Source organism: Streptomyces sp. NPDC043680 (assembly GCF_056436685.1).
In genome coordinates this window covers 1-55,141 of record NZ_JBWKCE010000005.1, presented here as the reverse complement: position 1 = coordinate 55,141, position 55,141 = coordinate 1, and the positions used below count along the sequence as shown (strand labels likewise).

At 71.8% G+C, this 55,141-nt stretch carries 56 protein-coding genes (1 of these 56 cut by a window edge); 35 read left to right on the top strand and 21 right to left on the bottom strand.

Going from position 1 to position 55,141, the window contains the following annotated elements:
• Positions 1-808, bottom strand: partial view of a KPN_02809 family neutral zinc metallopeptidase gene (gene ypfJ, locus AC0666_RS12575; RefSeq protein ID WP_468966654.1) — the 5' portion only. The gene continues 83 nt to the left of window position 1, outside the view; the window shows 808 of its 891 coding nt (coding positions 1-808); the start codon lies at positions 806-808; its stop codon lies off the left edge, out of view.
• 278 nt (positions 809-1,086) lie between these two features.
• Here ypfJ and AC0666_RS12570 point away from each other — a divergent pair, with 278 nt between their 5' ends.
• The 8 genes from AC0666_RS12570 (at position 1,087) to amaP (ending at position 6,561) form a co-directional block, all read left to right on the top strand.
• A complete protein-coding gene (locus AC0666_RS12570; protein WP_361716977.1) occupies positions 1,087-2,685 on the top strand; it encodes an ABC-F family ATP-binding cassette domain-containing protein in 1,599 nt (532 codons plus the stop codon).
• 362 nt (positions 2,686-3,047) lie between these two features.
• A complete protein-coding gene (locus tag AC0666_RS12565) occupies positions 3,048-3,269 on the top strand; it encodes a helix-turn-helix domain-containing protein (protein ID WP_054222696.1) in 222 nt (73 codons plus the stop codon).
• Between the two features lie 163 nt (positions 3,270-3,432).
• Positions 3,433-4,212, top strand: coding sequence for an enoyl-CoA hydratase/isomerase family protein (locus tag AC0666_RS12560; RefSeq protein WP_468584605.1), 780 nt, complete (start codon positions 3,433-3,435; stop codon positions 4,210-4,212).
• A 144-nt stretch (positions 4,213-4,356) separates the two neighbouring features.
• On the top strand, positions 4,357-4,788 hold the full coding sequence (locus AC0666_RS12555) for an Asp23/Gls24 family envelope stress response protein (RefSeq protein WP_468584604.1): 432 nt from the start codon (positions 4,357-4,359) through the stop codon (positions 4,786-4,788).
• Between the two features lie 11 nt (positions 4,789-4,799).
• Entirely contained in the window at positions 4,800-4,982 is a 183-nt protein-coding gene (locus AC0666_RS12550) for a hypothetical protein (protein WP_356849324.1), read from the top strand.
• Positions 4,983-4,989: 7 nt separating this feature from the next.
• On the top strand, positions 4,990-5,382 hold the full coding sequence (locus AC0666_RS12545; protein WP_468966648.1) for an Asp23/Gls24 family envelope stress response protein: 393 nt from the start codon (positions 4,990-4,992) through the stop codon (positions 5,380-5,382).
• An 8-nt stretch (positions 5,383-5,390) separates the two neighbouring features.
• A complete protein-coding gene (locus AC0666_RS12540) occupies positions 5,391-5,999 on the top strand; it encodes a DUF6286 domain-containing protein (RefSeq protein WP_468967555.1) in 609 nt (202 codons plus the stop codon).
• A 4-nt stretch (positions 6,000-6,003) separates the two neighbouring features.
• Positions 6,004-6,561 carry an alkaline shock response membrane anchor protein AmaP gene (gene amaP, locus AC0666_RS12535; protein WP_468584600.1) on the top strand — a complete coding sequence of 186 codons (558 nt, stop codon included), beginning with the start codon at positions 6,004-6,006 and terminating at the stop codon, positions 6,559-6,561.
• A gap of 115 nt (positions 6,562-6,676) precedes the next feature.
• On the opposite strand, the gene AC0666_RS12530 is transcribed toward amaP, so the two are convergent.
• The 5 genes from AC0666_RS12530 to AC0666_RS12510 all read right to left on the bottom strand — a co-directional run bounded on the left by AC0666_RS12530 (position 6,677) and on the right by AC0666_RS12510 (position 10,385).
• Entirely contained in the window at positions 6,677-7,432 is a 756-nt protein-coding gene (locus AC0666_RS12530; protein ID WP_361716958.1) for an SDR family oxidoreductase, read from the bottom strand.
• Positions 7,433-7,441: 9 nt separating this feature from the next.
• Positions 7,442-8,236, bottom strand: a complete 795-nt coding sequence (locus AC0666_RS12525) for an SURF1 family cytochrome oxidase biogenesis protein (protein WP_468966643.1) — start codon at positions 8,234-8,236, stop codon at positions 7,442-7,444.
• A 150-nt stretch (positions 8,237-8,386) separates the two neighbouring features.
• On the bottom strand, positions 8,387-8,620 hold the full coding sequence (locus tag AC0666_RS12520; protein ID WP_150210515.1) for a hypothetical protein: 234 nt from the start codon (positions 8,618-8,620) through the stop codon (positions 8,387-8,389).
• A 63-nt stretch (positions 8,621-8,683) separates the two neighbouring features.
• Complete coding sequence (locus AC0666_RS12515; protein ID WP_468966641.1) at positions 8,684-9,661, bottom strand: DEDDh family exonuclease; 978 nt, start codon at positions 9,659-9,661, stop codon at positions 8,684-8,686.
• 76 nt (positions 9,662-9,737) lie between these two features.
• Positions 9,738-10,385 carry a TetR/AcrR family transcriptional regulator gene (locus AC0666_RS12510; protein WP_468966638.1) on the bottom strand — a complete coding sequence of 216 codons (648 nt, stop codon included), beginning with the start codon at positions 10,383-10,385 and terminating at the stop codon, positions 9,738-9,740.
• A 114-nt stretch (positions 10,386-10,499) separates the two neighbouring features.
• On the opposite strand from AC0666_RS12510, the gene AC0666_RS12505 reads away from it, so the two are divergent.
• From AC0666_RS12505 to AC0666_RS12490, 4 genes are read left to right on the top strand one after another with little or no spacing between them, the layout of a single operon-like run.
• Positions 10,500-11,297 (top strand): acetoacetate decarboxylase family protein, encoded by a 798-nt coding sequence (locus AC0666_RS12505; RefSeq protein ID WP_478707569.1) that lies wholly within the window; start codon positions 10,500-10,502, stop codon positions 11,295-11,297.
• A 1-nt stretch (position 11,298) separates the two neighbouring features.
• Positions 11,299-12,183 (top strand): SDR family NAD(P)-dependent oxidoreductase, encoded by an 885-nt coding sequence (locus AC0666_RS12500; protein WP_468966633.1) that lies wholly within the window; start codon positions 11,299-11,301, stop codon positions 12,181-12,183.
• Positions 12,184-12,195: 12 nt separating this feature from the next.
• Complete coding sequence (locus AC0666_RS12495; protein ID WP_468966630.1) at positions 12,196-13,500, top strand: amidohydrolase family protein; 1,305 nt, start codon at positions 12,196-12,198, stop codon at positions 13,498-13,500.
• The gene (locus AC0666_RS12490) at positions 13,497-14,717 is read left to right on the top strand and encodes an amidohydrolase family protein (RefSeq protein WP_468966627.1); all 1,221 of its coding nucleotides are present in this window, start codon (positions 13,497-13,499) and stop codon (positions 14,715-14,717) included. The genes AC0666_RS12495 and AC0666_RS12490 overlap by 4 nt, the downstream gene beginning before the upstream one ends.
• 21 nt (positions 14,718-14,738) lie before the next feature.
• Here AC0666_RS12490 and AC0666_RS12485 read toward each other — a convergent pair whose 3' ends face one another.
• Positions 14,739-17,822, bottom strand: a complete 3,084-nt coding sequence (locus AC0666_RS12485; protein WP_468966625.1) for an NACHT domain-containing protein — start codon at positions 17,820-17,822, stop codon at positions 14,739-14,741.
• Between the two features lie 92 nt (positions 17,823-17,914).
• Between AC0666_RS12485 and AC0666_RS12480 the strand changes: the two genes are divergently transcribed.
• The 3 genes from AC0666_RS12480 to AC0666_RS12470 are packed head-to-tail and all read left to right on the top strand — an operon-like array spanning position 17,915 to position 20,574.
• Positions 17,915-18,793, top strand: coding sequence for a sterol desaturase family protein (locus AC0666_RS12480; protein WP_468966623.1), 879 nt, complete (start codon positions 17,915-17,917; stop codon positions 18,791-18,793).
• Positions 18,790-19,494, top strand: a complete 705-nt coding sequence (locus AC0666_RS12475; protein WP_468966620.1) for a lysoplasmalogenase — start codon at positions 18,790-18,792, stop codon at positions 19,492-19,494. The genes AC0666_RS12480 and AC0666_RS12475 overlap by 4 nt, the downstream gene beginning before the upstream one ends.
• A gap of 36 nt (positions 19,495-19,530) precedes the next feature.
• Positions 19,531-20,574, top strand: coding sequence for a zinc-dependent alcohol dehydrogenase family protein (locus tag AC0666_RS12470; RefSeq protein ID WP_468966617.1), 1,044 nt, complete (start codon positions 19,531-19,533; stop codon positions 20,572-20,574).
• A gap of 61 nt (positions 20,575-20,635) precedes the next feature.
• Here AC0666_RS12470 and AC0666_RS12465 read toward each other — a convergent pair whose 3' ends face one another.
• Complete coding sequence (locus AC0666_RS12465) at positions 20,636-22,177, bottom strand: S8 family peptidase (RefSeq protein ID WP_468584582.1); 1,542 nt, start codon at positions 22,175-22,177, stop codon at positions 20,636-20,638.
• 260 nt (positions 22,178-22,437) lie between these two features.
• Between AC0666_RS12465 and AC0666_RS12460 the strand changes: the two genes are divergently transcribed.
• The 3 genes from AC0666_RS12460 to moaA all read left to right on the top strand — a co-directional run bounded on the left by AC0666_RS12460 (position 22,438) and on the right by moaA (position 25,629).
• Positions 22,438-22,803, top strand: a complete 366-nt coding sequence (locus AC0666_RS12460) for a DUF485 domain-containing protein (protein ID WP_468584580.1) — start codon at positions 22,438-22,440, stop codon at positions 22,801-22,803.
• A complete protein-coding gene (locus tag AC0666_RS12455; protein ID WP_468966613.1) occupies positions 22,800-24,461 on the top strand; it encodes a solute symporter family protein in 1,662 nt (553 codons plus the stop codon). Before AC0666_RS12460 ends, AC0666_RS12455 begins: the two co-directional genes overlap by 4 nt.
• 178 nt (positions 24,462-24,639) lie before the next feature.
• Positions 24,640-25,629, top strand: coding sequence for a GTP 3',8-cyclase MoaA (moaA, locus tag AC0666_RS12450; protein ID WP_356849347.1), 990 nt, complete (start codon positions 24,640-24,642; stop codon positions 25,627-25,629).
• A 41-nt stretch (positions 25,630-25,670) separates the two neighbouring features.
• On the opposite strand, the gene AC0666_RS12445 is transcribed toward moaA, so the two are convergent.
• The 3 genes from AC0666_RS12445 to AC0666_RS12435 form a co-directional block, all read right to left on the bottom strand.
• On the bottom strand, positions 25,671-26,204 hold the full coding sequence (locus AC0666_RS12445; protein ID WP_468966609.1) for a DUF7822 domain-containing protein: 534 nt from the start codon (positions 26,202-26,204) through the stop codon (positions 25,671-25,673).
• A 274-nt stretch (positions 26,205-26,478) separates the two neighbouring features.
• Positions 26,479-26,745 (bottom strand): hypothetical protein, encoded by a 267-nt coding sequence (locus AC0666_RS12440; protein WP_468966607.1) that lies wholly within the window; start codon positions 26,743-26,745, stop codon positions 26,479-26,481.
• A 156-nt stretch (positions 26,746-26,901) separates the two neighbouring features.
• The gene (locus AC0666_RS12435) at positions 26,902-27,234 is read right to left on the bottom strand and encodes a DUF3099 domain-containing protein (RefSeq protein WP_468584572.1); all 333 of its coding nucleotides are present in this window, start codon (positions 27,232-27,234) and stop codon (positions 26,902-26,904) included.
• Between the two features lie 179 nt (positions 27,235-27,413).
• On the opposite strand from AC0666_RS12435, the gene AC0666_RS12430 reads away from it, so the two are divergent.
• Positions 27,414-27,695: a GlsB/YeaQ/YmgE family stress response membrane protein gene (locus AC0666_RS12430; protein WP_468584571.1), complete on the top strand. Its 282-nt coding sequence runs from the start codon at positions 27,414-27,416 to the stop codon at positions 27,693-27,695.
• Between the two features lie 115 nt (positions 27,696-27,810).
• Here AC0666_RS12430 and tyrS read toward each other — a convergent pair whose 3' ends face one another.
• From tyrS to AC0666_RS12415, 3 genes are read right to left on the bottom strand one after another with little or no spacing between them, the layout of a single operon-like run.
• Positions 27,811-29,076: a tyrosine--tRNA ligase gene (gene tyrS, locus AC0666_RS12425; RefSeq protein WP_478707568.1), complete on the bottom strand. Its 1,266-nt coding sequence runs from the start codon at positions 29,074-29,076 to the stop codon at positions 27,811-27,813.
• 51 nt (positions 29,077-29,127) lie between these two features.
• Positions 29,128-30,516 carry a metallopeptidase TldD-related protein gene (locus tag AC0666_RS12420; protein ID WP_478707567.1) on the bottom strand — a complete coding sequence of 463 codons (1,389 nt, stop codon included), beginning with the start codon at positions 30,514-30,516 and terminating at the stop codon, positions 29,128-29,130.
• Positions 30,513-32,075, bottom strand: coding sequence for a TldD/PmbA family protein (locus tag AC0666_RS12415; RefSeq protein WP_468584567.1), 1,563 nt, complete (start codon positions 32,073-32,075; stop codon positions 30,513-30,515). The genes AC0666_RS12420 and AC0666_RS12415 overlap by 4 nt, the downstream gene beginning before the upstream one ends.
• Before the next feature lie 146 nt (positions 32,076-32,221).
• On the opposite strand from AC0666_RS12415, the gene fabG reads away from it, so the two are divergent.
• From fabG to AC0666_RS12400, 3 genes are all read left to right on the top strand, one after another.
• Positions 32,222-32,941: a 3-oxoacyl-[acyl-carrier-protein] reductase gene (gene fabG / locus AC0666_RS12410; protein ID WP_361716895.1), complete on the top strand. Its 720-nt coding sequence runs from the start codon at positions 32,222-32,224 to the stop codon at positions 32,939-32,941.
• 5 nt (positions 32,942-32,946) lie between these two features.
• Positions 32,947-33,717, top strand: a complete 771-nt coding sequence (gene fabI, locus AC0666_RS12405; RefSeq protein ID WP_468966593.1) for an enoyl-ACP reductase FabI — start codon at positions 32,947-32,949, stop codon at positions 33,715-33,717.
• 208 nt (positions 33,718-33,925) lie between these two features.
• Positions 33,926-34,357, top strand: a complete 432-nt coding sequence (locus AC0666_RS12400; RefSeq protein WP_468584563.1) for a hypothetical protein — start codon at positions 33,926-33,928, stop codon at positions 34,355-34,357.
• 91 nt (positions 34,358-34,448) lie between these two features.
• Here the strand turns inward: AC0666_RS12400 and AC0666_RS12395 are convergent, their stop codons facing one another.
• The gene (locus tag AC0666_RS12395) at positions 34,449-35,120 is read right to left on the bottom strand and encodes a FadR/GntR family transcriptional regulator (protein ID WP_468967552.1); all 672 of its coding nucleotides are present in this window, start codon (positions 35,118-35,120) and stop codon (positions 34,449-34,451) included.
• 78 nt (positions 35,121-35,198) lie between these two features.
• Here AC0666_RS12395 and AC0666_RS12390 point away from each other — a divergent pair, with 78 nt between their 5' ends.
• The 4 genes from AC0666_RS12390 to AC0666_RS12375 all read left to right on the top strand — a co-directional run bounded on the left by AC0666_RS12390 (position 35,199) and on the right by AC0666_RS12375 (position 37,712).
• Positions 35,199-36,590 (top strand): CynX/NimT family MFS transporter, encoded by a 1,392-nt coding sequence (locus tag AC0666_RS12390; protein ID WP_468966590.1) that lies wholly within the window; start codon positions 35,199-35,201, stop codon positions 36,588-36,590.
• Positions 36,591-36,595: 5 nt separating this feature from the next.
• The gene (locus AC0666_RS12385; RefSeq protein WP_356853966.1) at positions 36,596-36,715 is read left to right on the top strand and encodes an SGM_5486 family transporter-associated protein; all 120 of its coding nucleotides are present in this window, start codon (positions 36,596-36,598) and stop codon (positions 36,713-36,715) included.
• 188 nt (positions 36,716-36,903) lie between these two features.
• The gene (locus AC0666_RS12380; protein WP_478707566.1) at positions 36,904-37,122 is read left to right on the top strand and encodes a hypothetical protein; all 219 of its coding nucleotides are present in this window, start codon (positions 36,904-36,906) and stop codon (positions 37,120-37,122) included.
• A gap of 68 nt (positions 37,123-37,190) precedes the next feature.
• A complete protein-coding gene (locus AC0666_RS12375) occupies positions 37,191-37,712 on the top strand; it encodes a SixA phosphatase family protein (protein WP_468966586.1) in 522 nt (173 codons plus the stop codon).
• A 73-nt stretch (positions 37,713-37,785) separates the two neighbouring features.
• On the opposite strand, the gene serB is transcribed toward AC0666_RS12375, so the two are convergent.
• Positions 37,786-38,988 carry a phosphoserine phosphatase SerB gene (gene serB, locus AC0666_RS12370; protein WP_468966583.1) on the bottom strand — a complete coding sequence of 401 codons (1,203 nt, stop codon included), beginning with the start codon at positions 38,986-38,988 and terminating at the stop codon, positions 37,786-37,788.
• Positions 38,989-41,427: 2,439 nt separating this feature from the next.
• On the opposite strand from serB, the gene AC0666_RS12365 reads away from it, so the two are divergent.
• Entirely contained in the window at positions 41,428-43,962 is a 2,535-nt protein-coding gene (locus AC0666_RS12365) for an ABC transporter ATP-binding protein/permease (protein ID WP_478707565.1), read from the top strand.
• 110 nt (positions 43,963-44,072) lie between these two features.
• On the opposite strand, the gene AC0666_RS12360 is transcribed toward AC0666_RS12365, so the two are convergent.
• Positions 44,073-44,822 carry a transglycosylase SLT domain-containing protein gene (locus AC0666_RS12360; protein ID WP_468966577.1) on the bottom strand — a complete coding sequence of 250 codons (750 nt, stop codon included), beginning with the start codon at positions 44,820-44,822 and terminating at the stop codon, positions 44,073-44,075.
• A 487-nt stretch (positions 44,823-45,309) separates the two neighbouring features.
• Here AC0666_RS12360 and AC0666_RS12355 point away from each other — a divergent pair, with 487 nt between their 5' ends.
• The 3 genes from AC0666_RS12355 (at position 45,310) to AC0666_RS12345 (ending at position 47,477) form a co-directional block, all read left to right on the top strand.
• Positions 45,310-46,440 (top strand): GAF domain-containing sensor histidine kinase, encoded by a 1,131-nt coding sequence (locus AC0666_RS12355; protein ID WP_468584824.1) that lies wholly within the window; start codon positions 45,310-45,312, stop codon positions 46,438-46,440.
• Positions 46,433-47,080: a response regulator transcription factor gene (locus tag AC0666_RS12350; protein WP_356853704.1), complete on the top strand. Its 648-nt coding sequence runs from the start codon at positions 46,433-46,435 to the stop codon at positions 47,078-47,080. Before AC0666_RS12355 ends, AC0666_RS12350 begins: the two co-directional genes overlap by 8 nt.
• A gap of 151 nt (positions 47,081-47,231) precedes the next feature.
• Positions 47,232-47,477, top strand: coding sequence for a chaplin (locus tag AC0666_RS12345; protein ID WP_468584545.1), 246 nt, complete (start codon positions 47,232-47,234; stop codon positions 47,475-47,477).
• Between the two features lie 240 nt (positions 47,478-47,717).
• Here AC0666_RS12345 and AC0666_RS12340 read toward each other — a convergent pair whose 3' ends face one another.
• Complete coding sequence (locus AC0666_RS12340; RefSeq protein ID WP_468966574.1) at positions 47,718-48,500, bottom strand: hypothetical protein; 783 nt, start codon at positions 48,498-48,500, stop codon at positions 47,718-47,720.
• A gap of 156 nt (positions 48,501-48,656) precedes the next feature.
• Here AC0666_RS12340 and AC0666_RS12335 point away from each other — a divergent pair, with 156 nt between their 5' ends.
• The 4 genes from AC0666_RS12335 to AC0666_RS12320 all read left to right on the top strand — a co-directional run bounded on the left by AC0666_RS12335 (position 48,657) and on the right by AC0666_RS12320 (position 51,921).
• Entirely contained in the window at positions 48,657-49,451 is a 795-nt protein-coding gene (locus tag AC0666_RS12335) for an ABC transporter ATP-binding protein (RefSeq protein ID WP_361716859.1), read from the top strand.
• 62 nt (positions 49,452-49,513) lie between these two features.
• Positions 49,514-49,942 carry an NfeD family protein gene (locus tag AC0666_RS12330; protein WP_468584542.1) on the top strand — a complete coding sequence of 143 codons (429 nt, stop codon included), beginning with the start codon at positions 49,514-49,516 and terminating at the stop codon, positions 49,940-49,942.
• Positions 49,943-50,028: 86 nt separating this feature from the next.
• Positions 50,029-51,006: an SPFH domain-containing protein gene (locus tag AC0666_RS12325; protein WP_361716854.1), complete on the top strand. Its 978-nt coding sequence runs from the start codon at positions 50,029-50,031 to the stop codon at positions 51,004-51,006.
• A gap of 144 nt (positions 51,007-51,150) precedes the next feature.
• Positions 51,151-51,921 (top strand): sulfite exporter TauE/SafE family protein, encoded by a 771-nt coding sequence (locus tag AC0666_RS12320; RefSeq protein WP_478707696.1) that lies wholly within the window; start codon positions 51,151-51,153, stop codon positions 51,919-51,921.
• 36 nt (positions 51,922-51,957) lie between these two features.
• Here the strand turns inward: AC0666_RS12320 and AC0666_RS12315 are convergent, their stop codons facing one another.
• The 3 genes from AC0666_RS12315 to AC0666_RS12305 all read right to left on the bottom strand — a co-directional run bounded on the left by AC0666_RS12315 (position 51,958) and on the right by AC0666_RS12305 (position 53,976).
• The gene (locus AC0666_RS12315; RefSeq protein WP_361716851.1) at positions 51,958-52,461 is read right to left on the bottom strand and encodes an HNH endonuclease; all 504 of its coding nucleotides are present in this window, start codon (positions 52,459-52,461) and stop codon (positions 51,958-51,960) included.
• A gap of 149 nt (positions 52,462-52,610) precedes the next feature.
• Positions 52,611-53,144, bottom strand: coding sequence for a YbhB/YbcL family Raf kinase inhibitor-like protein (locus AC0666_RS12310; protein WP_478707564.1), 534 nt, complete (start codon positions 53,142-53,144; stop codon positions 52,611-52,613).
• Positions 53,145-53,193: 49 nt separating this feature from the next.
• Positions 53,194-53,976, bottom strand: coding sequence for a sporulation protein (locus AC0666_RS12305; protein ID WP_356853691.1), 783 nt, complete (start codon positions 53,974-53,976; stop codon positions 53,194-53,196).
• A gap of 97 nt (positions 53,977-54,073) precedes the next feature.
• On the opposite strand from AC0666_RS12305, the gene AC0666_RS12300 reads away from it, so the two are divergent.
• Complete coding sequence (locus tag AC0666_RS12300) at positions 54,074-54,715, top strand: DNA-3-methyladenine glycosylase (RefSeq protein ID WP_478707563.1); 642 nt, start codon at positions 54,074-54,076, stop codon at positions 54,713-54,715.
• The last annotated feature ends 426 nt before the right edge of the window (positions 54,716-55,141 follow it).

Here is a 55,141-nt window from a genome sequence, read left to right as displayed (position 1 = left end):
GCGTCCAGGACTCCGGGGTCACCCGGCCCTGGAACTTCTCCTGGATCCGGTCGTCGCCCACCGCGGCGGCCGCGTCCAGGCCGTCCCGGATGTCCTGGTCGGTGAGCGTGGTGATCAGTGGCCTGCCCGTGGACTCGTCCGGGGTCCGCGTCGCGTTGTGCGCCCACACCCCGGCGTAGCAGTCGGCCTGGAGCTCGACCTTGACCGCGTTGCTGTTCGCCCCCTGCTGCCCGTCCTGTGCCCTGCGCAGGGTGCCTGTCAGGTTCTGGACGTGGTGCCCGTACTCGTGCGCGACGACGTACGCCTGGGCGAAGGGGCCGCCGTTCGCGCCGAACTGCGTCCGCAGCTGCTCGAAGAACCCCAGGTCCAGGTAGACCTTCCGGTCGGAGGGGCAGTAGAAGGGGCCGACCGCCGAGGTGGCCGCACCGCAGGCGGTGTTCACCCGGCCGGTGAAGAAGACCGTGGAGGCCGGGGTGTACGTCCCGCCGCGGCGGGCGAGCTCCTGGCGCCAGAAGTCCTGCGTGCTGTTGACGACCGCCACCAGCCGGCAGTCCTCCCGCGCGTTCGCGTCCCGCCCCTTCCGGCAGGACTGCTGCACCTCGCTGAGGCCCGAGGAGGTGGCCTGCGGTTCCGGGTTCCCGGAGGACAGCCCCAGCTGGTCCGGGCTCACGCCGAAGATGATGCCGAGGATCAGCGCGATCAGCCCCGCGATGCCGCCGCCGATCGTCGCCCGGCCGCCGGGGATGCGGCTGCCGCGCTGGTCGCTGACCTCGGACGTGTCCAGATTGGCGTCGTCGTCGAACTGCATCCCGCACCGCCCTCGCTTGCGCATGCTCTGCACGTGGCCCGCACACGGCCGCCTCTGCGGCGAGTATCGCCCGCTCTGGGCCGGTATGCGCCCCGGCCCAGAGCGGGCCGGACCGTGCGGGCGGACGCGGGCGCGCCCACCCCCCGGTCCGCGTGCCCGGAAAGTAGTTGCGCACCCCCGGTAGAATGAATCGCATGGCAAATCTCCTCGCGGATTAGCGGCGTCGAAGCTCGCGCCCTGCCCCCCTTCCGCCGTCCCCACCGCCCTGGAGTATTTCCGTGATCACCGCCACCGGCATCGAGCTGCGCGCCGGCGCCCGCGTCCTCATCGAGTCCGCCTCCTTCCGCGTCGCCAAGGGCGACCGCATCGGCCTGGTCGGCCGCAACGGAGCGGGCAAGACCACCCTCACCAAGTGCCTCGCGGGCGAGGGACAGCCCGCCGCCGGCACCATCACCCGTTCGGGCGAGGTCGGCTACCTCCCGCAGGACCCCCGTACCGGCGACCTCGACGTGCTCGCCCGCGACCGGATCCTCTCCGCCCGCGGCCTGGACGTCCTGCTGCGCAAGATGCGGATGAACGAGGAGCGCATCGCCACCGGCTCCGGCGCCACGCGCGACAAGGCCCTGCGCCAGTACGAGCGCCAGGAGACCGAGTTCCTGACCAAGGGCGGTTACGCCGCCGAGTCGGAGGCCGCCACCATCTCGGCGGCCCTCGGCCTGCCCGACCGGGTGCTCGGCCAGCCGCTGCACACGCTCTCCGGCGGTCAGCGCCGCCGTGTCGAGCTCGCCCGGATCCTGTTCTCGGACGCCGACACCCTGCTCCTCGACGAGCCCACCAACCACCTCGACGCCGACTCGATCGTGTGGCTGCGGGACTACCTGAAGAACTACCGCGGCGGCTTCATCGTGATCTCCCACGACGTCGACCTGGTGGAGACCGTCGTGAACAAGGTCTTCTACCTGGACGCCAACCGGTCCCAGATCGACGTCTACAACATGGGCTGGAAGCTCTACCAGCAGCAGCGCGAAGCCGACGAGAAGCGCCGCAAGCGCGAGCGCCAGAACGCCGAGAAGAAGGCCGCGGCCCTGAATGCCCAGGCCGACAAGATGCGCGCCAAGGCGACCAAGACCGTCGCCGCGCAGAACATGGCCAAGCGCGCCGACCGCCTGCTGTCGGGCCTGGAGGCCGTCCGCGTCTCCGACAAGGTCGCCAAGCTGCGCTTCCCCGACCCGGCGCCCTGTGGCAAGACCCCGCTGACCGCCGAGGGCCTCTCGAAGTCGTACGGCTCCCTGGAGATCTTCACCGACGTCGACCTGGCCATCGACAAGGGCTCCCGCGTGGTCATCCTCGGCCTCAACGGCGCCGGCAAGACCACCCTGCTGCGCCTGCTGTCCGGCACCGAGAAGCCCGACACCGGCACCGTGATCCCCGGCCACGGCCTCAAGCTCGGCTACTACGCCCAGGAGCACGAGACCCTCGACCCCGAGCGCAGCGTCCTGGAGAACATGCGCTCCTCCGCCCCGGACCTCGACCTGGTCAGCGTGCGCAAGACGCTCGGCTCGTTCCTGTTCTCCGGCGACGACGTCGACAAGCCGGCCGGGGTCCTCTCCGGTGGCGAGAAGACCCGCCTGGCCCTGGCCACGCTGGTCGTCTCCTCCGCGAACGTGCTGCTCCTGGACGAGCCCACCAACAACCTCGACCCGGCCAGCCGCGAGGAGATCCTGGGCGCGCTGCGCACCTACAAGGGCGCCGTCATCCTCGTCACGCACGACGAGGGCGCGGTCGAGGCGCTGGAGCCGGAGCGGATCATCCTGCTCCCGGACGGCGTCGAGGACCTGTGGGGCCCGGACTACCGGGACCTCGTCGCCCTCGCCTGAGGTCGCCGCGCGCGCCGATCGGGTTGATCCAGTTCCTTATGGATCATTCGGCTCAGGCGTGATCCATCATCTGAGTGAGACGGTCTCGTACCGCTGCGCTCTGTACGACGGCCCCGGCCGCGCCCGTCCGGGCGCGCCACCGGGGCCGTCGCTTTCCCCCGCCGCCCGCCCTGACCTGGTGGTTTCCCGTGGGCGCGAGGAAGTGTGACGGACGTCATGCAGCGGAAGAACAGATTCCGTTCTGCTCGGGTGTCCACTCCTCGGGAAATGCCGTCGTACCGACCTTGCTGAATGGGTGGCCAGGAAGCCGGGGAGGGGTGATCATGAGAAGTCCAGAGCGCACTTCCCATGAGGAGGCACGGGTGGCCGAGACTCTGAAGAAGGGCAGCCGGGTAACCGGCGCCGCGCGCGACAAGCTCGCGGCAGACCTGAAGAAGAAGTACGACTCCGGTGCGAGTATCCGGGCGCTGGCCGAGGAAACCGGCCGGTCCTACGGATTCGTCCACCGGATGCTCAGCGAGTCCGGAGTCGTGCTGCGTGGTCGCGGTGGTGCGACGCGCGGCAAGAAGGCGGCTACGGCCTGACCCGCCTCCCGGCCGTGAGGCCAGGGTGCGGGGAGCGCGACTTTAGCCTGCCCACACCGCGGTTCCTTCGGTGACCCCCGGTCGGCCATCCGGCCGACCGGGTGGTTACTGTGCAGTCACTTGGGCCGAGATCGCGGCCCGACTGCACACCGGAGGCACCCAGATGGCTCTGCTCGACAAGGACGGCGTACGGCTCACCGTCGACGACACGGTCGCGACGGTGACACTGACCAATCCGGCCAAGCGAAACGCTCAGTCCCCCGCGCTCTGGCGGGCGTTGACGGAGGCCGGAAGGTCGCTGCCGGGCACCGTCCGGGTCGTGGTGCTGCGTGGTGAGGGCAAGTCCTTCTCCGCCGGGCTCGACCGGCAGGCGTTCACCCCCGAGGGCTTCGAGGGTGAGCCGTCCTTCCTCGATCTGGCGCGCGGTCCGGAGGAACTGCTCGACTCCACCATCGCCGAGTACCAGGAGGCGTTCACCTGGTGGCGGCGGCCCGACATCGTGTCCATCGCCGCCGTGCAGGGCCACGCGATCGGTGCCGGCTTCCAGCTCGCGCTGGCGTGCGACCTCCGCGTGGTGGCGGACGACGTGCAGTTCGCCATGCGCGAGACCAGCCTCGGCCTCGTGCCCGACCTGGCGGGCACGCAGCCGCTGACCTCCCTCGTCGGCTACGCCCGCGCGCTGGAGATCTGTGCCACCGGCCGCTTCGTGCACGCCGAGGAGGCCGAGCGGGTCGGACTGGCCAACCTGGTGGTCCCGGCCGGTGAACTCGACGCCGCCGTCCAGGACCTCACCACCGCCCTGCTCGCCCCGGCGCGCGATGCGGTGATCGAGACGAAGGCCCTGCTCCGGGACGCGCTGTCCCGCCCCTACGACGACCAGCGCGCCGCCGAGCGTGCCGCCCAGGCCCGCCGCCTGCGCGATCTCGCGGGCCTCTCCGACTGACCCTTCCCCTGCCCACCGCCGACCGGGTGTCGCCCTCCCCCTCACCACCGCGGGACGGCGGCGCCTTCGGTGTCGTCCCGGGCGCGGCCGAGCCCCCGCGCTTACCGTGGTCGGAGTGAGTCCACCCGCGCGAAGGGACACGCGATGACCGAATCCGCATCCGGGGGCGCCGCACGCGACGCGGGCGACCGCGGCCGCACCACCATCGCCGACGGCGTCGTCGAGAAGATCGCCGGACTCGCCGCCCGCGAGGTGGTCGGCGTCCACGCCATGGGCAGCGGCAGCGGACTGTCCCGTACCTTCGGCGCCGTCCGCGACCGCGTCCCCGGCGGGGCCAAGTCGTCCGTCAGCCGGGGCGTGAAGGCAGAGGTCGGCGAGGTGCAGACGGCCCTCGACCTGGAGATCGTCGTCGACTACGGCGTCGCGATCCGCGACGTGGCCCGGGCCGTCCGGCTGAACGTCATCGCGGCGGTCGAGCGGATGACCGGCCTGGAGGTCGTCGAGGTCAACATCGCGGTCAGCGACGTCAAGCTTCCCGACGAGCCCGACGAGGAGCCGGAGACCCGGCTCCAGTAGAGGAGGGCTCCATGAGGATGGCGGTCGCCGGCATGTTCGCCGGCATGGCTCTGGCCTTCGCCGGGTACTTCGGCGGGTTCGGGGCCTTCCTGCTGGTGGCGGCGCTCGGCGCCATCGGCTTCGTCGTCGGCCGGTTCCTGGACGGGGACCTGGAACCCGGCGACTTCTTCCGCCCCCGCGACCGGGGCAGGTGAGGCCGCGGTGAGCAGTACGCCGCGGGCGACTCCGCCCCGGGTGCCACCCGCCGACCGCGGAGCCACCCGTATCGCCGACCGGGTCGTCGCCAAGATCGCGGCCCGGGCGGCGCGGGAGGTACTGGTCGGGCGGCCTTCCGGCGGACCGGCCGCCGAGGCGGGGCCGGCCGCGCCGCATGCCACGGTGACGGTGCACCACGACATCGCCCGGGTGCGGGTGAGCCTGGAGCTCGCCTACCCCTCGGACCTGGGCGCCCAGTGTGCGGCCGTGCGCCGCAACGTCGCCCTCCGCATCGAGGAGTGCGCCGGCATGGCGGTGCCCGAGGTGGACATCGACATCGAGCACCTGCACCCGGCGCAGACGGGTTCCGCCACCGTACGGGACCGGAAGCTGCGGTGAGCGCGGGAATGCGGTCCGCCGGTGCCCGGCCCGCTCGTGCCCGCCCTGCCCGCGGCCGGCCCCGTCGGTTCCGGTCCGCCCGGCGCGTTCCGGCTGCGTTGACCGCACTCCTGGTGCTGGGCACCGCGGGGCTGTTCCTGTACGACCTCGCGGCCGTACGCGCCCACCGCCCGGGGATGCGCTGGCGGCGCGAGCTCGTCGGCCGGCTGGCGCGGCAGACCCCGGCGGACACCGGGGTGCTGGTGGGCGCCGGGGTGCTGGTGGCGGCCGGGCTGGTGCTGATGGTGCTGGCGCTGACCCCGGGGCTGCGCGGGATCCTGCCGATGCGGGTGTCCGGTCCGGACGTACGGGCCGGGCTCGGGCGCAGGGCGGCCGCGCAGGTGCTGCGGGACCGGGCGATGGAGGTGTCCGGGGTGCGGTCGGCGCGGGTGAAGGTCGGCCGCACCCGCATCACGGTGCGGGCCGCCTCGCACTTCCGCGAGCTGGACGACGTACGGGCCGACCTGGACGAGGTCCTCGCCGTCGGCATCGCAGAACTGGGGCTCGCCGAGGCCGGCGAAGGTGCCCCGGCAACGCGGGTACGGGTGGGCCGGGCCGCCGTCGGGGGAAAGGGGTGAGCGCGTGCTGGGGACGGTGAACCGGATCCTGCTCGGGGTGGTCGGCGCGGTGCTGACGGCCGCGGGGGTCCTGGTGCTGACGGCGTCGAGGCCGCTGGGCGGGCGGCACCGGCCGCTGCTGGCGGAGGCGACCCGGCGGCGCCACTGGCATGCCGAGGGCTGGTGGTGGTGGGTGGAGCTCGCCGGGCTCGGCCTGTGCGTCCTGCTCGCGCTGTGGTGGCTGCTGGCGCAGCTGCGGCGGTCGCGGCTGGCGGCGCTGGTGGTCGACACCGGCGACGGGGCGTTCGCGGTGCTGCGGGGGCGGGCGCTGGAGGAGGCGGTGGCCGCGGAGGTGGGGGCGGTGGAGGGGGTGGCCCGGTGCAGGGTCGCGCTGCGGGGGAGGAGGGGGGCGCCGGCGCTGCGGGTGGCGGTGGAACTGGAGCCGTACGCGGTGCCGGCCGATGCGCTGGCCGCGCTCGAAGGCCCGGTCCTGACCCACGCCCGCACCTCGGCCGCGCTCCCGGCCCTCCCGACGGAGGCCCGCCTGGAGGTCAGGGCCCACCGCCCCCGCCGGGTCACGTGACGCCGCGGTCGGGGACCCACGGCGCCGCCCCGCGCCGCCCGGTGGCCCCGGGCGGTGGCGGGGCCCCACCCGGGACAGCGCCAGGGACAGCGCCCGGGCAGGGCTGCGGGCGGAGTCAGAAGCCGTGGCGGGTGCCGCCGTCGACGGGGAGCATGATGCCGGTCAGGTACGAGGCCGCCGGCGAGAGCAGGAAGGCCGCCGCGCGCCCGAACTCCTCCGGCGTGCCGTAGCGCCTCAGCGGGATCCCGGCCTCGTTGGCCGCCCGCGTTCCCTCCGGGTCTCCGGACAGCGCGTCCAGCTCGCGGACCCGGTCCGTGTCGATGCGGGCGGGCAGCAGCCCGACCACCCGGACCCCGCGCGGCCCCAGTTCCACCGACAGGGACTTCGCGAAGCCCGCCAGGCCCGGCCGCAGGCCGTTCGAGATGGTCAGACCGGGGATCGGCTCGTGGACCGAACCCGACAGGACGAAGCCGATGACCCCGCCCTCGCCCAGTTCGGCCGCCGCGGCCCGGGCCAGTCGTACCGCGCCCAGGAAGACCGACTCGAACGCCGCCGTCCACTGTGCGTCGGTGTTGTCCGCCGCCCAGCCCGGCGCCGGTCCGCCCACGCTGATGAGGATGCCGTCGATGCGGCCGAAGCGTTCCTTCGCCGTGGCGATGAGCCGGGACGCCGCTTCGGGGTCGGAGTTGTCCGCGGCCACGCCCACCGCGTTCGGGCCCAATTCGGCCGCCGCGTCCTGCGCGCGCTTCGCGTCCCGGCCCGACACGATCACCTTCGCGCCGTCGGCCGCCAGTTCACGCGCCGAGGCGAAGCCGAGGCCCCGGGTGGCTCCGGTGACGACGTACACGCGGTCCTTCAGTCCAAGATCCATGCGGACACGCTACGCCGTCGTCGCCGGCTCCCGCTCGGGGGATCCGCCGACGGCGGCCGCCGCCTCACGGTCGCGCTTCTCGCGCCGTACGAGGACCAGCCACCCGAGCGGAACGGCCGACGCGAACAGCCACCACTGCACGGCGTACGCCATGTGCGGGCCGATCGAGTCGTGGTCGGGTTCGGCGACCGGCTCGGGCTTCCCGTCCGCGGGTACCGGGGCGGTGAGTTCCAGGTAGCCGCCGAGCACGGGCTTGCCCAGGTACTCCGCCTGCTGCCCGCTGTTGATCAGCATCACCTGGCGCTCCGGCAGGCCCTTGCGGTCCTTGATGCCGCTGGCGCCGCTTGTTTCGTCGGCCTTCAGCCGCCCGGTGACCGTCACCTCGCCCGGGGGCGCGGCCGGCACCGGCGGGTAGGCGCGGGGGTCGTCGCCGCCCGCCACCCAGCCGCGGTTGACCAGGACGACCCGGCCGTCGCCCAGCACCAGCGGGGTCAGGACCTGGAAACCGACCTTGTCGTCGTTGGAGGTGCGCATCCGGACGACGACCTCGTGCGCGGTGTCGTACGTACCGGTGGCGGTGACGGCGCGCCAGTAGTCGGACCTCGGCACCACGTGGCCGGGGGAGCTGACCTCGGCCATCGGGACCGGCTTCGCGGTCAGGTTCGAGGCGATCAGCTCGTTCTGCGCGACCCGGTGCTCATGGCGGTGGTACTGCCAGAACCCCAGCCTGACCATCACGGGGATGAGGACGAGGGCGAGGAGGGTGAGGCACACCCACTGCCGGGTCAGCACAAAGCGGTACACGCCCACGACGGTACCTCCAGCCGCGTGGACCCCGGCGGCCGGGTGGCCGTCCGGGGTCGGGAGACGGAGCGGGAGACGGGGGTGCCGGACGGGGGAGACCGGCGGGGAGGGAGGGACGGGATGGGGGAGGGGATGGGGACGGGGGCCGGGTCAGACGCGGTCGACGATGCCCACCTTCCCTTCCGCGCGGGCGCAGTGCGCCCCGCAGAACCACTGGCCCTCGACCTCGACTCCCTGCCCGATGATCTGCACCCGGCAGTGCTCGCAGATGGGCGCCATGCGGTGGATGGCGCACGAGAAGCAGTCGAAGACGTGCACCGCGCCCTGCGCGTGCACCTCGAAGGACATTCCGTAATCGTTTCCGCAGACCTCACAACGTGCCATGCGCCACAGGGTGGGACCGCAGAGCGAGCCGGAGAAGCGGGCGCCGGGCGAGTCGCCCGACGCTCACCCGTCTGCCGCAGCCACGTCCCGCAACAGCTGGGTGAAGGCCGCCTCGTCCACCACCGGGGTGCCGAAGGACTTCGCCTTGACCGTCTTGGAGGTCGCCGAGTCGGGGTCGTTCGTCACGAGCAGGCTCGTGAGCCGCGACACACTCGATGCGATGTGCAGGCCCGCCTCGACCGCCCGGTCCTCCAGCAGCTCCCGGTCCACCGAGGTGTCCCCCGAAAAGGCGATCCGCATGCCCTGTTTGAGGGGTTTGCCGTCCTCGAACCGACCCGGATTCGGGTACGGGCACGGGGGGCGCTTGCGGGAGGGCCGCCAACTGCCGCCCCGGTACGAGGGCTGGTAGCCGACCCGCGGCGTGACGGGGGAGTCCGACCACTCCGTCAGCGGCCGGCATTCCAGCAGCGGCAGCCGTACGCCGTCCCGCGCGGCCGCGTGCAGCGAAGGGCGGAAGGCCTCCGCGAGGACGCGCGCGTCGTCGAGCGCGTGGTGGGCGCGCTGCTGGACCACGCCGAAGTGGGCGGCGAGGGACTCCAGCTTGTGGTTGGGCAGCGGGAGGTTCAGCTCCTTCGACAGGGCGATCGTGCACAGCCGCTGGCGGACCGGCACGGTCCCGGCGGCCCGCGCGTACTCACGGGCGATCATCTGCCAGTCGAAGATGGCGTTGTGCGCGACCAGCACCCGGTCCGCGAGGCGGCCCGAGAACTCCTCGGCGATGTCCTTGAAGAGCGGCGCGTCCTGGAGCATGTCGCTGGTCAGACCGTGGATCCACACCGGCCCCGGATCCCGCTGCGGGTTGACCAGGGTGTACCAGTGGTCCTCCACGTTGCCCTGCGCGTCGAGCCGGTAGACGGCGGCGGAGATGATCCGGTCGTCGCGAGCGAGTCCGGTCGTCTCCACGTCGACGACCGCATACCCCTCCGGGTACGCGGTCGGCCACGACGTCTCTGCGGTTGTACGGTCGGCGAGCATGGTCACAGAGGATATCGGCCCCGACTGACACCGCTGCCCGGGACGGTGGGCCCGCCTCACGGTGCATCAGCGCCCCGCCGCATCAGTGCCCTGCCGCATCAGCGCCCTGGGGGTCCGAGGACAGGAGGGAGCGTACGAGGGCCCGCGTCGACAGCAGGAACAGCCGTTCCGGATCCGCCGGGCGGGCCAGGGCCCGGGCGAGCGGCGGATCGTGGGGGGCGGTGGCCGGCTCCCAGAGGTCGCTCTCGGCGGGGGACTGGGCGGGGGAGCGCTCGCGGTTGCGCTCGACGAGGACGAAGCCGACGATCTGGAACTGGATCGCGCGCACCGCGTCGGCGGCCCGGGTGCCGCGCAGTCCCGCCGCGTGCACCTCGTGCACCAGCGCCTGCTGGGCCGGCAGGAACATCCGCTCGGTGAGTCCGCGCTCGTGGACCATCGCGATCAGGTGCGGGCGCGCGCGCAGCTCGCGGCGCAGGATCCGCGCCACGGAGAGGATGCGCTCGCCCGGGGTGCTGCCGGCCGGGCGGACCGCGCCCATCTGCTCGACGGTCCGTTCCACGAGTGCGTCCAGAAGCGATTCGCGGTTGCCGACGTGCCAGTAGATGGAGGTCACCGCCGTGCCGAGCTCGGCGGCGAGCTTGCGCATGGTGAGGGCGGCCGGGCCGTGCTGCTTGACCAGGGAGGCAGCCGCCTCCAGGACCTCGTCGCGGGTCAGCGCGGTTCTGGCCATGGTCCGGGATCCGCCCATCTGTCGAGTCGTCAGTTCTGGTCGTGCGAGGGTCTTTACCCTTCATCGCCCGCGGTGTAACTGTGTTACAGAACCGACCGAAGGGTGGTGCGAGAGATGGCACGCGTACGGTACGGAGCGCGCACCGAGGCCGAGATCGCGGCGTCGCGCGAAAAGAGTTCCCGGCTCCCCGACATCTGGTCCACCGGTGTGGTGGCGGTGTGGGAGAGCGACCCGGACCTGGTGGCGGCGGTCCTGCCGCCGCCGCTGAAGCCCGCCGAGCGGCCCCTCGTACGGGCCAACATCAGCAAGGTCGACCTCCCCGGCTACCCCCTCGGCGCCGGCTCGGTCGCCGTCGCCGCACGGCACGGCGGGGTCGCGGGCTGGTACCCGCTGGTCATGCCGATGACCCACGAGCGCGCGCTGGTCGGCGGCCGCGAGGTGTTCGGCGAGCCGAAGAAACTGGGCGAGGTCACCGTCGAGCGCGAGGGGCTCGTCGTACGCGCCGCCCTCGCCCGGCGCGGGATCGCGTTCGTGGAGGTGCGCGGTGCGGTGGACCGCGAGCTGCCGCTGCCCGAGCCCACCACCAGGACCGACTTCTACTTCAAGTTCCTGCCCGGAGTGGACGGTTCGGGCTTCGACGCCGACCCCGTCCTCGTGCACTGCACCCGCAACGAGACGGTGCGCAAGCTGGAGCACATCACCGGGGACGTGGTGCTCCGCGAGTCGATGTTCGACCCCGTGGCCGACCTCCCCGTACGCCGGATCGTGGAGATCACCATCGGCGAGAAGATCACCGACCAGCAGGGCCGGGTCGTCGAGCGGGTCAGCGCCCAGGCCCTGCTGCCGTACATCCACCAGCGCTACGACGACCCGATGCAGATCCTCGACGGCCCGCCGGAAGGGAGTGCGTGAGATGCGGCTCGCACCGGGACAGGTGGCCGTCGTCACCGGCGCCGCCGGCGGGATCGGCCTCGCCATGGCCCGCCGCTTCGCCGCCGAGGGCCTCAAGGTCGTCCTCGCCGACGTGGAGGAGGGCGCCCTGCACAAGGCCGCCGACGACCTGGCCGAGGAGGGCGCCGAGGTCCTCGCCCGGCTCGTGGACGTCGCCGACCGCGATTCCGTGACCGCGCTCGCCGACGCCGCGTACGAGGCCTTCGGAGCCGTCCACGTGCTCTGCAACAACGCGGGCGTCGGCTCGGGCGCCGAGGGCCGGATGTGGGAGCACGAACCCAACGACTGGAAATGGGCCTTCTCCGTCAACGTGTGGGGCGTCTTCCACGGCATCCAGGCCTTCGTCCCCCGCATGATCGCCGGCGGCGGCCCCGGGCACGTCGTCAACACCTCCTCCGGCGACGGCGGCATCGCCCCCCTGCCCACCGCCTCCGTGTACGCCGTCACCAAGGCGGCCGTCGTCACCATGACCGAATCCCTGTACGCCCACCTCAGGGCGGAGCGCGCGCCCGTCGGCGCCTCCGTCCTCTTCCCCGGACCGCACATGCTGCGCACGGGGCTGTGGGAGTCCCACCGCAACCGGCCCGAGCGGTACGCGAAGCAGCGGCCGCGCAGGACCCCGTACCGCACCCTGGACCAGTACGAGGCCGCCATGCGCGAGGCCGGCCACGAGGTGCGGTTCACCCCGGTCGAGGAGGTCGCCGAGCACGTCGTCGACGGCATCCGCACCGACCGCTTCTGGATGCTTCCGGCGAGCGAGCACAGCGACCGGCAGATCCGCGCCCGGTCGCAGTCGATGCTCGACCGGGCCAACCCCGCCTACCTGGAAAGCTTCATCCTCGACTGAGGGGGCTCAGCCGTGTCCGACGACGCGCACGCAGACCGGTACGAAGACCCGTACCTGATCATCTCCTCCGACTGCCACGCCGGTCTGCCGACCGAGCGGTACCGCCCGTACCTGGAGCGGAAGTTCCATCCGCAGTTCGACGAGTTCCTCGGCCAACGCGAGGCCCGGCGGGAGGAGGCGACCCGCCTGGGCGTCCGCAACGAGGCGTTCGCCGAGAAGTGGTTCCACGACCACGAAGAAGGCCTCAAGGGCGGCTGGGACGTGGCCCAGCGGCTCAAGGAGCTCGACGGCGACGGCGTCGCCGCCGAGGTCGTCTTCCCCGACGCGGACGCCGTCGACAGCCAGACCGCCGCGCCCTTCGGGGTGGGCCTCGGGCTCTCCGGCGACCAGGACCCCGAACTCGGCATGGCGGGCGCCCAGGCCCACAACCGCTGGCTGGCCGAGTTCGTCGCACAGCACCCCGAGCGCCACTGCGGGGTCGCGCTGCTGCCCATCACCGGCGAGCCGGCGAAGGTCGTCGCCGAGATCCACCGGGCGAAGGAGTCCGGCCTGGGCGCGCTGATGATCCCCTCCATGTGGGTGGACAAGGCGCCCTACCACGACCGGCGCTACGACCCGGTCTGGGCGGCCGCCGCCGAGACGGCGATGCCGATCGTGACCCACTCGGGCGCCGCACCCCGCCACGAGTACGGCGACCACCTCGGCATCTACGTCTCCGAGGTCACCTGGTGGCCGGCCCGCCCCCTGTGGTTCCTGCTGTGGTCCGGGGTCTTCGAGCGGCACCCCGGGCTGAGGTTCGGCGTGGCCGAGTCGGGCTGCTGGTGGCTGCCGAACCAGCTGTGGTTCATGGACCGGCTCTACCTGGGCGCGCACGGCGGCAAGAAGCTCTCGCCGTTCGCGGAGCTGAAGCGGCCGCCGAGCGAGTACCTGGACCGCCAGGTCTTCATCTGCGCGACCAACACCAAGCGGCGCGAGCTGGCGCAGCGCTACGAGATCGGCGTGGACAACATCCTGTGGGGCTCGGACTTCCCGCACCCGGAGGGAACCTGGCCGAACACCCGCAGCTGGCTGCGCACCACCTTCCACGACATCCCGGTCGCGGAGACCCGCCGGATGCTGGGCCTGGCGGCGGCCGAGGTCTTCGGCTTCGACGCGGCCGAGCTCGCCCCGATCGCCCGCCGGATCGGGCCGACGCCGGCGGAACTCGGCCAGTCCCCGGACCAGGCGGCGGTGGAGGCCTCCTGGGCGCGCTCGCGGGAGGTGGGCCGGCACTGGCTGACGGAGAACGACTTCCCGGTGCTGGGGGTCTCGTCATGACGGGGGACCGCTACACGGTGATCTCGGCGGACTGCCACGCGGGCGCCGACCTGCTCGACTACAAGCCGTACCTGGAGAAGCGCCATCACGAGGATTTCGACGCCTGGGCCGCCACGTACGTGAACCCGTACGAGGACCTCCTCGCGGACACGGCGGACCGCAACTGGAACTCCCAGCGCCGGCTGACGGAGCTGGAGGCGGACGGCATCGTCGCCGAGGTCGTCTTCCCCAACACCATCCCGCCGTTCTTCCCCAAGGCCTCCCTGATGGCCCAGCCGCCGACGGCCGCGGAGTACGCGATGCGGTGGGCCGGCCTCCAGGCCCACAACCGCTGGCTGGCGGACTTCTGCGCGGACGCCCCGGGCCGGCGGGCCGGCGTGGCGCAGATCCTGCTGAACGACGTCGACGAGGCGGTGCGGGAGATCCGCCGCACGAGGGAGGCGGGCCTGACCGGCGGGATCCTGCTGCCGGGCGTCCCGCCCGGCTCGCCGGTCCCCGAGCTCCACTCGGCCGCGTACGACCCCGTCTGGGCGGTGTGCGAGGAACTGGACGTGCCGGTCAACCACCACGGCGGCTCGGCCTCGCCGCCGCTCGGCGACGAACCGGCGGCCCGGGCCGTCTTCATGGTGGAGACCACCTGGTTCTCGCACCGCGCGCTGTGGCACCTGATCTTCGGCGGTGCCTTCCACCGCCACCCGGGGCTCAAGCTGGTGCTGACGGAGCAGGGCTCCGGCTGGATCCCGGGCGTGCTGGAGATGCTGGACTACTACCACGGCCGCCTGGTCGCGGCCTCCGCCACGGCCGAGTCCAAGTTCGGGGCCGGCCTCGCCGACTCCATGGGCCGGGGCCCCAGCGAGGTCTGGCGGGACAACTGCTTCGTGGGGGCGAGCTTCATGCGCCCGCACGAGGTGCCGCTGCGGGAGCGGATCGGCCTCGACAAGATCATGTGGGGCAGCGACTACCCCCACGACGAGGGCACCACCCCCTTCTCCCGCGAAGGCCTGCGCATCGCGTACGCGGGCCTGCCGAGGGAGGAAGTGGCGGCGATGGTCGGCGGCAACGCGGCCCGCGTCTACGGCTTCGACCTGGCCCGGCTGGACGCGCTGGCGGCGAAGCACGGCCCGCTGGTCTCGGAGATCGCCGAACCGTTGACCCGGATCCCCCCGGAGGCCACCAGCCCGGCCTTCGCCCGCGGGGGGTCGGTCCGGGTCTGGTGACGACGGCTCCCGCCGGGCGGCTCAGTTCTTGTACACGAGCCGCCCCGGCGGGAACAGTTCGGTTCCGAGCAGGGCGTTGGGGCCGAACACGTCGATGAAGAGGTCTTCCCTGGCGGCCAGCGGAGACAGGTCGACGGGCCCGGTGGAGAAGCTCACCGAGAGCCGGGTCAGGCGCGGCAGCGCGAGCAGGGGCTCCAGCCCCGAGGCGAGACTGCACTTGTACAGGAGGAGCTCGGTCAGCTGCTCGTGCCGGACCAGCTGCGAAGGGTCGACCGCCATGGTGTGCAGCTGCAGGATGTTCAGGGCAGGCGCCGACTGCTGCGCCGCCAGCTGAGCGGTCTGCCGTTCACCGGAGAGGGTCAGCACCCTGAGGTCCGGCCATCGTTCGAGCCCGTGCAGGTCCAGGTGGGAGGCGTTCTCCCACAGCCCGAAGGAGCGCAGGGAGTCGGGCACCGCCAGCTCCCCGACGTTGCGGACGTCCATTGCGAAGTCGAGGTTGAGATGGGTGAGGTGGTCCAGCGAGGCCAGGGGGCTCAGTGAGAGTCCCGGGCGCACCCGGGTGAGCGTCACGGTCTGCAGGGGCAGCCCGGACAACGGGCCGAGGTCCTCGACCCGGGGGCATTCGTAGAGACCCAGATAGCTGAGCCGCTCGAACCGGGCCAGCGGGGAGAGGTCGGTGAGCAGCTCGTCCTGCTGGAGGGCGAGTCCTTCGAGCCGCCCGTGCATGAGCGTCACCGCGTCGGGAATCCCGAGCCCTCCCCTCAGGGTCAGGTTCCGCACTGCCGGGAGCCGGTCAAGCAAGGACAGTTCCTCGGCTGACTCCACGGTCAGGTAGGTGAGGGACAGGTCGACTTCGGTCAGGACCGTGTCCGCGTATGCGATCCGGTCGAAGTGCTGCCAGCCGCCCGCCAACTGGGCCCTGACCATGGGCCGGGTGTCGGCCCGGAACCGGGTGAGCACCTCCAAGGCCTGCGGTCCGCCCACGAGGGCAGCGGTGCGTACGACTGCTGCGGCCTCCGGCTCGGACAAGTCGTCCGAGCCGGGCAGCAGATCGAGGACCAGCTCGCCGGCCTTGGCCAGTTCCTCGGCCTGGGAGAGCCGGGTGGGCGGCAGCAGCTCCGCAGTGCGACTCTGGATCTCGGCGCGGACGGCCGGGTCCAGTTCCGCGGCGTGTTCCAGGCAGGCCGCCGCCAGCAGGACCAGGCGGCTGCGGGCGGTCTTGACCTTGTCCGCGCGCTTCAGCAGGCCCCGCAGGATCCGGGTCCGCTCGTCGGGGCGGGCGTGGCCCACCGCCATGCGGACCACGTCGTCCCACGTGTCGTCCTGCGCGTTCTTCACCAGGACGCCGAAGTCCCGGGACTCCACCGCCGCCTTGGCGCCCAGGTAGTCCTGGAAGGTGCGGTGGACGAAGTCCACCGAGCCCTTCACCGGCTCGCGCAGCAGCCCGCTGCGGATCAGCAGGTGCGAGAACACCTGCTCCGCGTCGCCCTGCTCACGCACCTGCGGCATCGAATCGAGCCACTCGCCCACCATCTCGACGGCTTCGTCCCGGCCCGCCTGTACCTGCCCGTTGCGGATCAGCCAGTACGCGAACCGCTGGAGCAGGGCGATCTGCTCCTCGCGGGTGAGGTAGACCCCCTCGACCCCGCTGATCTCCCGCTCGGTGTCCCGCCGGACCAGCAGCATGTCCAGCGCCGCGTCGTACAGCTCCTTGCGGGCCCGCGGCAGCTGCATCCTCCGGTCCCGGTTCAGCGCGCAGAGCAGGGCGCACATCAGCGGGTTGGTCGCCAACCGGCCCAGGTCCCGCCGCGCGCCCACCGCCTCCAGCAGCGAGGTCTCGTACGCTTCGAGCTCCTCTCCGCAGGCGTCGGCCTCCGCCCGGGCCGCCGCGTGCCAGTGGCCGATGAAGGACCGGATGTCCTCCCGCTCCATCGGCAGCAGCGAGTGCGGCGTGAAGCCCAGGCCCGCGAGCCAGTCCTCCGAGACCGCCGACGGGCGCGTGGTCACCACGTACCGCGCCTTCGGGAAGGCGGTGACGAGCGAGCGCAGCCAGCTCTCGGTACGGGCGCGCTGCCGCTGCGGGACCTCGTCCACGCCGTCCACGAGCACCAACGCCCGGCCCGAGGCCATCAGTTCCTCGGTCCAGCCGGGCGGGGCCGCCAGCGGGACGCCCGAGGCGCGGAGGAACTCCTCCGGCAGGGGCAGGCTCTGCGCCGAGGTGAACGCCCGCAGCCGCAGGACGAACGGCACGCGGGTGCCCCACGGACCCTCGGCCTGCCGCGCCGCGTTCACCGCCAGCCACTGCACCAGCGTGCTCTTGCCCGAGCCCGCCGGGCCGCGCAGCAGCACCCGGTCCGTCGCGCCGAGGGCGGCTTCCGCCTTGACGGTGGTCTGGTGCACGCCCGGTTCGCCCGGCACCGGCTGCTGCTCACCGCTCACGCCGAGGCTGATGTAGGCGAGGTCCAGCGGCCATTCCTGCCGCGGCCGGCCGGTGGTCAGCCCGAACAGCTGGAGGCGGCCGTGCGTCTCGGCGACGTAGCGCGCGTACCGCTCTTCGAAGGCGTACGCCGCCCCGTCCCCGGCACGGCCGAGCCGGTCCACCGCCCGCGCCAGTTCCCCGGTGCGGCGTACCAGTTCGACATCGGCCCGGGCCCCGAAGCCCGGCAGGGTGGTCAGGTACTCCACGGCGTGCGTGCAGCACAACCGGACCAGGTCCCGGTAGAGGGCCCGGGCCGGATCGCTCAGGGCCGCGCCGGCCGGCTCCGGCAGCAGCGCCATCAGGGCGGCCGGGTCCAGGTCCGCCGCGAACAGGGCGTCCGCCTTCACGGTGCCCAGGCCCGCGAAGGCGTCGCCCACCGCGTCCACCGCCGCCAGGCGCTCGTGCTCCGGGAGGCCGGCCGTCGCCTTGCCGAGGCGCGCCGCCAGCGTTTCGGACAGTCGGCGGATCTCCGGTGCGCCGAGGTCCGCCGGGCGGCGCCAGCGGGGTGCCACCGCGGCCGGGTCCGCCGCCAGGCCTGCACCCGGGGCGCGGGCCAGCAGGGACCTGGCGAGCGTGCTCGCCGCCGTACTCGCCACCCGTAAGAGAACCGTCTCGAAGCCTGTCATTCCCACCCTCCCCGAACCGCCGGTAACTCCGACGGATACCGATCGGTAACAACCCCTAGCGGCACCCCGGAAGCCGCCTCTATGGTGCGGGCATGCCGAACCTGCCCGATGTCGTGCTGTGGTCCATACCTGCCTTCGTGCTGCTCACCGTCGTCGAGTTGGTGAGCTACCGCATCCATCCCGACGAGGACGCCGCCGGGTACGAGACCAAAGACGCCGTCACCAGTATCGGCATGGGACTGGGCAGCCTGGTCTTCGACTTCCTCTGGAAGATCCCGATCGTGGCGGTCTACACCGCGGTCTACGAGCTGACCCCGCTGCGGGTGCCCGTGCTCTGGTGGACCATCCCGCTCATGCTGCTCGCGCAGGACTTCTGCTACTACTGGCAGCACCGCGAGCACCACGTCATCCGCATCCTGTGGGCCTGCCACGTCGTCCACCACAGCAGCCGGAAGTTCAACCTCACCACCGCCCTGCGCCAGCCGTGGACGAGCGCCACCTCCTGGCCGTTCTACCTGCCGATGATCGCCCTCGGCGTGCACCCGGCCGCCATCGCCTTCTGCTACTCGGTCAACCTCGTGTACCAGTTCTGGATCCACACCGAGCGCATCGACAAGCTGCCCCGCCCCGTCGAGTACGTCTTCAACACCCCCTCCCACCACCGCGTCCACCACGCCTCCCAAGGCGGCTACCTGGACCGCAACTTCGGCGGGATCCTGATCATCTGGGACCGGATCTTCGGCTCCTGGGTGGGGGAGGACGAGAAGCCCGTCTTCGGACTGACCAAGAACATCAACACCTACAACCCGCTGCGGGTCGCGACCCACGAGTACGCCGCCATCGCCCGCGACCTCCGAGCCGCCCGCGGCTGGCGCGAGCGCGCCGGGCGGGTGTTCCGCGGCCCCGGCTGGCAGCCCGCCGCCCCGGCGGGGCAGCCCGCGGCGAAGAAGGCCCCGGAGCACGCCGCGTGAGTGCCGCCGAATCCCGTACGCCCTCCTGGGCGCGCCCCGCGCCCGCCGCACGCGGGACCGCCGGCCGGATCCTGCTCGGCGCCTTCGCCGCCGCGACCGCCGCCGACCTCGGCGCCCTGCTCGCGGACTGGCACCTCGGGCACGTCCTCGCGAAGCCGCTGCTGATGCCGCTGCTCATCGCCCACGTGCTCACGCTCCGGGCCCCCCGCCTGCTCGTCGCCGCCCTGCTGTGCGGCTGGGGCGGGGACCTGGCGCTGCTCTTCGACGCCGACGCCGCCTTCCTGATCGGCATGGGCTCCTTCGCCGCCGGGCACGTCTGCTACCTCGTGCTCTTCGGCAGGCGCAGGACGCGTCCCGCGCTCGGGGGCGCGTACGCCGTCGCCCTGCTCGGGACCGTCGGGCTGCTCTGGGGCGACCTGCCGGCCGACCTGCGCATCCCCGTCGCCTGCTACAGCCTGCTGCTCACCGCCATGGCCTACCGCTCCAGCGCCCTCGGCCTGCGCGCGGGGCTGGGCGGGGCCCTGTTCCTGCTCTCCGACACCCTCATCGCCACCGGCGTCGCGGAATGGCCCCAGCTGCCCCGGCCCGACTTCTGGATCATGGCGACCTATGCGGCGGCCCAGTACCTGCTGGCCACGGGAGCAGTGGCCGCAGCACAGGGGTACGGGCAGGCGTACGGTAGGACAGTCCTACAGGACTGAACCATCACCACCGACGATCACGAGGGATGCACCACCATGCGCGCCACCGTCATCCACGCCCCGCACGACATCCGCGTGGAGGAGGTGCCCGACGCTGCGATCCAGCGCCCCGAGGACGCCGTCGTCCGCGTCCTGCGTGCCTGCATCTGCGGCAGCGACCTGTGGGCCTACCGCGGTGAGGCCGAGCGGCAGCCCGGCCAGCGCATCGGCCACGAGTTCCTCGGCGTGGTCGAGGAGACCGGCTCCGCGGTGTCCGGCCTGCGCGCCGGCGACCTGGTCGTCGCGCCCTTCATGTGGTCCGACGGCACCTGCGACTACTGCTCCGAGGGCCTCTACACCTCCTGCGTGCACGGCGGCTTCTGGGGCTCGGTCGGCCACGACGGCGGCCAGGGCGAGGCCGTCCGCGTCCCGCACGCCGAGGGCACCCTCGTGAAGCTCCCGGCCGAGGCCGTATCGGACGACCACCTGCTGACCGGCCTGCTCGCCCTCTCCGACGTGATGGGCACCGGCCACCACGCGGCCCTCGGCGCCGGGGTGCGCAAGGGCTCCACCGTGGCCGTCGTCGGTGACGGCGCGGTCGGCCTGTGCGGCGTCCTCGCCGCCAAGCGGCTCGGCGCCGAGCGGATCATCGCCCTGGGCCGGCACGCCGCCCGTACGGACATCGCCAAGCTGTTCGGGGCGACCGACGTCGTCGCCGAGCGCGGGGAGGCCGCCGAGGCGGCCGTCCGCGAGCTCACCGCCGGCCAGGGCGCCCACGCGGTCATCGAGGCCGTCGGCACCGAGCAGTCCATGCGAACCGCCGTGAACATCACCCGCGACGGCGGGGCCATCGGCTACGTCGGCGTCCCGCACGGCAGCGGCACCGGGCTCGACCTCGGCGTGATGTTCGACCGCAACATCACCCTGCGCGGCGGGGTGGCCCCGGTACGCGCCTACATCCCGGAGCTGCTGGAGGACGTGCTGAGCGGGGCGATCGACCCGGCGCCCGTCTTCGACCGCGCGGTGTCCCTGGACGAGACCCCGGACGGCTACCGCGCGATGGACGACCGCAGCGCGCTGAAGGTGCTCATCAAGCCGTAGCGGCCGGACAGCCGAAAGGGCCGGGCGGGGAGACCCCGCCCGGCCCTTTCGCGTACCGGTGTTACTTCACGGCCTTCAGCGCGTCGACCACGCCGTAGCCGTAGTAGCCCGTCTGGCCCCACTTGCTCTCGCAGGTGGTGGCGTCGATCAGGGCGCCCGTGGCGTCGTAGACCTTCTCCGGGCAGGCCGCCTTGGTGGCCTGCGCCTTCAGCATGGCCTGGAGCTGCGACGGCGTGGCCGTCGGGTGCGCGCTCTTGAGCAGGGCCGCGACGCCCGCGACGTGCGGACCCGCCATCGAGGTGCCCTGCTTGTAGCCGTAGCCGCCGCCCGGCAGGGTGGACAGCACGCGGCCGTTGGCGTCCGGGGTGGCCGGGACCTGCCACTTGTCGCCGCCGGGGGCGGCCACGTCCACGACACCGAGACCGTAGCTGGAGTAGTACGACTTGAAGCCCTTGTCGCCGGTCGCGCTGACCGAGACCACACCGGGCAGCTGCGTCGGCAGGTCGAGGCAGACGTGCGGGTCGACGGTCCGCGGGACCGGGGTGGCGTCGTCAGGGCTGGTCTCGTCGGTGATCGAGTTCGAGGACAGGTCCCAGTTCTCGTTGCCGGCCGAGGCCACGTTGAGCACGCCCTTGCGCTCGGCGTACTTGCTCGCCCGGCCGAGGGCCTCCACCAGCGCCTTCTGGTCGTCGTCCGTCTTGCAGTTGAAGTACCAGGGGTCGACGTAGTAGCTGTTGTTGGTCACCTCGATCCCCTTCTCGGCGGCGAACATGAAGCCGCAGACGACCGCCTCGGTGTAGAAGAGGCTGGTCCCGGGCTCGCTCACCTTGATCGCCGCGACCTTGGCGCCGGGCGCCACACCGCTGATGCCGATGCCGTTGCGGGCGGCGGCTATGGTGCCGGCCACGTGGGTGCCGTGGTCGCTGCCGTCGGCGTACGGACGCCACGCGCCCTCGGTGGTGTCCGCGACACCGCCGACGCAGTTGGCCGACTGCGCCTTGGAGAAGTTCGCGGCGAGGTCGGGGTGCGTGTCGTCGACACCCGTGTCGATGACGCCCACCGTGACGTCCGGGCTGCCATCGTTGATCTTGTGCGCCTCGTCGGCCTTGATAGCCCGCAGGTCCCACTGGTTGGGTTCGAGCGGCTCCTGACCCGCCTCGGCCGTCGCGGCCGCCTTGGCGGCGTCCGCGCTGCTCAGCTTCTGCGTGGTGCCCTCCTCGGTGGTCTGCACCGTCTTCAGGGGGGCCGTACGGGTGGCGCCGACCGACACGAACAGGCCGCGCTGGGCACGCAGCTGCTTGGCGAAGTCCGGGTTCTGGGAGTGGGCGACGACGACCCCGATCTGCTCATAGGACGTCACCACCGTTCCGCCGGCCCGCTCGATGGCCTTCGTGGCCGCCTTCATCGTGGCGTACGTGTTCAGGTTCGCCACGTACGACAGCTTGGGGCCTGAGGTGTCGGGCTTCGCAGCGGCTGCCGCGCCCGCCGTGTTGCCGAGCGGGGCGGCGGAGGCCGCGACCGAGGGCAGGAAGGCGAGCGAGGCGGTGAGCGCCAGGCCGACCGGTACGGCGATACGCCGGCGGCCAGGTCCCAGATGAGCCATGGGTTCTCCACATCATCCGTGAAAAAAGCCGTCCGCGCGGGGTCGCGCAGGACGACGGGTTCATGACACGCGAACCTAGTGCCGCCGTTCGTGTTTGCGCCATCAGTTCGAGAAATCAGTTCTCAAAGAATCCGCGGGCGTTGAACCGTCCTGGCGCGCCGGCCGTGCCGTTGACAGGGGGTATCAGCGCCACCGTCCCCCACACGGAGGTTGTTTTGTCCGTCGTCCCCACCGCATCCGCGTCACAAGGAGAGCCCCCCGTGACCACCGAAGCAGCGCCGCCGCCGGGCGGTGCGGGCGCGCCCGCGGCGAGCCCCACGGCCGAAGAGTTCACCGTCGTCCAGCAGAGCGCCGAGTTCGCCGAACTGCGCCGTGCCCACCGCTCCTTCGCGTTCCCGCTCACCGTGGCCTTCATCGCCTGGTACCTGCTGTACGTCCTGCTGTCCAACTACGCCGGCGGCTTCATGGGGACCAAGCTGTTCGGCAACCTCAACGTCGCGTTCGTGCTCGGCCTCGCCCAGTTCGGCACGACCTTCTTGATCGCCTGGCTGTACGCGCGGCACGCCGCCGAGAAGCTCGACCCCAGGGCGGCGGCCATCAAGGCGCGGATGGAGGCCGGCGAATGAGCACCCCCCTGCACGGAGCCCTGCACGGCGTCCACGCCCTGCCCGTCACGACGGCCGCCGCGGGCGGCGCCGGCGAGCACCGGGGGCTGATCATCACCCTCTTCGGGGTGTTCGTCGTCGCCACCCTCGTCATCACCGTCTGGGCCGGCCGCCAGACCAAGGACGCCGCCGACTTCTACGCGGGCGGCCGCCAGTTCACCGGCTTCCAGAACGGCCTGGCCATCTCCGGCGACTACATGTCCGCCGCATCCTTCCTCGGCATCGCCGGAGCCATCGCGCTCTTCGGCTACGACGGCTTCCTGTACTCCATCGGCTTCCTGGTGGCCTGGCTGGTGGCCCTGCTGCTCGTCGCCGAGCCGCTGCGCAACTCCGGCCGCTACACCATGGGCGACGTCCTCGCCTTCCGGATGCGCCAGCGGCCGGTGCGCACCGCCGCCGGGGTCTCGACCATCGTCGTCTCGATCTTCTACCTGCTCGCCCAGATGGCCGGCGCCGGCGTCCTCGTCTCGCTGCTGCTGGGCATCACCAGCGACGGCGGCAAGGTCGCCGTCGTCGCCCTGGTCGGCCTGCTGATGATCGTCTACGTGACCATCGGCGGCATGAAGGGCACCACCTGGGTCCAGATGGTCAAGGCCGTCCTGCTCATCGCGGGCGCCCTGCTGATCACCTTCCTGGTCCTGCTGAAGTTCCACTTCAACGTCTCCGATCTGCTCGGCAAGGCCGCCGAGAACAGCGGTCAGGGCGCCAAGTTCCTGGAGCCCGGCCTCAAGTACGGCAAGGACCCGACGACGAAGCTGGACTTCGTCTCGCTGGGCATCGCCCTGGTCCTGGGCACCGCCGGCCTGCCGCACATCCTGATCCGCTTCTACACCGTGCCCACGGCGAAGGCCGCCCGGAAGTCAGTCAACTGGGCCATCGGGATCATCGGCGCCTTCTACCTGATGACCATCGCCCTGGGCTTCGGCGCAGCCGCCCTGCTCAAGCGGACCGACATCATCGCGTCCAACAAGGCCGGCAACACCGCGGCCCCGCTGGTCGCCCAGGAGCTCGGTGGCGGCGCGGGCTCCACCGGCGGCGCGGTCCTGCTCGCCGTGATCTCGGCGGTGGCCTTCGCCACGATCCTCGCCGTGGTCGCCGGGCTCACCCTCGCCTCCTCTTCGTCCTTCGCGCACGACCTGTACGTGAACGTGATCCGCAAGGGCCGCGCCACCGAACAGGAGGAGGTGCGCGCGGCCCGCTGGTCCACCGTCGTGATCGGCGCCGTCGCCATCGGCCTCGGCGCCCTGGCCCGCGACCTCAACGTGGCGGGCCTCGTCGCGCTCGCCTTCGCGGTCGCCGCCTCCGCCAACCTGCCGACGATCCTCTACAGCCTCTTCTGGAAGCGCTTCACCACCCGGGGCGCGCTGTGGTCGATCTACGGAGGCCTCGTCTCGTCGGTGGTCCTGGTGCTCTTCTCCCCGGTGGTCTCGGGCAAGCCCACCTCGATGTTCAAGGACGCCGACTTCTACTGGTTCCCGCTGGAGAACCCCGGGATCATCTCCATCCCGCTCGGTTTCCTCCTCGGCTGGCTCGGAACGCTCCTGTCCAAGGAGAAGGCCGACCCCGCGAAGTACGCGGAACTCGAAGTCAGGTCCCTGACGGGAACGGGCGCCCACTGACAAACTCCGAGCACCCGGCGTGGCCGTGTCGTAGGTCCCTACGACACGGCCACGTTGCGTCTCGTTCATTCAGGCACCCCAACAAGACACAGGCGTCGCGTAGGCTCGAATGCAGCGCACGCATGTCTCATCCGAGCTGCGCGACCTCTACAGATCCGGACAGGGGAGGGGGCCCACAGTGCTTCTCGACACCTACGGCCGCGTGGCCACTGACCTGCGTGTCTCACTCACCGACCGGTGCAATCTGCGCTGTACGTACTGCATGCCCGAAGAGGGGCTGCAGTGGCTCGGCAAGTCGGACCTGCTGACCGACGAGGAGATCGTCCGGCTGATCCGCATAGCGGTCACCCAGCTCGGGATCACCGAGGTCCGCTTCACCGGCGGGGAACCGCTGCTGCGCCCCGGCCTGGTCGGGATCGTCGAGCAGTGCGCGGCCCTGGAGCCCCGCCCGAAGATGTCGCTCACCACCAACGGGATCGGCCTCAAGCGCACCGCCCAGGCCTTGAAGGCCGCCGGCCTCGACCGGGTAAACGTTTCCCTGGACACCCTGCGCCCCGAGGTCTTCAAGACCCTCACCCGGCGTGACCGCCACCACGACGTCCTGGACGGCATGGCCGCCGCCCGCGAGGCCGGCCTGACCCCCGTCAAGGTCAACGCGGTCCTGATGCCGGGCCTCAACGACGACGAGGCCCCGGACCTGCTCGCCTGGGCCGTGGAGAACGAGTACGAGCTCCGCTTCATCGAGCAGATGCCGCTCGACGCCCAGCACGGCTGGAAGCGCGACGGCATGATCACCGCCGGTGACATCCTGGCTTCGCTGCGCACCCGCTTCACCCTCACGGAAGAGGGCGCGGAGGAGCGCGGCTCCGCCCCGGCCGAGCGCTGGATCGTCGACGGCGGCCCGGCCACGGTGGGCGTCATCGCTTCGGTCACCCGCCCGTTCTGCGGCGCCTGCGACCGTACGCGGCTCACCGCCGACGGGCAGATCCGCACCTGCCTGTTCGCCACCGAGGAATCGGACCTGCGCGGCGCGCTGCGCTCGGGCGCCCCCGACGAGGAGATCGCCCGCCTGTGGAAGGTGGCGATGTGGGGCAAGAAGGCCGGGTCCGGTCTCGACGACCCGTCCTTCCTGCAGCCCGACCGCCCCATGTCGGCGATCGGCGGCTAGGGATCAGGCCGGGATCCTCCGGCAACGCGCCGCGGGCCCCGTCAGTCGGGGAAGGAGAAGTAGAGCGCCTCGCTGTAGAAGGACGCGAAGTGCCTCTGCCAGTCGGCTCGGACCGAGGCCAGCCAGTCGTCGTTCTGGCCGGCGATCGCCGCCTCAGCCTTGGCAACGGCGTCGGGGATGTCCTCGGACGCCAGACGCCGCACGCTCGCTGCCGGATCGTCGCCCGACATCGAGACGATCTCCCCGGTCTCGAGGACGAAGTACTTCGCCTGCTGCTTCTCGAGGTGGGCCGTGGTTCTGGCAACGCATTCGGCGAACTCGGCGTCGTCCGCCAGGCCCTTGCCGACCGCGCGCAGGAGGTCGCGGAGCAGGGCCGCCCCGTCGGCGTAGTCCGCGGCGATGCCGATCGGAGGGTTCCAGATCATGGACGGGACGATCGTCGTTCCGCGCCCCACCATGAGCTTGTGCGCGAGCGGGATGTCCCAGTTGTGCTCGGATATGCATCGGATCCGCTTGGGGATCTCTGCCTCGTTCGGCATCGAGTCCGCGGAGTAGAGATATGAACGGTTTGCCATGGTGGCGACGCTAACACCGGGGGCCGACAACGCCGGCGCCGTCGGACTCCTGCCGCGGGGTCAGAACGCGCGGGAGGGCCTCGGGCCGGGCGGGGTGGGTGCCGGCCCGCTCCCGGTGCTGCAACTGGTGGGCGGTGCCCCCAGGTGCCGTGCGTAGCGAGGCGGAGGGCCGCCCCAGTACTGGGCGTACTCGGATGGCCCGACAACGCGGCGAGGTGTGGTGCCGGGCCATCGCAGGCCAGGCAAGATCCGAAAGAGACGGCCTAGCCGGGGCCTAGCTGCGCTCCGATCCCTCCGGCTGCACCCACTCGCCGAGCTTCACCACGTCCTTGAGGAAACCGCGGACATCCAGGAACCGGGACAGGTGTTCGCGGTGCTCCTCGCAAGCCAGCCAGGTCTTGCGGCGCTCCGGCGTGTGCAGCTTCGGGTTGTTCCATGCCAGCACCCAGACGGCTGCGTCGCGGCAGCCCTTGGCGGAACAGGTGGGCACGTCGGAGGCTCCGGAGGAGTCGGGGAGCAGGGGGAAGTCAGGGGAGTTCACGCCTCAACCCTACAAACCCGACCCGGGAAACCGAACGGAAAGGCGACGCCGAGCAGCCACGGGGGGAGCTGCCCGGCGTCGGTCCGTCGCTCCGACGGGGGATGCGGAGCGCGTAGGCAGTATGTCACGCAGGACCCGGTGCGGTGCACCGGAACTTCATGATTGATCTGAGGTTTTCTTGAGGTTTCCGGAGTCCAGTGCCGGACGCACCGGAGACGGCATGAAGTTCGAGGGCAGCGAGGGGGTCGACTCGCGCCCCGCATTGGCGATGACCACGGCGACATAGGGCAGCAGGCCACCCGCGATCAGGGTCACGATCGCCACGTGGCGCTCCACGTTCCACAGGATCACCGTCGCCAGGACCGACAGGGTCCTGATGGCCATCGACATCACGTACCGGCGCTGGCGGCCCCGTACGTCCTCGTCGAGGCCCAGCCGCGCCCCGGTGATCCGGAAGACCTGGGTCTCGTTCCGCCTCTTCCGCTCCATGCTCCACCGCCCGCCATTCACCTGCCGGACAATCCCGCCCGGACCCTCCCACCGTACGCCGCCGACCCGGCCTGCAGCAGGGGGGGTGCCCCCCGAACGGGGCCGCCCGACATGCGCCGTCTCCGGGGCGGCCCGAGACTGGGCCCACATGCGCACAACGCGCCACGAGGAGGCTCGACATGCATTGGTTGTGGGCGATTATCGTCGGTGCGGTGCTGGGGCTGATAGCCCGGGCCATCCTGCCGGGCAAGCAGCATCAGCCGATCTGGCTGACCGTGATCTTCGGCATGATCGGCGGCATCCTCGGCAACGCCGTGGCCACCTGGATCGGTGTCCACGACACCAAGGGCATCGACTGGGTCCGGCACTTGCTGCAGCTTGCCGGAGCCGTCGTGATCGTGGCCCTCGGCGACATGATCTACATGGCGGTCCGCGGCGACCGCAGACGCCAGACGACCTGAGGCACCGGGCCGGCAGCACGGCACAAGGGCCGGCCGGACCGGCACCGCCCGGCGGTGGCCGGGGGAGCGTCCGAACCGGCCCCTGCGCCGTGTCGTCGTGACCGAGGTGTGCGGCTCAGCCGGTGACCTCGACCGCCGCGAGGTTCTTCTTGCCGCGGCGCAGCACGAGCCACCGCCCGTGCAGCAGGTCCTCCTTGGCCGGGACCGCGTCCTCGGCGGTGACCTTCACGTTGTTCACGTAGGCACCGCCCTCCTTCACGGTCCGGCGCCCGGCCGACTTGCTCGCGACCAGACCGGTCTCCGCGAACAGGTCCACCACCGGAGCGAGCTCGGCGACCTGGGCGTGCGGCAGCTCGGACAGGGCCGCGGCCAGCGTGGCCCCGTCCAGGTCCGCCAGCTCGCCCTGACCGAACAGCGCCTTCGACGCGGCGATCACGGCGGCACACTGATCGGCGCCGTGCACCAGCGTCGTCAGCTCCTCCGCCAGGGCCCGCTGCGCGGCGCGCGCCTGCGGCCGCTCGGCCGTCTGCTGCTCCAGCTCCTCCAGCTCCTCGCGGGACTTGAAGGACAGGATCCGCATGTAGGTCGAGATGTCCCGGTCGTCCACGTTCAGCCAGAACTGGTAGAACGCGTACGGCGTGGTCATCTCCGGGTCGAGCCAGACGGCCCCGCCCTCGGTCTTGCCGAACTTGGTGCCGTCCGCCTTGACCATCAGCGGGGTCGCCAGCGCGTGCACCTGCGCGTGCGGCTCCAGGCGGTGGATCAGGTCGAGGCCGGCCGTCAGGTTGCCCCACTGGTCCGAGCCGCCCTGCTGCAGCGTGCAGCCGTGGCGCCGGTACAGCTCCAGGAAGTCCATGCCCTGGAGCAGCTGGTAGCTGAACTCGGTGTAGCTGATGCCCTGGTCGGACTCCAGCCGCTTGGCCACCGAGTCCTTCGTCAGCATCTTGTTGACGCGGAAGTGCTTGCCGATGTCCCGCAGGAACTCGATGGCGGACATGCCCGCCGTCCAGTCCAGGTTGTTGACCATGACCGCGGCGTTCTCGCCCTCGAAGGACAGGAACGGCTCGATCTGGGTACGCAGCCGCTGCACCCACTCCGCGATGGTCGCCGGATCGTTCAGGGTGCGCTCGGCAGTCGGCCGCGGGTCACCGATCTGTCCGGTGGCCCCGCCGACCAGCGCGAGCGGCTTGTTCCCGGCGAGCTGGAGCCGGCGCATGGTCAGCACCTGCACCAGGTGACCCACGTGCAGCGAGGCCGCCGTCGGGTCGTAGCCGCAATAGAACGTGACAGGACCGTCCGCGAACGCCTTGCGCAGCGCTTCTTCGTCGGTGGACTGGGCGAACAGCCCGCGCCACTTCAGTTCGTCGACGATGTCCGTCACGGTCTCTCGACTCCTTCGAATGTCCGGATTGCAGTCCTCAGTCTATGGGGGTCACACGCCCTTGCTGACCGAGCTCATGTTGAAGTCCGGGATGCGCAGCGCGGGCATCGCGGCTCGGGTGAACCAGTCGCTCCACTCCCGCGGCAGGGTCTTCTCGGTCCGCCCGGCCTCCGAGGCCCGCGACAGCAGGTCCACCGGCGACTCGTTGAACCGGAAGTTGTTCACCTCGCCCACGACCTCCCCGTTCTCCACCAGGTAGACGCCGTCCCGGGTCAGGCCGGTCAGCAGCAGCGTCGCCGGGTCCACCTCGCGGATGTACCAGAGGCAGGTCAGCAGCAGGCCCCGCTCGGTGCCGGCCACCATCTCCTCCAGCGACTTCTCGCCGCCGCCGTCCAGGATCAGGTTCCCGAAGCCGGGGGAGAGCGGCAGCCCGGTCAGGCCCGCGGTGTGCCGGGTCGTGAGCAGATGGGCCAGCTCCCCGTCCCGGACCCAGTCGGTGGCCGGCACCGGCAGGCCGTTGTCGAACACCGATGCGTCGTCGCCCGAGCTGTGGGCGATCACGAACGGCGCGGACTCCAAGCCCGGCGCGTTCGGGTCGCTGCGCAGGGTCAGCGGCAGCTCGGAGAGCTTCTCGCCGACCCGGGTGCCGCCGCCGGGCTTGGAGAAGACCGTACGGCCCTCCACCGCGTCCCGGGCCGTCGATGACCACATCTGGTAGATCAGCAGGTCGGCCACCGCCGTCGGGGGCAGCAGCGTCTCGTACCGTCCGGCCTGCAGGTCGAACCGGCGCTGCGCCCAGCCCAGGCGGACGGCGAGCTCCGCGTCCAGCGCGGTCGGGTCCACGTCCTTGAAGTCCCGGGTGGAGCGGCCGGCCCAGGCCGAGCGCTGCCGGTCCGGTGACTTCGCGTTGAGCTCCAGCGTGCCGTTCGGCTGGTCGTGGCGCAGCCGCAGGCCCGTCGAGGTGCCGACGTACGTGGAGACCAGCTCGTGGTTGGCGAAGCCGTACAGCTCCCGCCCCCCGGCCCGGGCCCGCGCGAAGGCCTCGCCGAGGGCCGGGGCGAAGTCCGCGAACACCGCCGAGGAGGTCTCGGCCGGGGCGTCCGTGAAGTCGGGGGAGGCAGGGGTCCCGGTGACCAGGGGCTGGGCGTCCTCCGCCGGGCTCGCGTTGCGCGCGGCCGCCTCCGCGGCGCGGACCAGCGGCTCCAGGTCGTCCGCGGTGACGGCGGAGCGCGACACGACCCCCGAGGCCGTGCCCTCCTTGCCGTCGACCGTGGCGATGACCGTCAGAGTCCGGCCGCGGGTCACCCCGTTCGTGGTGAGCGCGTTGCCCGCCCAGCGCAGGTTGGCCGTCGACTCCTCGTCGGCGATGACGACGCAGCCGTCGGCGGTGGACAGCGCGAGGGCCTTCTCGACGATCTCGTGGGGCTTCGTACGGCTCATCGGCCGGCCTCCTGCGTGGTGTTCAGGATGTTCACGTCACGGAACAGCGCGGACGGGCAGCCGTGCGAGACCGCCGCGACCTGTCCCGGCTGGGCCTTGCCGCAGTTGAAGGCGCCGCCGAGGACGTACGTCTGCGGGCCGCCGACCTTCTCCATCGAGCCCCAGAACTCGGTGGTCGTGGCCTGGTAGGCCACATCGCGCAGCTGCCCCGCCAGCCTGCCGTTCTCGATCCGGAAGAAGCGCTGACCGGTGAACTGGAAGTTGTACCGCTGCATGTCGATGGACCAGGAGCGGTCGCCGACCACGTAGATCCCGCGCTCCACCCCGCCGATCAGGTCCTCGGTGGACAGGCCGCCCGGATCGGGCCGGAGCGAGACGTTGGCCATCCGCTGGACGGGCACGTGCCCGGGGGAGTCGGCGAACGCGCAGCCGTTGGAGCGGCCCAGGTCGGTGAGCCTGGCGATCCGCCGGTCCAGCTGGTAGCCGACCAGCGTGCCGTCCTTGACCAGGTCCCAGCTCTGTGCCTCGACGCCCTCGTCGTCGAAGCCGACGGTGGCCAGGCCGTGCTCGGCGGTGCGGTCACCCGTCACGTTCATGATCGAGGAGCCGTACTTCAGCTTGCCGAGCTGGTCGAAGGTGGCGAACGAGGTGCCCGCGTACGCCGCCTCGTAGCCCAGCGCCCGGTCGAGCTCGGTGGCGTGGCCGATGGACTCGTGGATGGTGAGCCACAGGTTGGACGGGTCCACGACCAGGTCGTAGCGCCCGGCCTCCACGCTCGGCGCCCGCATCTTCTCGGCGAGCAGGCCCGGGATCTGCTCCAGCTCGGCGTCCCAGTCCCAGCCGGTGCCGGTCAGGTACTCCCAGCCGCGGCCGGTGGGCGGGGCGATGGTGCGCATGGAGTCGAACTCGCCGGTGGTGCCGTTCACGGCGACCGCGGTGAGCTGCGGGTGGATGCGCACCCGCTGCTGGGTGGTCGTGGTGCCCGCGGTGTCCGCGTAGAACTTGTTCTCGTGCACGGCGAGCAGCGAGGCGTCCACGTGCGCGACGCCCTCGGCGGCCAGCAACCGGGAGCTCCAGTCGGCGAGCAGGGCCGCCTTCTCGGCGTCCGGCACGTCGAAGGGGTTCACGTCGTAGGCGGAGATCCACGTCTTGTCCGCGTGTACCGGCTCGTCGGCGAGCTCGACGCGCTCGTCGGACCCGGCGGCCTTGATGACCTGGGCCGACAGCTTCGCCATGGCCACGGCCTGCGAGGCCACCCGGGCGGCGCCGTCCATGGTCAGGTCCACACCGGAGGCGAATCCCCAGCTGCCGCCGTGCACGACCCGGACCGCGTACCCGAGGTCGGTGGTGTCGGAGCCGCCGGCGGGCTTGGCGTCGCGCAGGCGCCAGGAGGCGCTGCGGATACGCTCCAGCCTGAAGTCGGCATGGTCGGCGCCCAGCGCGCGGGCCCGGGCGAGCGCCGCGTCGGCGAGCGCCCGCAAGGGCAGCGCGGTGAAAGCCGCGTCGATGGAATGGGGCACGGAAGTCCTCCCGGGGTCGGGGCCGGTCGCCTCGATCATGACGCGCTCGGGGCGCTTGTGCCTACATCTTTCTGTAGGGACTCGACAGAGCCCGTTGCAAGGCCCTGTCGGAGATCGATTCTCCGCACGGGGGGCGGTGCCTATAGGTTTTTGGTAATCAGACCGCTAGTCGAAAGGGTGATCCGTTGAGCCGCTCGGTTCTCGTCACCGGAGGAAACCGGGGCATCGGCCTCGCCATCGCCCGAGCCTTCGCCCAGGCCGGGGACAAGGTCGCGATCACGTACCGGTCGGGTGAGCCGCCGCAGGAGCTCACCTCGCTCGGCGTTCTGGCGGTCCGCTGCGACATCACCGACTCCGAGCAGGTGGAGCAGGCCTACAAGGAGATCGAGGACACCCACGGCGCGGTCGAGGTCCTGGTGGCCAACGCCGGCATCACCAAGGACACGCTGCTGATGCGCATGTCCGAGGACGACTTCGCCTCGGTCGTGGACACCAACCTCACCGGCACCTTCCGGGTGGTCAAGCGCGCGAACCGCGGCATGCTCCGCGCCAAGAAGGGCCGCGTCGTCCTGATCTCCTCGGTCGTCGGGCTGATGGGCTCGGCGGGCCAGGCCAACTACGCCGCCTCCAAGGCCGCGCTGGTCGGTTTCGCCCGCTCGCTCGCCCGCGAGCTCGGCTCCCGCAACATCACCTTCAACGTGGTCGCCCCGGGCTTCGTGGACACCGACATGACGAAGGTGCTCACCGACGAGCAGCGCGCCGGCATCGTGGGCCAGGTGCCCCTGGGCCGTTACGCGCAGCCCGAGGAGATCGCGGCAGCCGTCAGCTTCCTGGCGTCGGACGACGCCGCGTACATCACCGGAGCCGTCATTCCCGTTGACGGCGGATTGGGCATGGGTCACTGATCACCATGAGCGGAATTCTCGACGGAAAGCGCATCCTCGTCACGGGGGTGCTGATGGAGTCGTCCATCGCCTTCCACACCGCCAAGCTGGCCCAGGAGCAGGGCGCCGAGGTCATCCTGACCGCGTTCCCGCGCCCGACGCTGACCGAGCGCATCGCCAAGAAGCTGCCCAAGCCGGTCAAGGTGATCGAGCTGGACGTCACCAACCAGGAGCACCTGGACCGTCTGGAGGGCCTCGTCCGCGACGAGCTCGGCGGCCTCGACGGCGTCGTCCACTCGATCGGCTTCGCCCCGCAGGACGCCCTCGGCGGCAACTTCCTGAACACCCCGTTCGAGTCGGTCGCCACCGCCATGCACGTCTCGGCGTTCTCGCTGAAGTCGCTGACCATGGCGTGCAAGCCGCTGTTCCCGGCGGAGGGCGCGGCCGTCGTCGGCCTCACCTTCGACGCGCAGTTCGCCTGGCCGCAGTACGACTGGATGGGCCCGGCCAAGGCCGCGCTGGAGGCCACCAGCCGCTACCTCGCCCGGGACCTGGGCAAGGAGAACATCCGCTGCAACCTGGTCTCGGCCGGTCCGATCGGCTCCATGGCCGCGAAGTCCATCCCGGGCTTCGGCGAGCTGGCCGAGGTGTGGAACTCCCGCTCGATGCTGGAGTGGGACATGAGCGACCCGGAGCCCGCGGGCCGCGGCGTCGTCGCCCTGCTCTCGGACTGGTTCCCGAAGACCACCGGCGAAATCGTCCACGTGGACGGCGGTCTGCACGCCATGGGCGCCTGAGCACGGCAGCTCCGTACGGCGGTGGCCGCGCCTCCCTTCCCGGGAGGCGCGGCCACCGCCGTTTTTGCTCCGGCACGGGGAGCCGGCCCCGCGACTCGATCAGATTTTCGGCGCCTGACCGGATCTTCCCGAGTCGAAAACAGGGACAGATGCCTGCAAACTAGCCGAGTCGGGATCTTCCCGGCTCCTGCGGGGAGGAGGTACGGGAGTGCGTACGAGACCGAGCCGAGCGGTATCGCTCCTGGTCGCCTCCGTGGTCCTGACCGGGCTGCTGGTCCCGGGAGCAGTCGCGCAACCCGAGGAAAGCGACTCGGCGCCCGGCCCCGAAGCGGCGGCCCCGGCGGTGGTGGACCTGGACGAGATCCCCGTGGAACCACCCGTACGGCCTGCAGCGCCCCCCGACCGGGAGCTGTTCGGCGCGGACTGCGACACCGAGATCGAAGGCTCGCAGGTCACGGCGTACTGCCACAACAGCTATCCGGAGACCGACCTGGTCCGCCTGCACGTGGAATGCGACCGCTGGTGGGACCTCGACGGCGACGGCGCCGCCCTCGCCGTGGGACCGGCCGGCCGGATCGAGCTCACCAGCCGCTGCTGGAAGGAGGTCCGCTCGGCCTGGGTCAGCCACCAGCGGCCGTGACCTGGGGTCACGCCGCCTGCGGTCACGTCACCTGCCGTCACGTCATCCGGGGTCGGGTCGCCTGCGGCCACTCGCGCCCGGGTGGACGAGGTCAGGTCCTGCCCAGGCAGGCGAAGGGGTAGCCCGCCGCCTCCGACGCGGCCGCGTCCCCGTCCCCCCGCCGGATGGCCTCGATCAGCCGGGCGTGGTCCAGATGGGCGGCCGGATCCAGCTCCGTGCCCACGTCCGAGCGCAGCCAGTCCGCCACCAGGTCCCCGAGGTCCGCGTACAGCTCGATGAGCACCTCGTTGTGCGAGGCCGCCACCACCGCCATGTGCAGCGCCACGTCCGCCGCCACGAACAGCTCCGCGTCCCCGCTCGCCCAGGCCTCCTCGCGCCGTGCCAGCAGCGCGTCCAGCTGCCCCAGGTCCCGCGCGGTGCGGCGCTCGGCCGCCAGCCGGGCCCCCGAGGACTCCAGCGTCGACCGCAGCTCCGCGATGTGCCGCGGGTCGGCCCCCGCGAAGCGGCGGTGCATCACCCCGGCCAGCTCGCTGGTGGCGATCACGTACGTACCCGAACCCTGCCGGATGTCCAGGAGGCCGTTGTGCGCGAGGGCCCGGACAGCCTCCCGCACGGTGTTGCGGGCCACCCCGAGCAGCTCCACCAGCTCCGGTTCGGTCGGGATGCGGCTGCCGACCGGCCATTCACCCGAGGTGATCTGGTTCCTGAGCTGGGCGATCACCTGGTCGACGAGAGCGGAGCGCCGGGGCGAGGTCAGCGGCATGGCGGGACGGGTCCTCTCCGAGGGATGGGCCACCAGCAGGGTGGACAACCAATCATCCCATGATTCTATGATGGCGGTATGCCAGACGAAGAGACCCAGACCCCGACCCTGAACCGGCCTCCGGCCGCGCACACGGCACTCCCGTCTCCGGCCCCCGCCGCCCCGCAGCCCCGCTGGCTCGGCCCGGTCCTCGTCGTCGGCATCGTGCTGGCCGCCCTCAACCTGCGGCCCGCCATCACCAGCCTCGGCGCCCTCTTCGAGGAGGTGCGCACGGGCCTCGGCATGAGCGGCACCGTCGCCGGACTCATCACCTCCGTCCCGGCCCTCTGCTTCGCCGTCTTCGGCGTGACCGCGCCCCGGCTCTCCCGCCGCTTCGGGCCCGCCGCCGTCGTCTGCGCGGGCATGGCCGCCGTCGCCGCCGGCCTGCTCATCCGGCCCTTCGCCGGGGGAGCCGCCGGGTTCCTCGCCGCCAGCGCCCTGTCCCTGGCGGGCATAGCCCTGACCAACGTGCTGCTGCCGGTGATCGTCAAGCGCTGGTTCCCCGACCGCGTGGGCACCATGACCGGCCTCTACTCCATGGCCCTGGCCGTCGGAACCTCGCTCGCCGCTGCCGCGACCGTACCGATGACCACGGCCCTCGGCGGCAGTTGGCGTACGGGCCTGCTCGTGTGGGCCGTGCTCGCCGTGACCGCCGTACTGCCCTGGCTGCCCGTCGCCGCCGCCGTCCGCCGGGAGCAGCGGGCCCCCGGGTCCGCGTCGGCGCCAGCCCCTGCTTCGGCCTCCGGTGCGGCTGCCGGTGCTTCCGGCGCGGCTTCCGGTGTTGCTACCGGTGTCGCTTCCGTCCCCGCGCAGAGCCGGGGCGGACGGGCCGACGCGGGCCCGCGGGTCGTCCGCAGCCGCACCGCCTGGGCCCTGGCCTGCTACTTCGGCCTCCAGGCCACCGGGGCGTACATCACCATGGGCTGGCTGCCGCAGATCTTCCGTGACGCCGGGGTCTCCGCAGGAACGGCGGGCGTCCTCCTCGCCGTCACCATGGTCATGGGCGTGCCGCTCGCCTTCGTCATCCCCAGCCTGGCCGGCCGGATGAAGAACCAGGGCGCCATCGCGGCCACCCTCGGCGTCTTCGGTCTCGTCGGCTACACGGGCCTGCACTTCGCGCCCGCCGCCGGAGCCTGGGCCTGGGCCCTCCTGCTCGGCGTCTCGAACTGCGCCTTCCCGCTGGTCATCACCATGATCGGGCTGCGCGCCAAGTCCCCGGCCGGCGTCGTCAAGCTGTCCGCCTTCGCCCAGAGCGTCGGCTACCTCATCTCCATCCCCGGGCCGCTCGTCATCGGCACCCTCTACCAGCACAGCGGCGGCTGGGACCTACCCCTCACCCTGATGGCAGGCCTGCTCCTGCCGCAGATCGCCCTCGGCATCCTGGCCGGACGGGACCGCACCATCGAGGACGAATGCGGCATGGGAGACTGAACGGCATGTCGCCTGTACTCGAACCGAACCCCCAGAACAGCCACAAGAAGCTCGGCCTCGTGCTCGGCGCGATGCTCGTCGTGACCGTGATCATCTCCGTCATCGCGAGCATCGCCTCCCCGTGACCGGGCGGGCGAGCACGGCCTCCCCGTGACCGGGCGCGCCCCCGTCGCGGGGGTAGGGGTATCCCCACCCACCCCTAGGGGGCCAGGCTCAGGGTGAACTGGGGTGCGCCCCGGATGGGAGCCGCCGCTTCGGATCCATAGATTCGAAGCGAGCGAGCCAGTCCACCCGCACACCCACGGAGGCGGCCATGTCGGCCCCCACGCACACCCCCGCCCCCCGAGTCACCGGGGCCCGCCTGCCGGCCGGCGCCGACGCACGGCTGCACTGGTGGGCGCTGGCCCTGCCGGTGCTCGCCTTCGTCCTCCTCCTGCTGCTCCTCGCCGGCTCCGGCGAGGCGAGCGCCGTCACCGGCGAGGGCTCCCCGCTGGTCCACACCGCCGCAGAGCTGCTGCGCGCCGTCAGCTGATCCCGCGGAGGGCCGCAAGCCCCCAACACCCTGCGCCCCGTGGCCGGTTTCATGCGAAGCTGGGAGCCATGAGCGCCGACACACCCCGCAGGATCGTCCTCCTCCGGCACGCCAAGGCCGAGTGGCCCGAGGTGTCCGACCACGACCGCCCGCTGGCGGAGCGAGGCCGCCAGGACGCACCGGCCGTCGGTCTGAAGCTGGCCGAAACCGGCATCACCTTCGACCTGGCCCTCTGCTCCACCGCCGCCCGCACCCGCGAGACCTGGAAGCTCGCCGTCCACGAGCTGCCGCACCGGCCGAAGACCTCGTACGAGGAGCGGCTGTACGAAGCCTCGCCGGGCGAGCTCATCGCCCTGCTCAACGAGACGTCCGACGAGGTCGAGAACCTCATCGTCATCGGCCACAACCCGGGCATGCACGCCCTCGCCGACGCCCTCTCCGGACGCGCGGAGGGCGACACCCTGGCCCGTATGAGCCGTACGGGATTCCCCACCGCTGCGCTCGCCGTCCTCTCCTTCACCGGCTCCTGGAAGTCCCTGGAGCACGGCGTCGGCACCCTGCTGGACTACTGGACCCCCAAGGAGCACTGACGGGCGCGGTCCGCACCCGCCGTACCCGCACGAGGACGGGCCCCGGCGCGCACGGCACCGGGGCCCGTTTCGATCAGGTGGTCAGACCGGCGGCCTCGACCTCTTCGCGGGTGACGCCGAGCAGGTAGAGCACCGCATCCAGGAACGGCACGTTCACGGCGGTGTGCGCAGCCTCCCGGACCACCGGCTTTGCGTTGAAGGCCACCCCCAGACCGGCCGCGTTCAGCATGTCCAGGTCGTTGGCGCCGTCGCCGATGGCCACCGTCTGGGACAGCGGGACCCCCGCCTCCTCGGCGAACCGGCGCAGCAGCCGGGCCTTGCCGGCCCGGTCCACGATCTCGCCCGTGACCCGGCCGGTCAGCTTGCCGTCGACGATCTCCAGGGTGTTGGCGGAGGCGAAGTCCAGCCCCAGCCGCTCCTGCAGATCGTCCGTCACTTGCGTGAACCCGCCGGAGACGACACCCACCTGGTAGCCGAGCTGCTTGAGGGTGCGGATGAGGGTCCGGGCACCCGGGGTGAGGCGCACCTCGGCACGCACCTTGTCCACGACGGAGGCGTCGAGCCCGGACAGCAGCGCGACCCGGGCGTGCAGCGACTGCTCGAAGTCCAGCTCGCCGCGCATGGCCCGCTCGGTCACCTCGGCGACCTCGGCCTCGCAGCCCGCGTGGGCGGCGAAGAGCTCGATGACCTCGTCCTGGATCAGGGTCGAGTCCACGTCCATGACCACCAGCCGCTGCGCCCGGCGGTGCAGACCGGCCGAGACCACGGCCACGTCGACGCCGATGTGCGCGGAGGCGGTGGCCAGGGCGGTGCGCAGGGGCTCGGTCTCACAGCCGGAGACGGCGAACTCGACCGCGGTCACGGGGTACTTGGCGAGCCGGAAGATACGGTCGATGTTGCCCCCGGTCGCGGTGATCCGGGCGGCGATGGCGGCGGTGGACTCGGCGGTGAGCGGGTGCCCGAGCACCGTGACATGGGAACGGCCGCTGCCGCGGGGCCGGTTGTCGCCGGTGCCGGAGAGGATCTCCGCCTGCATCTTGAGCGACTCGGCCCAGCTGTGGACGGTGGCCCGCAGCTCGCCTTCGGTGCCGGCGACGGGCTTGGTGACGAGGGCGCACAAGACGATGCGGCCGCGGGTGACGACCTGCTCGATGTCGACCACGTCGACGGAGTAGGCGGCCAGGGTGTCGAACAGCCCGGCGGTGATCCCGGGACGGTCCTTGCCGAAGATCTTGACGAGGAGGGTGGGGACGTCGGAGGTCTGCGAAGCGCTCATGGTGCTCTCACCGTATCTTCCCGCCCCCGAGGACAGGACCCCCGTCCCACCTGCCGGAACCTTTTCCCCCACCCACCCCCGTGCCGTACCCCGCCCTTCCCGCCCCGCCACCCCCCGTCCCCGGTCCATTCCCCGCCCTGCCCCCGGCCGCGCGCCCGGCCGGGGCCCGAGGGGGCGGCTGGGCGGGGCCCGAGGGGGCGGCCGGCGGGCCCCAAGCCCCGGGCCGGGCGGGGCCCGAAGCCCCGGGTTCGGTGGGGTCGAAGCCTCCGGCCCTGCGGGGGCAGAAGCCCCGGGTTCGGCGGGGGGCCGAAGCTCCGGACCCGCCGGGCCCCGAAGCCGGGGGCTCGGCGGGGGCGGGGCTCCGGACCTGCCGGGCTGCCCGGGCCGGGCGGGGGCCTCGAAGCCTCGGATTCGCCGGGCCCCGAAGCTGCGGCTCGGCGTGGCGCAAAGCCTCGGGCTCGGCTGGGGTCCCGAAGCGCCGGGCCTGCCGGGTGTCCCGAAGCCCTGGGCGTGCCCGGGGGTGCCCCGGGCCGTGCGGCCAGCTTCGAAGCCTCGGCTTTGCCGGGCCCCGAAGCTGCCAGTCGGCGGCCCCGAAGCCCTGGGTTCGGTGGGGGCCGAAGCCTCCGGCCCGGCGGGGGGCGGAAGTCCCGGGCCGGGCGCGGGCCCGGAAGCCCCGGACCCGCCGTGCCTCGAAGCTTCGGGCAGGGCCGGGGCGGCCAAGCCGCGGGGTTGGGCGGCGAAGCCACGGGCCGGGCGGGGGGCGAAGCGCCGGGCCGGGCGTGGGCCGAAGCGCCGGACCCACCGTGCCCCGAAGCTCCGGGCAGGGCGGGAGGCGAAGCCCCGGGGTTGGGCGGCGAAGCCACGGGCCGGGCGGGGCCCGGAGCCGCGGACCTGCCCAGGGGCCCGAAGCGCCGGGTACGGCCGGGGCCTCGAAGCCCCGGATTCGCCAGGCCCCGAAGTCCCGGGGCACGGCGGGGGTGCGCCGGGCCGGGCGAGGGGACTCGAAGCCTCCGATGTGCCGGGCTCCGAGGCTCCGGGGCTGCCGGGGGCCCGGGTGGCATGGCTCGGGCCCCGTGGTCCGCGCCGGAGCCTGCCTGCCGGTTCGCGAACGCCCGGCCGCTGCGGCCTGGCCGGGCCCCGGAGCCCGAGCCTGTCGGGGCTCGAAGCCCCGGACCCGCCGAGTGCCCGGAGCGCCGACCTGCCAGGCGCCGAAACCTCCGAACCCGCAGGCGGGGGCCAAAACCCAGGTCCGGTCGGCCGCCTGCGACATGGCTCGGGCCGCATGCCCGGCGCCTGCCTGCCGGTTCTCGAATGTCCCGGCCCGTGCGGCCCGGGCCCGGGGCCAGCCCGTCGGGTCTCGAACGCACACCCCGCCCCGCGGCCCCGCCGTCGGCCGGGGTCCGAAGCCCGGGTCGGGCGGTGGGGTCGTGCACCGGAGCCTCTGGGGTGCCTGATCGGGTGCGGCTCGTAGCTCCGGTCCCTGCGGCCCGCCGCGTCTTGAAGCCTCCGCACCGCCTGGGGCCTGGCAGCCAGGTGTCTCCGTCCCAGCGGCCCGGGCCTCAGTTAGGCCCACACCTCCCCGCCTGGGGTACAGCGCCCCCCGCCCGGCTGGAAGGCCTGCCGGCCAGCTCGGCCCCTCGGTCCCGCCGCGGGGCCCAGTGCCTGGCGGGGAACCCGCCCCCAGTGGCCCGGGCCTCATCCCGGCCCTCCGTGCAGCCGCACGGCCGCGGTGCCGAGGGGGCCGCCCCCGGACCCCACCTTTGCGCCCGGGGCGTCGCCCAGGGCTGGGCACCCGGCCCCGAAGGTGCGGCAGCGGTGACGCGGCCTGAGGCCGAGCCCGCGGCCGGAGGCGGTCGGCTCGTGGCTCGGGCTGTCGCGGAGCCGCGACCGGGGCCCCACGTGGCACGGTTCCGCGTGCGGGGCCCTGCACCGCCTGGGCGCGCGGGCGCACGGCCGGCTGTAGCGAGCCCGCGGCCCGAGGGGGCTCGGGCTGTGGCGGAGCCGCGACCGGGCCCCGCGTGGCGCGGCTCCGCGTGCGGGGGCCCTGCATCGCCCGGCGCGCCGGCCCCCGATCCTGTCCGGCTGTGGGCGGGCCCGAGCGAGGTGGTCGGCCCCCGGTTCGGGCCGGCGCGGAGCCGCCGCCGGGGCCCGTGGCATGCTTCGGGGCGGCGGCTCTGCACCGCCCGCGTCAGGAGGGTGCGGATGGCAGCGGCCGGCCGGCCGGGGCGGGGGTCGGGGCGGCGAGAAGTCCCGTATCGCACTCTCCGGGTGGCTTTCGACACCGTCAACAGGCAGGCCTGGACGCCGCTGCCGGGCCCCGATTCCACATGTGGCCCCAGGCCTGAAATAGTTCCCCCGGATGTTCGCCATCCCTAGACTCCCTGACGTCGGACTCCCTGACGGCCAGGGGGATTCTCGGGGGACCTAAGTGGGGCTGGAGTGCCGGAACTCGTACTGGAATTGAATGGAAGGTCCTGGACGCTCGATCCGTCCAGGTCGTACTCGCTGGGGCGTGACCCCCAGGGAGACGTGGTGATCGACGATGCCCGGGTGTCGTGGCGGCATGCCACCATCGCCTGGAACGGCAGGGGTTGGGGCCTCGAAGACCACGGCAGCACCAACGGCACGTACGTGCACGGCGCGAGGGTCCAGCAGACCGAACTCGTGCCCGGTACGCCGGTCCACCTCGGCAACGCCACCGACGGCCCGCGGCTGAATCTGAGCGCCGCCGCCGCGCCGCAGCAAGCCGCGCCGCAGCAGGCCGTGCCGCAGCAGGCTCCCGCCTACCAGGCACCGGTCGCCGCCCAGGCTCCCGCCTACCAGGCGCCCTACCAGGCCCAGGCCCAGCAGGCCCAGGCCCAGCCGCAGCCTCAGCAGCACCACGGCTATCAGCAGCCACAGCAGCAGCAGTTCCCGCACCAGCAGGGCGCCGCCGCCCCGCAGGGCGCCGCTGCTCCCGGCTACGGCGGCGACCGCAGCCCGACGACGTTCCACCAGATCGCCGTCGGCCGCGTCATGCGCATCGGCCGTGCCCTGGAGAACGAGCTCGTCGTCTCGGACCTCCAGGTCTCCCGCCACCACGCGGAGTTCCGCTCCACCGGCGGCCGCTTCGAGATCCACGACCTCGGCAGCCACAACGGCACCTACGTCAACGGCCAGCCGCTGCCCAAGTCCGGCACCGCGCTGCTCGGCCCGAACGACATCGTCGGCGTCGGCCACTCGACGTTCCGGATCGTCGGCGACCGCCTTGAGGAGTTCGTCGACACCGGTGACGTCTCCTTCTCGGCCCGCCACCTCACGGTCACGGTCGACGGCGGCAAGCAGATCCTCAAGGACGTCACCTTCGGCGTCCCGGAGAAGTCGCTCATCGGCGTCATCGGCCCCTCCGGCTCCGGCAAGTCCACCCTGCTCAAGGCCCTGACCGGCTACCGCCCCGCCAACCAGGGCGACGTGCTCTACGACAACCGCAACCTGTACAAGCAGTTCGCGGAGCTCCGCCAGCGCATCGGCCTGGTCCCGCAGGACGACATCCTGCACAAGGAGCTGAAGGTCAGCACGGCCCTCAAGTACGCGGCCAAGCTCCGCTTCCCCGGTGACACCGCGGAGTCCGAGCGCGCCGCGCGCATCGACGAGGTGCTGCGCGAGCTCAAGCTCGACATCCACAAGGACAAGAAGATCACCTCGCTCTCGGGCGGTCAGCGCAAGCGCGTGTCGGTGGCCCTGGAGCTGCTCACCAAGCCCTCGCTGATCTTCCTGGACGAGCCGACCTCCGGCCTCGACCCGGGCATGGACCGCGACGTGATGCAGCTGCTGCGCGGCCTCGCGGACGACGGCCGCACGGTCCTGGTCGTCACCCACTCCGTCGCCGAGCTGGGTCTGTGCGACAAGCTGCTGGTCATGGCCCCGGGCGGCTCGGTCGCGTACTTCGGCCCGCCGGACGAGGCGCTGAACTTCTTCGGCTACAGCACCTGGGCGGACGTCTTCTCGGCGTTCGAGAACTACCGCGACTACGACTGGGCCGGCCGCTGGAAGGGCTCGCAGCACTACCAGCTGTACGCCGCCGACCTGGACGCCGTCGCCCCGCAGTCCGTCGCCATGCCGCCGCAGCAGATGATCCCGCCGAAGCCGCAGGCCTGGGGTGCGCAGCTGTGGACCCTGATCCGCCGCTACGTCTCCGTGATCGCCTCGGACAAGGGCTTCATGGCCCTGATGCTGATCCTGCCCGCCGTCCTCGGCATCGTCTCCACGGTCATCCCGGCGAAGTTCGGCCTCGCGCCGCCGACCCCGCCGAGCCGTTTCAACGGCGACGCCGGCACGATCATGCTGATCCTCGCGGTCGGCATGTGCTTCTCGGGCGCCGCCAACTCGGTCCGTGAACTGATCAAGGAACGGGTCATCTACGAGCGGGAACGCGCGACCGGCCTGTCCCGGACGGCGTACCTCATGTCGAAGGTGATCGTCCTCGGTGTGATCACGGCCGTCCAGGGCGTGATCATCTGCGCCATCGGCTTCGGCCCGCGCAAGCTCCCCGCCGAGGGTCTGTTCATGTCCCCGGCCGCCGAGATCTGCATCTCGGTCATCGCGCTGGGCTTCACGTCGATGATGTTCGGCCTGGTCATCTCCTCGCTGGTGAAGACCGCCGAGAAGACCATGCCGCTGCTGGTCATGTTCGCGATCGTCCAGGTCGTCTTCACGGGCATCCTGTTCCAGATCTACGACAAGCCCGGCCTGGAGCAGTTCGCCTGGCTGATGCCCTCCCGCTGGGCCATCGCCGCCGCCGGCACCACCCTGAACCTCGGCAAGCTGATGGCGCCGTGGGACGTCGAGCACCCGGAGAACACCGACCCGCTGTGGGATGCCACGGCCGGCCAGTGGACGCTGGACGTCTTCGTCCTGCTCGCCCTCGGCATCGCCTGCGGCTTCGCGGTGCAGCGCCTGCTGCGCCGCCACGAGCCCGAGGTCATGCGCAACTAGCAGCGGCCGCGGACGAGCAGTCGCATGTGGACGCACCAACGCCTCAGGGCGGCACCCGGAACCGGGTGCCGCCCTGAGGCGCGCATGGGGGGTTGCTCCCGCAGTCGCCCTTAGTAGGCGCTGTTGACGTTGTCCATCGAGCCGTAGCGGTCGGCCGCGTAGTTGCATGCGGCGACGATGTTGGCGACCGGGTCGTACTGGTCGAACTTGGTGCCCTTGACGTGGTAGGCCTTGAAGGTCGGGTAGATGACCTGGAGCAGACCCTTGCTGGGGATGCCGTTCTGGGCGTTGATGTCCCAGTTGTTGATCGCCATCGGGTTACCGCTGGACTCACGCATGATGTTGCGGTGAATGCCGGCGTAGGTACCCGGAATGCCCTCGCGCTTCATGATGGAGAGGGCTTCCTTGATCCAGCCGTCAAGGTTGTTGGCGAAGACCGGCTTGCGGGCGGCCGAGCGGCTGGCGGCGGCCTTCTGCTCGCGGGCCTTCTTCGCTGCGGCCTCGGCCTTGGCCTTGGCGGCAGCGGCCTCGGCCTTGGCCTTGGCGGCAGCGGCGTCGGCCTTCGCCTTGGCGGCGGCCTGGGCCTTCACCGCAGCCTCGACCTTCGCGGCGTCGGTGGCCAGCTTGTCCGCGACGATCGTCTGCGCGGTGAGGTGCTGCTGCACGGTCTTGGCCTGCACCGCGTCGACGGCCTGCGTCCACGCCACGGGGGCGGCGGTGACGGCCGTGTCGGCGTCGGCCGTACCGGCCGGAACGACAGTGGCGGCCAGGGCGGCGGCGCCCAGGGTGGCGACGGCGGCGAAGGAGAGCTTGTGCGCCTTCGTCAGGCGACGATAACCGGGGGTGCTGGTCTCGGACATGCGTGAGCAACCTCTTCGAATAGCGGGAGCCGCAGGAAGGCGCTGCCTGGATCGGAATCCGCGGCGCTGTGCGACGAGAGCAATTCTTAGCGGGGGCAAAATCCTGTGGCAAAGGTGTGACGTACGATGCTGCTTAGTGGATCAGGGACCCCCGCCGAGCCTGGAATTCAGGCCCCGGCGCCAGGTGTCGCAACGCTGACGGCGTCCTTACGCCTGTACTACGCGCCTTCGTAAGTGACCTGGGTCCTATGCGCGGGCTCACATCGGCTGCGTAACAGTTTCACCATGCGTTGCGACAGCAATGCATTCCGTGACGGTTTCTCCGCCCTGAGGACCAGGCCCCCCGGACGCCCCTCCTCCTCAAGACGGGAAAGGCCCCGCCCCACCCGCTACCTGAGGACTAGGCCGCACGGCCCCCGCCCTCGGGCGCCAGCCCGATCCCGCAGGTCAGAGCCGCGAGTACGGTGAGGCCATGACCGGTAGCCCCATACACGGCGGACCCCGCAGCGGCCTCGCCGCAGTGAGCACCGCGCTGCTCGCCATGAGCCGCCGCCTGGAGGTCCGCGACGTCCTGCGCACCATCGTCGTCTCGGCCCGGGAGCTGCTGGACGCCGAGTACGCGGCCCTGGGCGTCCCGGACGACCACGGCGGCTTCGCCCAGTTCGTCGTGGACGGCATCAGCGAGGAGCAGTGGCGGAGGATCGGGCCGCTGCCCCGCCAGCACGGCATCCTCGCCGCGATGCTCCACCAGGACGGTCCCGAGCGGCTCGCCGACGTGCGCAAGGACCCGCGCTTCGAGGGCTGGCCGGCCGCCCACCCCGAGATGTCCGACTTCCTCGGCCGGCCCATCCGGGACGGCGAGGAGACCCTCGGCGCCCTCTTCCTCGCGAACAAGCGCAGCCCCGGCGGCTTCACCGAGGAGGACGAGGAGCTCCTCGCCCTCCTCGCCCAGCACGCGGCCATCGCCCTCACCAATGCCCGGCTCTACGAACGCAGCCGCGAACTCACCATCGCCGAGGAACGCTCCCGCCTCGCCCACGAGCTGCACGACGCCGTCAGCCAGAAGCTCTTTTCGCTCCGCCTGACCGCCCAGGCCGCCGCCGCCCTGGTGGACCGCGACCCGGCCCGCGCCAAGGGCGAGCTCCAGCAGGTCGCCACCCTCGCCGCGGAGGCCGCCGACGAACTGCGGGCCGCCGTGACCGAGCTGCGCCCCGCCGCCCTCGACGAGGACGGCCTGGTCGCCACCCTCCGCGACCAGGTCCACGTACTCGACCGCGCCCACACCGCGCGCGTCACCTTCACCTGCGCGGGGCTACGGGCCCTTCCCGCGACCCAGGAGGAAGCACTGCTCCGGGTCGCCCAGGAAGCCCTCCACAACGCGCTGCGCCACTCCGGCGGCAGCCGCGTCGAGGTCGCCCTCGCCCGCCGCGGCAGCGGCGCCGTCCTCACCGTCACGGACAACGGAAGCGGCTTCTCCCCTTCCACGGTCCGCAGAGCCGGCCGCCACCTCGGCCTCGTCTCCATGCGGGACCGGGCGAGCGGAGTCGGCGGCCGGCTCACCGTGCACTCGGCGCCCGGAACGGGCACCACGATCGAGATGGAGGTCCCCGGTGGCTGACACGCCGCGCAGGGTCCGCGTGCTGCTCGTCGACGACCACCAGGTCGTCCGGCGCGGCCTGCGCACCTTCCTGGAGGTCCAGGACGACATCGAGGTGGTCGGCGAGGCCGCCGACGGCGAGGAGGGGGTGGCCCGGGCCGAAGAACTGCGCCCCGACGTGATCCTCATGGACATCAAGATGCCGGGCACCGACGGCATCGAGGCCCTGCGCAGGCTGCGCGCCCTGGAGAACCCGGCACGGGTCCTGATCGTCACCAGTTTCACCGAGCAGCGGACGGTGGTCCCGGCGCTGCGGGCCGGCGCGGCGGGATACGTCTACAAGGACATCGACCCCGAGGCCCTGTCCGGGGCGATCCGCTCCGTCCACGCGGGCCACGTCCTGCTCCAGCCGGAAGTGGCGGAGGCCCTGCTCTCCCAGGACGAACAGCCCGCCACCCACCGCGGGGGCTCCCTGACCGACCGCGAGCGGGAGGTGCTCGCCCTCATCGCGGACGGCCGCTCCAACCGGGAGATCGCCCGTGCGCTCGTCCTGTCCGAGAAGACCGTCAAGACGCACGTCTCCAACATCCTGATGAAGCTGGACCTCGCGGACCGCACCCAGGCGGCGTTGTGGGCGGTCAGGCACGGGATCAGCGACTGAGCCCGGCCGCAGCGGCCCCGTACGGCTCCGGTCCGAGATTCATACGGTCGGGTGTATGTAGCCCACATGGCGCATCCCGTTCATCGGATGAGCGTTCTTCCTGACGTGCCGAGGCGGCCGGCCGCGGCAGACGTACTGGAGGACGAAGAACGTGAAGAACATCAAGAAGGCCACTGCCGTCACCATGATCGCGGGCGGCCTCCTTGCCGCGGGTGCCGGTGTCTCCTCGGCGCACGGCGGTGCCGCGGCGGAGGGTGCGGCCCTGAACTCGCCCGGCGTGGTCTCCGGAAACCTGGTCCAGGCCCCCGTGGCCGTCCCGGTGAACGCGGTCGGCAACACCGTGACGGTGATCGGCCTGCTGAACGGCGTCTGGGGCAACACCGGCGTCAACGGCTGAGCCTTCCCCGACGCCCTCGCCGACGCCCTCCGCTCACGGCTCGGCCCCTGCGAGCCGCCCCGGCTCGGACGGCTCGACCGGCTCGTGACACCGCGGCCCCGCCTCCCCCCTCTCCCCGGGAAGCGGGGCCGCGGCACATCCCCGCCCGGCACATCCCGCCGCGCGCATCCCCGCCTGGCCGGCGCGAGGGCCGGGCCCGGCGCTCCGGCCAGGACCCGGCCGGGGCGGAACCGACGGGGGTCAGCCCCGCTCGCGCTCCTCCACCGGCGCGTTGTACGCCGCCACCAGCGCCCGCCGGGCCACCCGCTCCACCGGCCGCAGCGCCTCCGCCCGCGCCGCCATCTCCGAGGCGGCCACCGCACCGCCGTGCCCCTTCTCGTAGGCCAGCGACACCATCAGATCCACCCGCTGCGCCAGCGACAGCACCCGCACCGCCCGCGCCGGATACCCCGGCGCCAGCACCTCGCCGCCGGCCTGCGCCCGCGCCCGGTACGCCGACAGCGCCGCCTCCGCGACCGGCCCCGAGCCCGCCAGGTCCAGCCGGGTCAGCACCACCGTCGCCTCGCGCAGCGCCTCCGCCAGTTCCCGCTCGGCCTCACCCAGCGAGGGCACGTCCGCCGGCGGCGCCTCCCGTACGGGCAGGCAGTGCCACACCACCTCCACGTGCAGGTCACCCGCAGGCCCGGCCTCGTGCACCTCCGGCACCAGCCCCAGCGCCGCGCCCACCGCGACCACCGCCTCCTCGGCCTCCAGCGCCCGAGCATTGAACTCCGGCGGACCGCTCAGCCCCAGCGGATGCCCCGGCGCCGGCAGCGCCACCCGCAGCCCCGTCACCCCCAGCGCCCGCATCCGGCCGAGCGCCAGCGTGAGCCCGACCGGACCCGGTTCGCCGGGCAGCCCCTCCACCCGGTGCACGGCGTCCTCGCCCACGATCGACATCGCGGCCTCGTCGGGCGAGACCAGTCCGGCCAGCAGCGCGTTCCCCCAGGCGGCCAGGCGCCCTGAACGTGGTTCGAAAAGCATTCCCCCACTTTACGGATCGGCCCCGCAACGGCCGCGGATCGGGCCCAGCGGCCATCCTGGCGCCCGGACGCCTCCGCGAGTGGCGTAGGTTTTCCTCTGGGGCTGCGCCCACAGGTGCACTGACGATCCGAGACTGCAAGGGGAGACAACACGCTCATGAGCGATGTTCTGGAGCTGGTGGACGTATCCGTGGTCCGCGAGGGCCGGGCTCTGGTGGACCAGGTCTCCTGGTCGGTCAAGGAGGGGGAGCGCTGGGTGATCCTCGGCCCCAACGGCGCCGGGAAGACCACCCTGCTCAACGTCGCCTCCAGCTACCTCTTCCCCACCAAGGGCAAGGCCACCATCCTCGGCAGCACCCTCGGCAAGGTGGACGTATTCGAGCTGCGCCCCCGCATCGGCGTCGCCGGCATCGCGATGGCCGACAAGCTCCCGAAGCGGCAGACCGTCCTGCAGACCGTCCTCACCGCCGCGTACGGCATGACGGCGACCTGGCAGGAGGAGTACGAGGAGATCGACGAGCAGCGCGCCCGCGCCTTCCTCGACCGCCTCGGCATGACGGACTACCTCGACCGGAAGTTCGGCACCCTCTCCGAGGGCGAGCGCAAGCGCACCCTGATCGCCCGCGCCCTGATGACCGACCCCGAGCTGCTCCTCCTCGACGAGCCCGCCGCCGGCCTCGACCTCGGCGGCCGCGAGGACCTCGTACGCCGCCTCGGCCGCCTCGCCCGCGACCCGCTCGCGCCGTCCATGGCGATGGTCACCCACCACGTCGAGGAGATCGCCCCGGGGTTCACCCACGTCCTGATGATCCGCCAGGGCAAGGTCGTCACCGCGGGCCCGATCGAGCTGGAACTGACCTCCCGCAACCTCTCGCTGTGCTTCGGCCTCCCGCTGGTCGTCGAGCGCAACGGCAACGACCGCTGGACGGCCCAGGGCCTGCCGCTCCGCTAGCACCCCGTACGCACACCGTCGCACCCTGTCCCGACCGCGCCCGGCCGACCTACCATGACCATGTGAACATCGACGCATGGGTGTGGTGGCTCATCGGGGCGGTGGGGCTCGGCATCCCCCTCGTCCTGACGGCCATGCCGGAGTTCGGCATGTTCGCCGTCGGCGCGGTCGCGGCCGCCGTCACCGCGGCCTTCGGCGGCGGAGTGGTCGCGCAGGTACTGGTCTTCGTGATCGTGTCGGTCGCGCTCATCGCCGTCGTCCGGTCGATCGCCAACCACCACCGCGACCAACGCCCCGAACACCGCAGCGGCATCGACGCGTTGAGGGGCAGAACCGCACTCGTCCTCGAACGCGTCGACGGCAGCGGCGGCCGGATCAAACTCGCGGGCGAGATCTGGTCCGCACGCACCCTCGACGCGGACAGCAGCTTCGAACCGGGCCAGCAGGTCGACGTGGTGGAGATCGACGGAGCCACTGCCGTCGTCATGTGAGCCAAGGAGCGGACCTGCGGCCCCGGGGTCTGCGAGACTCCGCTGAACGGGGCAGCACAGACAGCCGGAAGGGCACGGGGAACCGCATGTCATCGATCATCATCGTCCTGATCATTCTGGTGGTTCTGGTCTTCATCGCACTGGTCAAGACGATCCAGGTGATCCCGCAGGCCAGCGCCGCCATCGTCGAACGCTTCGGCCGCTACACGCGGACCCTCAACGCGGGCCTCAACATCGTGGTCCCGTTCATCGACTCGATCCGCAACCGCATCGACCTGCGCGAGCAGGTCGTCCCGTTCCCCCCGCAGCCGGTCATCACCCAGGACAACCTGGTCGTCAACATCGACACCGTCATCTACTACCAGGTGACCGACGCCCGCGCCGCGACGTACGAGGTGGCCAGCTACATCCAGGCCATCGAGCAGCTCACCGTCACCACTCTGCGCAACATCATCGGCGGCATGGACCTGGAGCGGACCCTGACCTCCCGCGAGGAGATCAACGCGGCCCTGCGCGGCGTCCTCGACGAGGCCACCGGCAAGTGGGGCATCCGCGTCAACCGCGTCGAGCTCAAGGCGATCGAGCCGCCGACCTCCATCCAGGACTCGATGGAGAAGCAGATGCGGGCCGACCGCGACAAGCGCGCCGCGATCCTCCAGGCCGAGGGTGTCAGGCAGTCGGAGATCCTGCGCGCCGAGGGTGAGAAGCAGTCCTCCATCCTGCGCGCCGAAGGTGAGGCCAAGGCCGCCGCGCTGAAGGCCGAGGGCGAGGCCCAGGCCATCCGTACGGTCTTCGAATCCATCCACGCCGGCGACGCCGACCAGAAGCTCCTCGCCTACCAGTACCTCCAGATGCTCCCGAAGATCGCCGAAGGCGACGCCAACAAGCTCTGGATCGTGCCCAGCGAGATCGGGGACGCGCTCAAGGGCCTCTCCGGCGCCATGGGCAACTTCGGCCCCATGGGCGGGACTCCGGGCTTCAACCCGCAGAACCCCGGCAAGACGCCGGGCACCCCGGGGGACAGCAGCGGACCGGAGCGCCGCGAGCAGCCCCCCATCGACTGACCACCGGGACCCCTGCTCGGACCCCCTCCACCGGGACGGCCGTCCCCTCGTGCATGATCAGTGAGGCCCCTCGACCTTCATGGCGGGGAGGCGACTCACTCTGCAAAGGGGATGGCCCGGTCCATGTCCACGTCTCTGTTCTCGATGTCCCTCTGGGAGTCACTCGCCGTCTTCGCCGCAGGCATCGGCGCAGGCACCATCAACACCATCGTCGGCTCCGGCACCCTCATCACCTTCCCGGTGCTCCTCGCCACCGGGCTCCCGCCGGTCACCGCGAACGTGTCCAACACCCTCGGCCTGGTACCCGGTTCCCTCAGCGGAGCCCTCGGCTACCGCAAGGAGCTCCAGGGACAGCGCGGCCGCATCATCCGGCTCGGCAGCGTCTCCCTCGTCGGCGGGCTCGCCGGCGCGGTCCTGCTCCTCACCCTGCCGTCGGACGCCTTCGACGCGATCGTGCCCGTCCTCATCGGACTGGCCCTGGTCCTCGTCGTCCTCCAGCCGCGCCTCGCCGCCGCCCTGCGCCGCCGCCAGGAAGCCGCCGGAGGCGACACCGGACACCCCGACGGCGGGCCCGCCCTGCTCGGCGGCATGCTGCTCTCCAGCGCGTACGGGGGCTACTTCGGCGCCGCGCAGGGCGTGCTCTACCTCGGCTTGATGGGCCTGCTCCTCCACGAGGACCTGCAACGCGTCAACGCCGTCAAGAACGTCGTCGCCGCCCTCGTCAACGGCATCGCCGCCGTCCTCTTCCTGTTCGTCGCCGAGTTCGACTGGACGGCCGTCCTGCTCATCGCCGTCGGCTCCACCATCGGCGGCCAGATCGGCGCCAAGGTCGGCCGACGCCTCCCGCCGACCGCGCTCCGTGCGGTCATCGTCGTGGTCGGACTCCTGGCGATCGTCCAGCTCCTCCTCCGCTGAGCGACGTAGGGAAGCTACGTCGCTCAGCGGAGGAGGCTAGGCCGTACGCTCCAGCCAGGCCGGCAGGGCCTCCCGGTCGCCGACCCCGAGGGCCAGCAGCATGGCGTCCGCCGGGGACGGCACGAAAGGCTTGCGCAGCAAGGGCATTCCGGCCTCCTCCGGAGTCCGCGCCGCCTTGCGGTGGTTGTCCTCGGCGCAGGAGGCCACCGTGTTCAGCCAGGTGTCCCCGCCGCCCTGTGCCCGCGGCAGCACGTGGTCCACGGTCGTCGCGCGCTTCCCGCAGTACGCGCACCGGTGCTGGTCCCTGACCAGCACCCCCCTCCGCGACCAGGGAGCGTGTCTTCGGAACGGCACCCGGACGTACCTGCACAACCTGATCACCCGGGGCATCGGAAGGTCCATGGTGGCGGCGCGCACGCGCAGTTCGGGATGCGACTGCTCGACGACGGCCTTGTCCTGGAGCACCAGGACCACCGCCCGGTTCAGCGTCACCGTCGACAGCGGCTCGAAGCTCGCATTCAGCACCAGCGTGTCCCGCATCTCGCCCACCTCCCGTGTGCAGGCCCGCGACCACCCTGGCAGCAGGGCCCGCGACCACTCTGGCCGCGCGCGCCACGCGGGACAACGCAATAAAAATGCCCGGTCCTGGTCGTCTTTAGACCAGGACCGGGCAAACGGCGGGCGAACGATCAGCCGGCGGGAGCCTCGTACTCCCCGATCAACTGCGCCCGCCCCAACGTGTGGAAACGCAGGTTGAATCCGACGGCGGCCGCAGAGGCATCGGCGCCGACATCGAGCTTCTCCTTGTCCACCGCGTACACGGTGAACACGTACCGGTGGCGCTCACCCGCCGGCGGGGCCGCGCCGCCGAAGTCCTGCGTGCCGTAGTCGTTGCGCACGTGCACGGCCCCGGCGGGCAGCCCCTCGAACTTCCCGCTGCCCGCACCCGCCGGCAGCTCGGTGACGGAGGCCGGCAGGTCGAAGAGCACCCAGTGCCAGAACCCGCTGCCCGTCGGCGCATCCGGGTCGAAACAGGTCACCGCGAAGCTCTTCGTCCCCTCCGGAAACCCCTCCCACCGCAGGTGCGGCGACAGGTTCCCACCCTGCAGGACCTGGGCCTCACCCAAGTCGCCGCCGGGCTCCAGATCGGCGCTCTCCACCGAGAACGCCGGTACCTCCGGGTGGAAGTCGTGCGGAAGGGGTGCCCTGTTCTGCTCGGCCACTGCTGAACCTCCTGATCGCGAACCAGTAACGAACCAGTACGGGCCGAGCCTAGAACCAGTTGCGCTGCGAACCCACGGACGCGATCCACTGGTTCAGGTAAGCCGCCCAGTCGGTCCCCTGGTACGACTGGAGCCCCACCTGGAAGCAGCGGTACGTGTCGCTGCCCTCGGTGAACAGCCCCGACTTCTTGTCCATCTCCAGGACGACGTCCATCTCGCGGCCGTCCGAGACGAAGGTCAGCTCGACCTGGTTCAGCCCGCGGTACTGCGACGGCGGAAGGAACTCGATCTCCTGGTAGAAGGGCAGCGTCTGCCGCGTCCCGCGGATGTGGCCCCGCTCCATGTCCGCACTGCGGAAGCTGAAGCCCAGCTGACGGAACGCGTCCAGGATCGCCTGCTGCGCCGGCACCGGGTGGACGTTGATCGGGTCGAGGTCGCCGGCGTCCACCGCACGCGCGATCTCCAGCTCCGTGCTGACGCCGATGTTCATCCCGTGCAGGTGGTGGCCCTCGAAGTGGGTGATCGGCGTCTCCCACGGGATCTCCAGCGCGAACGGAACCACGTGCAGGGCGCCGGCCTGCACCTGGAAGGCGCCGCCCAGACGCTGCTTCGTGAAGACGATGTCCTGCTTGTACTCCTGGTCACCGCCCTCCACCTCCACGCGTGCCTGGAGACCGACGGACAGCCCCTCGATCTGCTGCTCCACCGAACCGCCCTGGATCCGGACCTCGCCCTGGACGATCCCGCCGGGCACGACGTTCGGCTCGGTGATGATCGTGTCCACCGAGGCGCCACCGGCACCCAGTGCCGCGAACAGCTTCTTGAACCCCATGCTCTGACTCCCCTAGAAAGGCTCTTGCGACTACCCGTATCAACGCGGAACCTTAGGCCCCGGTTGCAGGAGGACGCGTTCCACTACGCTCGACCGGATGAGCGCGCGACCCGACCGTACGCCCCTGACCCGATCCTTCTTCGACCGGCCGGTCCTCACCGTGGCCCCGGACCTCCTCGGCCGCATCCTGGTCCGCCGTACAGAAGAGGGGCCCATCGAACTGCGCATCACCGAGGTGGAGGCCTACGAGGGGGAGGCCGACCCGGGCTCCCACGCCTACCGCGGCCGCACCGCGCGCAACGCATCCATGTTCGGCCCGCCCGGTCACGCGTACGTCTACTTCATCTACGGCATGTGGTTCAGCCTCAACCTGGTGTGCGGACCGCCGGACCACGCGAGTGGGGTCCTGCTGCGGGCCGGGGAGATCACCGTGGGCGCCGAGCTCGCTCGCAAACGTCGACTTAAAGCCAGAAGTGACCGAGAACTGGCCAAAGGCCCGGCCCGTCTGGCCACGGCCCTGGCGGTCGACCGCTCCCTGGACGGCGCCGACCTCTGCACGGGGCCCGAGTCGCCCCTGTCCCTCCTTACGGGTACCGCCACCAGCCCGGACCTCGTGAGCAACGGCCCCCGCACGGGCGTCGGCGGCGCCGGCGCCGCCCACCCGTACCGCTACTGGATCACGAACGACCCCACGGTGAGCCCGTACAGAGCTCATGTGCCGCGCCGACGTTTGACTTGACTCGGCATGGGCAGGCGCCTAACGTAGCCCGAGCCGCTGGAACGGGGCGCTGCCGAGAGCAGCCCCTCGGAGCGGCCAACCCACTACCTACGAAGCACCCCTGGCGGGGTCGTATTCGGCGTGTCCGAATTCGAGTCCAGCGGCCCGATTATGAGTCGCAGGGGAAAAGCGCTAACGTGGTGGAGCGCCGAAAGGCAAAGGTCTTCCAACGGCCACCGAATTAAAATCCAAGCCGGAAACGGCGCGGAAATGATCTGGTAGAGTTGGAAACGCGAGAACGAAAGCCCGGAGGAAAGCCCCAGTAAGTGTTACTGAGGGTGAGTACGAAGGCAGCGTCCGTTCCTTGAGAACTCAACAGCGTGCCAAAAATCAACGCCAGAAGTTGATACCCCGTCCACTTCGGTGGATGAGGTTCCTTTGAAAAAG

What these genes read in the sequence shown, in the direction of transcription:
- AC0666_RS12360 (WP_468966577.1), bottom strand. Translation starts at nt 44,822, where the DNA reads ATGTCCGAGACCAGCACCCCCGGTTATCGTCGCCTGACGAAGGCGCAC.
- AC0666_RS12480 (WP_468966623.1), top strand. Translation starts at nt 17,915, where the DNA reads ATGCCGAACCTGCCCGATGTCGTGCTGTGGTCCATACCTGCCTTCGTG.
- AC0666_RS12445 (WP_468966609.1), bottom strand. Translation starts at nt 26,204, where the DNA reads ATGGCAAACCGTTCATATCTCTACTCCGCGGACTCGATGCCGAACGAG.
- AC0666_RS12505 (WP_478707569.1), top strand. Translation starts at nt 10,500, where the DNA reads ATGGCACGCGTACGGTACGGAGCGCGCACCGAGGCCGAGATCGCGGCG.
- AC0666_RS12430 (WP_468584571.1), top strand. Translation starts at nt 27,414, where the DNA reads ATGCATTGGTTGTGGGCGATTATCGTCGGTGCGGTGCTGGGGCTGATA.
- AC0666_RS12465 (WP_468584582.1), bottom strand. Translation starts at nt 22,177, where the DNA reads ATGGCTCATCTGGGACCTGGCCGCCGGCGTATCGCCGTACCGGTCGGC.
- AC0666_RS12340 (WP_468966574.1), bottom strand. Translation starts at nt 48,500, where the DNA reads ATGCTTTTCGAACCACGTTCAGGGCGCCTGGCCGCCTGGGGGAACGCG.
- AC0666_RS12550 (WP_356849324.1), top strand. Translation starts at nt 4,800, where the DNA reads ATGAGGATGGCGGTCGCCGGCATGTTCGCCGGCATGGCTCTGGCCTTC.
- AC0666_RS12530 (WP_361716958.1), bottom strand. Translation starts at nt 7,432, where the DNA reads ATGGATCTTGGACTGAAGGACCGCGTGTACGTCGTCACCGGAGCCACC.
- AC0666_RS12395 (WP_468967552.1), bottom strand. Translation starts at nt 35,120, where the DNA reads ATGCCGCTGACCTCGCCCCGGCGCTCCGCTCTCGTCGACCAGGTGATC.
- AC0666_RS12325 (WP_361716854.1), top strand. Translation starts at nt 50,029, where the DNA reads ATGTCATCGATCATCATCGTCCTGATCATTCTGGTGGTTCTGGTCTTC.
- AC0666_RS12320 (WP_478707696.1), top strand. Translation starts at nt 51,151, where the DNA reads ATGTCCCTCTGGGAGTCACTCGCCGTCTTCGCCGCAGGCATCGGCGCA.
- AC0666_RS12415 (WP_468584567.1), bottom strand. Translation starts at nt 32,075, where the DNA reads ATGATCGAGGCGACCGGCCCCGACCCCGGGAGGACTTCCGTGCCCCAT.
- serB (WP_468966583.1), bottom strand. Translation starts at nt 38,988, where the DNA reads ATGAGCGCTTCGCAGACCTCCGACGTCCCCACCCTCCTCGTCAAGATC.
- AC0666_RS12485 (WP_468966625.1), bottom strand. Translation starts at nt 17,822, where the DNA reads ATGACAGGCTTCGAGACGGTTCTCTTACGGGTGGCGAGTACGGCGGCG.
- AC0666_RS12520 (WP_150210515.1), bottom strand. Translation starts at nt 8,620, where the DNA reads ATGGCACGTTGTGAGGTCTGCGGAAACGATTACGGAATGTCCTTCGAG.
- AC0666_RS12375 (WP_468966586.1), top strand. Translation starts at nt 37,191, where the DNA reads ATGAGCGCCGACACACCCCGCAGGATCGTCCTCCTCCGGCACGCCAAG.
- AC0666_RS12455 (WP_468966613.1), top strand. Translation starts at nt 22,800, where the DNA reads ATGAGCACCCCCCTGCACGGAGCCCTGCACGGCGTCCACGCCCTGCCC.
- AC0666_RS12555 (WP_468584604.1), top strand. Translation starts at nt 4,357, where the DNA reads ATGACCGAATCCGCATCCGGGGGCGCCGCACGCGACGCGGGCGACCGC.
- AC0666_RS12500 (WP_468966633.1), top strand. Translation starts at nt 11,299, where the DNA reads ATGCGGCTCGCACCGGGACAGGTGGCCGTCGTCACCGGCGCCGCCGGC.
- AC0666_RS12435 (WP_468584572.1), bottom strand. Translation starts at nt 27,234, where the DNA reads ATGGAGCGGAAGAGGCGGAACGAGACCCAGGTCTTCCGGATCACCGGG.
- AC0666_RS12390 (WP_468966590.1), top strand. Translation starts at nt 35,199, where the DNA reads ATGCCAGACGAAGAGACCCAGACCCCGACCCTGAACCGGCCTCCGGCC.
- AC0666_RS12510 (WP_468966638.1), bottom strand. Translation starts at nt 10,385, where the DNA reads ATGGCCAGAACCGCGCTGACCCGCGACGAGGTCCTGGAGGCGGCTGCC.
- AC0666_RS12315 (WP_361716851.1), bottom strand. Translation starts at nt 52,461, where the DNA reads ATGCGGGACACGCTGGTGCTGAATGCGAGCTTCGAGCCGCTGTCGACG.
- AC0666_RS12300 (WP_478707563.1), top strand. Translation starts at nt 54,074, where the DNA reads ATGAGCGCGCGACCCGACCGTACGCCCCTGACCCGATCCTTCTTCGAC.
- AC0666_RS12380 (WP_478707566.1), top strand. Translation starts at nt 36,904, where the DNA reads ATGTCGGCCCCCACGCACACCCCCGCCCCCCGAGTCACCGGGGCCCGC.
- AC0666_RS12385 (WP_356853966.1), top strand. Translation starts at nt 36,596, where the DNA reads ATGTCGCCTGTACTCGAACCGAACCCCCAGAACAGCCACAAGAAGCTC.
- AC0666_RS12560 (WP_468584605.1), top strand. Translation starts at nt 3,433, where the DNA reads ATGGCTCTGCTCGACAAGGACGGCGTACGGCTCACCGTCGACGACACG.
- AC0666_RS12540 (WP_468967555.1), top strand. Translation starts at nt 5,391, where the DNA reads ATGCGGTCCGCCGGTGCCCGGCCCGCTCGTGCCCGCCCTGCCCGCGGC.
- AC0666_RS12335 (WP_361716859.1), top strand. Translation starts at nt 48,657, where the DNA reads ATGAGCGATGTTCTGGAGCTGGTGGACGTATCCGTGGTCCGCGAGGGC.
- AC0666_RS12420 (WP_478707567.1), bottom strand. Translation starts at nt 30,516, where the DNA reads ATGAGCCGTACGAAGCCCCACGAGATCGTCGAGAAGGCCCTCGCGCTG.
- fabI (WP_468966593.1), top strand. Translation starts at nt 32,947, where the DNA reads ATGAGCGGAATTCTCGACGGAAAGCGCATCCTCGTCACGGGGGTGCTG.
- AC0666_RS12470 (WP_468966617.1), top strand. Translation starts at nt 19,531, where the DNA reads ATGCGCGCCACCGTCATCCACGCCCCGCACGACATCCGCGTGGAGGAG.
- AC0666_RS12490 (WP_468966627.1), top strand. Translation starts at nt 13,497, where the DNA reads ATGACGGGGGACCGCTACACGGTGATCTCGGCGGACTGCCACGCGGGC.
- AC0666_RS12305 (WP_356853691.1), bottom strand. Translation starts at nt 53,976, where the DNA reads ATGGGGTTCAAGAAGCTGTTCGCGGCACTGGGTGCCGGTGGCGCCTCG.